Source organism: Acinetobacter sp. TUM15071, from assembly GCF_008980925.1.
In the GTDB taxonomy this organism is placed as follows: domain Bacteria; phylum Pseudomonadota; class Gammaproteobacteria; order Pseudomonadales; family Moraxellaceae; genus Acinetobacter; species Acinetobacter dispersus.
In genome coordinates this window covers 1-57,671 of sequence record NZ_BKGB01000021.1, presented here as the reverse complement: position 1 = coordinate 57,671, position 57,671 = coordinate 1, and the positions used below count along the sequence as shown (strand labels likewise).

Genomic DNA, 57,671 nt, shown 5'->3' with positions numbered 1-57,671 from the left:
AATACCCAAAAAAATCATTAGTAATGGAATCCAGCCAATCACTGGAAATTGCGCAATCAAATTAAAAGTTGGATAAATAAACTTGTGTGCGATACGTGATAATCCAATCAGGAAACCCAAGAACAACCCGACGCTGCCCCCGACTAAGACACTCCAAGCAACTCGTTTTAGGCTAATCCATAAATTATCCTGTAACTCATGCGTATCAATCAGCTCCAACGTGGTTTGCCAAACTAAGGCTGGGCTAGGCAAAATTTGTTCAGGTAACCATTGCTTCTGAAAGGCATAATGCCAAACCGCCAATGCAATCGCAGGTAAAACCAAAGCCAATACAATACGAACTGCCCATATGCCGATTTGCTTGAAATAAGGGGCTAAATTGATTCGCTGCCAAGTGTGTTCATTTTCTAATTGAGTTTCGATACTACTCATTTTATTGACCCTCTATTTCTGAATACATTTCAATCTCTAGCGGCGGTGCTATAAAAACTTGTGTAAGTTGCTGAGAAAAACCGATCAGCCCGCCAAACAAAACCGCTGAAATAAGAAACATCGACTGTAAGCCCCAGTAGTGACCCAACCAGCCTCCCACAATACTTCCCAATAACGCACCTGCAGGTCCTGCCATCGCGGTTAATCCAGACACCTTTGCCATTCCCAAGCGTTCACCCACATTGGCAAACATGGTGAAATTGACGATATGCAGCATCGCGAGACCCAAGCCCAGAATCACAGCACCCACCCAAAGCAGCACGGAAATTTTAGGTATGCCCAACATCACAGATGCCACCGCAACAAAAGCAAAACCCGTTTGATAAAAGCGTTTTATTCCCCATCGTGTCAGCAAAGCTCCCGTCGTAAATAAGGCTACGACAAACACAGCTCCCTGTAGCGTCACCAAACTGGCAGCAATCGTTTCACTCAAACCAAAATCCTTGATTGCAATAACAATAATGAAAAAGCCGTAGTACGCCATCACCGCATTGCTCGCCATTTCAATCAAACTGGTGCGGCGTAAAGCCTGATCTTGCTTTAATAAAACCAATTGCTTGGCAATAACAGCAAGGCTAAATGCCTCATCTCGCTCTGCCTGACTAATTCCTGTTGGGCTTACGCCAAAGGCCAAGGGTGCAAACAATATCGGTAAAAGAAAAAGTCCAGCAATCCACCAAAACGCACCTGAGAATCCCACCGCACTTACCAAGCTTACTGCCAGTAAAGGGCCAACTAGAAAGAACCCCATCATATGTGTGCCTCTAAACCATCCCGCCCGAGCAGCACCTATGCTTTTTAAATGCTGCATATAGACTGTATTGAGTGAAACAAACCGCATTGGCATGCATAACCCAACCAAGAAAGTAGCTAAAATCAGATACCAAACCGCTGGATAAAATGGCACCATGACATACACCACCGCTGCCAGAAAACTTCCTAATAAAAACATTGTTTTAGGTCCATAGCGTTGTACTAAGAGACCAATTGGCAATCCAATCAGCAAAATACCTAAACTCTGTACTGCGGCAATCAGTCCCATTTCAAACTCATTCGCAGCTAGCTGCACCGCATATAAAGAAGTGACGATTTTCGCAATCCCAATGCCCAAGCCTGCACACAATGCCAAGCCAATAAAGCCCAATACAAAGTGCCCTTGACCCAGTTCAACCTGAGCAACCGATTCCTGACGCATAGGTCATTCCTAAAATGGTGGACAAATAAACTGGCTTGCCAAAGGCATACACGCCCTTGGCCTAACCCAAATCACAATTACTTTTTACGGTTGCCATTTACATCAAATTTTGGCCAGAAGTTTTCTAGTTTTAGCTCTTGAATCGCTGTATTGAGGTACTTCGGTTCAATCCAAGAATCCACATCCACTGGACGGCGAATCAGTTTGTAATCAATTGATTGTTGAACCGATTTCTTTAAAGAATTCACCGCATAATCATCAAAATATGGTGAGTTACGGTCTTTCAGCGAGTAATCATCCCAGTCTTTTTTATAGTCTAGGTAAGGCACGCCACTTTGAGCCCATAACTTGTACTGGGTATCACGATTCTTTTCATCGGAACTCCACACGTTATCTTTAATAAATGTAGTCACCACACGCTGCACAATTTGTGGGTATTTCTTCTCAAAATCCTCACTCACCCATGCCACTAATGGGCCATTCAGATTTGGATCTTTACGTACTTCTAAAATACGCTTTGCCACACCACGTGCTTCTAATGTCCATGGGCTGGTAATCAAACCATCAATATCCCCTGTAGACAGTGAGGTTTGAGCTGAATAAAAGTCCTGACTAATCACACGGAAATCTTTTTCAGTGAAACCATATTTCCGTAATAAACGACCGAGGATCAGCTGTTGGTTGGTGCCTTTAAATACAGAAATGGTTTTGCCTTTTAAATCTGCCAGACTTTTCGCGCCTGAATCAGATGGCACTGCAAAATACACAGGTCCAAAACGCCCAGTCACAAATAAAAGTTTGGATTTCAAACCCGTTGAACGTCCGACAATCGAAGGTAGATCACCATGCCCAATACCAAAATCGACCTTTTTATTGGCTAAAGCTTCATTTAATGCGGGCCCTGCACCCGGAAAAAATGACCACTTCACCTTGATGCCATCTTTGGCAAATTCTTTTTCCAAAATGCCACGTAGATTGGCACTTGCATAAGCACTTCCTCCGACTTTAGGTTTTCCGCCTACGCCTGCACCTGGAACTCCCAGTCGGATTTCTGTGGGATTGGTTTCAGCAAAAGCAGAGAAACTGGTGGCAACCAGCAAACCTGCCGCTGCACCAATAAATAAATGTTTCGTCAAAAATTTCATTGTGTCATTACTCATATTGGAAAATTAAAAGGTGTATTGGAATTGCGCTTGTACTTCCGAGAAGTCTTTTTGCGCAGCTGTCTCGTGGTCATAGCTCCAGCGATTCAGCCCTAATTGGAATTTGGTGGTTTGTGCGAAGAAGAAATTTAGCCCCAAGGTATGAATATCGACTTTGCCTAAGCCATGCCCAGCAATGCCGATCACATCTGCGCCTTTATTTGGGTTATAGCTGTCATAGCGATAGAAGCTCTGAATTGATTTCGGCCAGAAATCATCAAACTTCGCGACGGATTTCACGCTGTTATAAAATTGATCGCCAAAGGTATAAAACAGAGTTGCGGTATGCCCTTCAGACTTTACTTCTGAGGTTGAACCTGTCGCAGTTGCATAATCACTAAGTCCTTTGACATATTCATAAGTCACCCCAAATGGTGCATGGTTGTAGTAAATATCGAAACCCAAACGATCATTGCGACCGTTACCATCGAGAACATTACTGCCTGCAATGACGTTTTTACTACCTTTGAGATACGAAGCACCAAATTTCAACTCACGGAACCAACTGGCATAATCAACGGGTAAGGTGAAAGCCACCCGTCCGATATAATCTTTCTTGTCATTGTCATCGACTTTATTGGTGCCATTGCCATTGACCACACCCAAAGCATACTCAAATAACGGTGCACGATAGTTTGATGAATAATCAACAAATGGTTTTACATCACCACGCACAATCAGACCTGTCTGGCGATTGAATAGACCCAATTGCGCCAATCCTGTTGCAACATTAATGGTCGGTCGTAAATCCTCTGGAGATTGTGGGTCTAAGCCAAAGGGAATCAGTTGTTGCCCCAGCGTCACGTTTAAGCGTGGGACTTCAGGGCCACCATTGGTTGAAGTAAAGTTATAGCGTAAAAAAGCATCGGCCAAGTTCAAATCGCTGGCACTGCCTGCTGTACCCGTACGCTTGCCGTAACTAAAAGACAATTGGTAATCTAAGTTTTTGCCTTCCTTATAATCTCGATATAAATTTCCTCGTACGCCAAATAAAGCCGTAGGGATATCGAAAGTATTACGACGTGGTGTAACAGGCGCAGGGTTCCCAGCAGAGGTATCTCGACTTTGGGTTTGTGCACGGACTTGTACCGTGCCATACAAGGTTGTATCTCGGGTTGATTTCACCGAAGTCCGCTCATATTGGCGTGATTGATCATATTTATAGTTTTCTAAATCACTCCGAAAACCTGCCAGCTCACTTTGAGTGGCAAAACTATGTTCCGTATTTTCCTCCTGAGCCTCTGCCGATGTATCGTCTTGGGCTGTAAGTTGCGCTGTCTCGCTCAGCTCCGTTGAAGCTTGCTTCTTTTGCTTTAATGCATTGACCTGCTGCTGTAGAGCAGTCAATTGCGCCTGTAATTGCGCTAATGTTGTATCAATATCTTCTGCTGCTTGAGCTGTGCCACTTCCCAAAAGTGTTGTAATGCCCAGAGCAATCGATAAAGAGAGATAATGTTTTTTCACCAATAGAACCCCTAAAACTAAAACCATAAAATTTGAGTAAAAAAATCCTGTGTGTGACTGAATAAGCAATCACACCGAAAAAGATTCGAACTAAATGAATTAAAAAATGAGAGAGAAATTAACTTTCCATACAACAACGCAACATCTTCATTCTGTGCTCCTCAGCCTGCATAAAATCAATCTTTGATTTATATACTTTGATCTTTGCAAGCAGCATGCCAAGTATTAAGAAATTGTTTTATATTAATATTTACAAAAACACATCCACTTCTCTCTGTTGAAGCACTGTTGATTTTCCAACACCATGCTTATACCAAAACAGCACATTTCAAGGTTTCTATTTCTTATTTTTAGATATATGAGTCATGTTGCAATATTTTGATCCCACAATAAAAAAAGACAGTTGGATTAACTCAACTGTCCTGAACAAAACCAAAGTTAAATTGTAGGAGATGATCTATGCCTTAAGGTGCGGGATTAGGATGGGCTTGATGGATTTGTTCGATTCCCTGGATGACCTCATCAGGTAACTGTAGGTCAATACTCTCAATATTGCTTTTGAGCTGATTGAGATTGGTTGCCCCAATAATATTACTGGTGACAAAACGACGACTATTCACATAAGCCAAAGCCAATTGGGCAGGATCTAAATCATATTGTTTAGCTAAGGTCACATAACGACGAATTGCATCTTCAGAGGCTTGACCTTTATAACGTGCAAAACGTTCCCATAAGGTTAAACGTGCGCCTGCTGGTTGTGCGCCATCTAAGTATTTACCTGTCAAAGCACCAAAAGCCAAAGGTGAATAAGCCAGTAATCCTACCTGCTCACGGATCGCAATTTCTGCATTACCAATTTCAAAACTACGGTTCAATAAGTTATATGGATTTTGGATAGAAACGACCCGCGCTAAGCCCAATGATTCGGAGTACTTTAAAAACTGACTCACACCCCAGGGTGTTTCATTGGATAAACCAATATGTCGGATCTTTCCTGCTCGAATCAGATCAGACAAAACTGTTAAGGTTTCTAAAATTGGCACCGTGTCTTCATTTTCAACATGGGTATAGCCCAATTCACCAAAATGATTGGTACTGCGATCAGGCCAATGAAGCTGATATAGATCAACATAGTCCGTCTGTAAACGTTTCAGGCTATCATGTAGCGCAGTTTCAATATTGGCTCGATCTAACTTGGTTTGACCAGAACGGAAATGCGAGGCTTGGGTTAATTTCCCTGAACGACCTACCACTTTGGTTGCAATCAATACTTGGTCTCGTTTCTGTGACTGCTTTAACCATGTCCCAATATATTGTTCAGTTAAGCCTTGTGTCTCGGGTTTCGGTGGTACGGGGTACATTTCAGCCGTATCAATCAGATTTACGCCACGCTCCACTGCATAATCCAACTGCTCATGTGCTTCGGATTCAGAATTCTGCTCACCCCAAGTCATGGTGCCTAGGGCGATAACACTAACATCAATATCAGTTTGACCTAATTTTCTATATTGCATTTTTCACTCAATTCACTTGTGATAACACAAGAGTGACGCTTAAAAGTCACTCTTGTTACTTTGATTCATGATTTAGTTTTAACATGATTTTAACTGGCTTTGTTTTTTTCAGCCTGTCGGGTAAGGACATATTGATTTTCTGGACGTGCCAAACCTAGGTTTTCACGTAAGGTCGTTCCTTCATATTCGGTACGAAACAGGCCACGGCGTTGTAGCTCTGGCACAATCAATTCAACAAAATCATTTAACCCAGCAGGTGTACTTGGTGGCAAAATATTAAAACCATCCGCGGCTTCATTCTCAAACCATTGTTGTAATTGATCGACAATCTGTTCAGGTGTGCCTATCAATTGCCAATGGCCACGTGCACCCGCCACCCATTCATACAGCTGACGGATACTGAAATTGTTTTTCTTGGCAATATCTGCAATTAGAGCAGGACGACTCACCATGCCTTGGCCTTCACCCAATTCTGGGAATGGGCCATCTAGATCATAACCTGAAAAATCAAAGCCGCCACTTAACCCACTCAACAAGGCAAGCCCTGCTTCTGGGTGAATCAGGTCTGTAAGCTGTTGGTATTTGGCACGCGCTTCTTCTTCAGTACGACCCACAAACGCAGAAACGCCCGGTAAAATTAAAAGCTCATCGGCTGAACGCCCATATTTGGCCAAACGACTTTTTACATCACGATAAAACTCTTGCGCATCTTCCAGCTTTTGATTGGCCGTGAAAATAACTTCGGCATAACGCGCTGCAAGATCACGTCCCGGCCCTGACTGCCCCGCTTGTACAATCACAGGATAACCTTGTGGTGTACGAGGTACATTCAAGGCACCTTTTACGGCATAGTATTTACCTTTGTGATTCGGATTATGAACTTTCTCAGGATCATAAAATACACCTGATGCCTTATCATGAATAAAGGCATCATCTTCCCAGCTGTCCCAAAGTTTTTTAATCAGATCAACATATTCCTGTGCGCGCTCATAACGCTCTGCATGTGGAATTTGTTGTTCATAACCGAAGTTAGCCGCGGCAGCTTCCGAAGCAGAGGTCACCACATTCCATCCTGCTCGACCATGGCTGAGATGGTCCAAAGATGCAAACTTACGCGCCAATAAATACGGTTCTTCATAGGTGGTTGATGCAGTTGCAATAAAACCAATATGTTTGGTCACCGTTGATAAAGCTGCGAACAAGGTGACAGGTTCAAAGCCCGCTACTTTATCGCTATAGCCTGTTTTCTCAGCTTGTCCGAAATTAACGGCGAGACCATCTGCCAAGAAATAGGCATCAAATAAGCCTTTTTCAGCAAGTTGTACCTGCTCTTTAATAAAATCAAAATCCACTGCTTTGGTCGGTTGCGATTCAGGATGTCGCCATGCAGCGACATGTTGTCCAGTAGCGGGAATAAATGCACCTAATCGAATTTTTCTACTCATGTTTTGCTCCAAATTTGTTGTTAAACACAATTTATCTTTCACTGTGGTTAATACAAATTGAATGCCATGTTTTTTATTTATAAATATCAATCAATTAAAAATTATTAATTTTATCAATGTTTCAGCAACAGCACGATTCTGTTGAACAGGTGGTGCTAAATCAACATCTCTTCTTTTATTCATAGCAGATCTTTATGAGCATAGTCGAACACTAACAATCGCCTAAATCACTTAGATTAAACGTGAACAGGCAGATAAATCGTAAACACACTATTGTGATTCGGGTTGCTATATTCGATTGCACCTTTATGCGCAATGACAATCGCATGTACAACCGCCAAACCTAAGCCAGTCCCACCAAATTCTTTATTTCTAGACTGTTCCAATCTAAAGAAAGGATTGAATAAATCCTGTTGATATTCTTCAGCAATACCTGGGCCTTCATCCTCGATTTGTAAGATCCATTCATCCGAGACTTGCTTTGATGAAACTTTTAATGTGCCTGCATTGGCATAACGAATTGCATTTTCAATCAAAGCAATCAAAACCTGCTCGATACGCCGACGATCACAATTTATAAATGTGGCGCTGACCTCCAATACAGGAATAAGTTGCGCTTTTGCCAAGCGATCTTCGAACAGTTTTAAAACTTTCTCCGCATGCAATTTAAAATCAATCTTTTCATAATTTAATCTCAGCTGCTGATTTTCCACCAAACTGAGTGTCCGCAGGTCTTCAACCAAATGTGATAATCCCTCCACCTGATTGAGCAGGCTTTTAAACAATGCTTCATCAGGTTGGAACACCCCATCCAAAACACCTTGCAAACGCCCCTGCAAAATCGTGATTGGTGTTCTCAATTCATGTGCAATAGCGGCATTCCAGACCTGTGCATTTTCAACCGAGCTTTCTAGTTGCTGCGCCATATGATTAAAATTCTGCATCAACTCAGCGATTTCAGTGGAGTGAATTTGACTATCATCTGCCCGTGCGGACAGATCACCCTGACTAATTCTTTTTGCTGCATCTGCCAAGAAATTAATCGGCTTAATAAAACGCTGGGCCAAATGCATCCCGATAATAATGGAAATGACACCACCACAAAAAATCACAGTAGATAGCCAAATCCAATCGACAAAATGAAATTCTGTCCAATCTTCCTGTAAAGAACTTAACGTAATCCAGCCCACATCAATGGCATAGTTATAAATAAAATAGCCAAGCAAAATAGAAAACAGCGTCACGCTTAAGTTCACGATACTTAATGCGATAAACAACTGTTTACTAATACCTGACTTATTCTTCATTGGATCTTTCCAATCAATTAACCTAACTTTTTCACATGATACGCTGATTTTTTTAGTGATTTACACACTTTTTCCACACATTCAAGATCATTGCTCCTCAAACCTTTCCAAAAATAGCAGCATCAAAATTTTATTGATGTGACCAAAATGCAAAAACCAAAACTCAATCTACGCAAGAAAATAGGCTTCGTGCTTTTGGCCATAGTCATCGCTTACTGGCTTGCCTTTCCTATCGTTCCATTCTTAGACATCCCGCATAAAGCATTGATCATGACAGCAATGGCGATTGGGGGTGAAATTCTACTGTTAATCGTGATTGCCTTATTGGGTAAAGAATATTGGGCAAAAATCAAAAATGGATTTAAACGCTTGTTTACATCCTTTAAGTCACAGAAGAGAAAATCTGATCACTAGAATTAAAGCCATCAACATTCAAAACACGCTCATTCCACAGGATGATCGAGGCGATAACCGACCCCACGCACGTTAATCAACATCTGTTGCAGGCCATGTTCTTCCAGTTTTTTTCTCAGCTTACTGACATGACTATCAACTGTTCGCTCTAAAGCATCACTATCAGGCAGACAATGATTCAGCAGTTCACTTCGAGTAAAGACTTTATGAGGATGATCAATCATTTGTAGCAAGATTTTATATTCAGTCAGGGTTAAATTCAGCATCACCTTCTTATGCTGCTGAAGAATATAGACACTATGAATATCGGTATTAATTTCAATATTTTTATAACTTAGATTTTTATTGGGTGCCTGCTGGCTTTGCTGAGCGCGTCGCAGCACCGCTTGAACACGCGCCACCACCTCATTCGGATTGAATGGTTTGACAACAAAATCATCTGCACCGATCCGTAATGCCATGACTTTATCAATTTCCTGATCCAATGCCGTCAACATAATCACGGGGGTTTGCGCCTTTTGCCGAATTTTGCTTAATACTTCCCAGCCATTCAGTTCAGGTAATTTAATATCCAACACAATCAGATCGATTGTTTGTGCAGCATGAATTTCAATCGCCTGTTTACCATTCATTGCCCGAATCACGCGCATCCCTTCACGCTTAAGATAGTGCTCAATGATGTCCCCAATATCATACTCATCCTCTACCACAAGAATAAGTTTGTCATGGCAATCGAAAGAAAAAGAGTGCTCAAACATAAGGATTTAGATCAATAAAACAATCGATTCATCATACGATGATTTATCTGTTGATCTCCACACTTTTTCCACACTTCAGCGATGATCGTTACACAAAGTTCGAAAATAATGCCAGCATCAAAAACTCCCAAGGTTTAGACAGAATGCAAAAGCATCTATTACTTCCATTATTTTTATCTATCGGACTTGTGCTACAAGGCTGTGGTTCTGAGGAGACAAAGCCAGCAGAAACACCCCCTGCCAAAGTGAGCATTTTAAATATTCAGCCGCAATCGGTTAGCTTTAGCGAAAACTTGCCAGCACGGGTACAGGCTTTCCGAACTGCTGAAATTCGCCCACAAGTCGGTGGCATTATTGAAAAAGTACTATTTAAACAAGGCAGTGAAGTTAAAGCAGGTCAAGCACTTTATAAAATTAACGCGGAAACTTTTCAGGCTGATGTGAATAGTAACCAAGCCTCTCTGAATAAGGCCGAAGCTGAAGTAGTCCGTTTAAAAGTTCAATTAGAACGCTATGAACAATTACTTCCAAGCAATGCAATCAGTAAGCAAGAAGTCAGCAATGCACAAGCTCAATATCGTCAGGCCTTAGCAGATGTTGCGCAAATGAAAGCCCTGCTTACCCGTCAAAACCTGAACCTTCAATATGCCACTGTTCGTGCCCCGATCTCGGGTCGTATTGGGCAATCTTTTGTGACCGAAGGTGCATTGGTCAGCCAAGGCGATGCCAATACCATGGCAACTGTACAACAGATTGATAAAGTCTATGTTGATGTAAAACAGTCAATTAGTGAATACGAACGTTTGCAGGCTGCACTACAAAGTGGTGAGTTATCTGCTAATAATGAAAAAACTGTGCGTATTTCTAATAGCCATGGTCAAGCTTATAACGTCACTGCCAGAATGCTATTTGAAGACATCAATGTTGACCCTGAAACAGGTGATGTCACCATTCGTATCGAAGTTCAGAATCCTGAACGAAAACTTCTCCCAGGCATGTATGTCCGCGTCAATATCGACCGAGCTTCAGTGCCTCAAGCTTTGCTTGTCCCTGCTCAAGCAATTCAACGCAATATCAATGGCGACCCGCAAGTTTATGTGATCAATGCCAAAGGTTCCGCTGATATTCGCCCGATTGAACTGGGACAACAATATGATCAGTTCTACATCGCCAATAAAGGCCTTAAAACAGGCGACAAAATCGTTGTGGAAGGTGTTGATCGTATTCAGCCCAATCAAAAACTTGAAATAAGCACGTGGAAAGTACCTGCAACACAAGGAGCTCAATGATGATGTCACAATTCTTCATTCGCCGCCCTGTCTTCGCATGGGTGATTGCGATTTTCATTATTTTATTTGGGGTACTCAGTATACCCAAATTGCCGATTGCCCGCTTTCCAAGTGTTGCACCGCCACAAGTCAATATTAGTGCGACCTATCCAGGCGCGACACCCAAGACCATCAATGACAGTGTAGTTACCTTGATTGAGCGTGAAATGTCAGGGGTCAAAAATCTGCTGTACTATAGCTCAACTACTGATACCTCAGGTACTGCGGAGATTTCTGCGACCTTTAAACCGGGTACAGATGTGGATATGGCACAGGTTGATGTACAAAACAAAATCAAAGCTATTGAAGCACGTTTACCGCAAGTAGTTCGCCAACAAGGCTTGCAGGTTGAGGCATCGTCATCGGGTTTCTTGATGTTGGTCGGAATCAATTCACCCAATGGACAGTATTCTGAAGTTGATCTGAGTGATTATCTGGTCCGTAACGTGGTGGAAGAGCTGAAACGTGTTGAAGGCGTTGGTAAAGTTCAATCCTTCGGTGCTGAAAAAGCCATGCGTATTTGGGTTGATCCCAATAAACTGGTGTCTTATGGTTTATCAATTAGTGATGTTAATAATGCTATCCGTGAAAATAACGTCGAGATCGCACCAGGACGATTAGGTGATCTCCCTGCAGCAAAAGGTCAATTGATTACTGTCCCACTATCGGCACAAGGCCAATTAGGCGATGTTGAACAATTTAAAAATATCAGCCTAAAAAGTAAAACCAGCGGTAGTGTGATTAAACTTTCTGATGTAGCTGAAGTTGAAATGGGTTCACAGGCCTATAACTTTGCGATTTTAGAAGATGGCAAACCCGCAACGGCTGCTGCGATTCAGCTTAGTCCAGGCGCCAATGCCGTCAAAACAGCGGAAGGTGTAAGAGCAAAAATTGAGGAATTAAAACTCAATTTACCTGAAGGCATGCACTTCAGTATTCCTTATGACACCGCACCTTTTGTCAAAATTTCGATTGAAAAAGTGATTCATACCTTACTTGAAGCCATGGTACTGGTTTTCATTGTGATGTATTTATTCTTGCATAATGTTCGTTATACCTTGATTCCAGCTATTGTTGCACCGATTGCACTACTCGGTACATTTGCGGTGATGCTACTGGCAGGTTTCTCGATTAACGTACTGACCATGTTTGGTATGGTGCTTGCGATTGGTATCATCGTCGATGATGCAATTGTGGTCGTCGAAAACGTTGAACGAATTATGGCGACTGAAGGACTGTCTCCAAAAGAAGCAACCTCCAAAGCAATGAAGGAAATTACCAGTCCGATTATTGGGATTACCTTAGTCTTGGCAGCGGTGTTCTTACCGATGGCCTTTGCCAGTGGTTCGGTCGGTATTATCTATCAACAATTTACCTTAACCATGTCAGTCTCAATTCTGTTCTCAGCATTATTGGCATTAATCTTAACGCCTGCATTGTGTGCCACGATTCTTAAACCAATTGATGGCCACCATCAGAAGAAAGGCTTTTTTGCATGGTTTGATCGCAGCTTCGATAAAGTCACTAAAAAGTATGAATTGATCCTGCTTAAAGTGATTAAACATAGTATTCCAATGATGGTGATCTTTGTAGTGATTACAGGCCTTACCTTTGCAGGTATGAAGTATTGGCCTACAGCATTTATGCCAGAAGAAGACCAAGGCTGGTTCCTGACGTCTTTCCAGTTACCATCGGACGCCACTGCTGAAAGAACGCGAGGTGTAGTCAATGAATTTGAAAGCAGTCTAAAAGACAATCCAAATGTTAAAAGTAACACGACCATCATGGGTTGGGGCTTTAGTGGTGCAGGTCAAAACGTGGCTGTGGCTTTTACCACATTAACCGACTTTAAAGACCGTACTTCGACAGCAACTGAAATGACCAATGCGGTCAATGCCACCATGGCACACAGTAAAGAAGGTGCAACAATGGCGGTATTACCTCCTGCCATTGATGAACTTGGGACATTTGCCGGTTTCAGCTTACGCTTACAAGACCGTGCAAATCTGGGTATGCCTGCGCTATTAGCTGCACAAGGCCAGTTAATGGAAATGGCCGCCAAGAATAAAAAGTTCTATATGGTTTGGAATGAAGGCTTACCGCAAGGTGACAATATTTCTTTAAAAATTGATCGTGCAAAATTGAATGTTCTGGGTGTGAAGTTCTCTGATGTTTCCGACATTATTTCAACTTCAATGGGTTCGATGTATATCAATGATTTCCCAAATCAGGGACGTATGCAACAAGTGATCGTACAGGTCGATGCCAAATCACGTATGCAATTAAAAGATATTTTGAATCTGAAAGTGATGGGTTCAAATGGGCAGTTGGTTTCTCTGTCTGAAGTGGTGACACCGCAGTGGAATAAAGCGCCACAGCAATATAACCGCTATAACGGTCGCCCATCGTTGAGTATTGCAGGGATTCCGAATTTTGATACTTCATCAGGCGATGCCATGCGTGAAATGGAGCAGCTGATTGCTAAATTGCCAAAAGGCATCGGTTATGAATGGACAGGTATTTCCTTACAGGAAAAACAATCTGAATCGCAGATGGCCTTTCTGCTAGCGTTATCAATGCTAGTGGTATTCCTCGTACTCGCTGCACTTTATGAAAGTTGGGCAATTCCGCTTTCAGTGATGCTGGTCGTCCCATTGGGTATTTTTGGCGCTGTGGTTGCGATTATGTCTCGTGGCTTAATGAATGATGTGTTCTTTAAGATTGGCCTGATTACTATTATTGGTTTATCTGCAAAGAACGCGATTTTGATTGTCGAATTTGCCAAGATGCTGAAAGAAGAAGGCATGAGTTTAGTCGAGGCCACTGTGGCCGCAGCCAAACTCCGTCTACGCCCTATTCTGATGACGTCTTTAGCCTTTACTTGTGGTGTGATTCCACTGGTGATCGCCTCAGGTGCAAGTTCAGAAACGCAGCATGCCTTAGGTACAGGTGTATTTGGCGGCATGATTTCAGCGACGATTCTGGCAATTTTCTTTGTCCCAGTGTTCTTTATTTTCATTCTGGGTGCAGTTGAAAAGCTGTTTTCATCGAAACAAAAAAATCTATCTTAAATGACATAGAGCTGAGGGAATCAATGGGTTTCCTCTGACTCCTCCTCTGCATTTATTCTTATTTTATTTGGAGAAGACCATGTCTAAAGCGACTGTCTTATCTCGTGGCCTGCTTGTCTCTACGCTTTCGATTGCCTTAACCGCATGTATGAATCTGCAGGCACCAAAACCTACGATCAAATCGGATATTCCACAAAATTTTGCCCTCGCAAACACAGGCAACTCTATTGCAACTCAGGGCTATAAACAGTTCTTTGCCGATACACGCCTATTGCAAGTGATTGAAATCAGCTTAAATAACAACCGTGATTTACGTACTGCAACACTGAATATTCAGCGTGCACAGCAACAATATCAGATCAGCAAAAATGACCAGTTACCTATTATTGGGGCAAATGGCAGTGCTGTTCGACAGGTGAATCCATCTGTGAACCCAAACAATCCTTATTCAACTTTTCAAGTCGGTCTAGGGATGACAGCTTATGAGTTAGACTTTTGGGGTCGAGTCAAAAGCTTAAAAGATGTGGCCTTAAATAATTACTTTGCTACCCAGAGTGCAAGAGAAGCCACACAGATCAGTTTAGTCAGCCAAGTGTCGCAAGCTTGGTTAGATTATGCCTATGCAAAAGCCAATTTAAATCTGGCTGAGCAGACCTTAAAAGCACAGCTCGACTCTTATCATCTGAATAAAAAACGTTTTGATGTCGGAATTGATAGCGAGGTTCCGCTGCGTCAAGCACAGATATCGGTTGAAACTGCAAGAAATGATGTTGCCGCCTATAAAACTCAAGTGGCACAAGCACAAAACTTACTGGATCTATTGGCTGGTCAATCGGTTCCTCAAAATCTCCTGCCGAATCAAGCCGTAAAAACGATTAGTGTTGAACACAGCTTTGCAACGGGCTTAAGCAGTGATTTACTGAATAACCGTCCAGATCTGAAAACTGCTGAATATCAATTACGTGCTGCTGGAGCCAATATTGGTGCAGCCAAAGCACGTATGTTCCCTACGATTAGCCTGACAGGTTCAGCTGGCTATGCATCGACAGATCTTAAAGATTTATTTAAATCAGGTGGTTTTTCTTGGTCAATTGGGCCAAGTATCGACCTGCCTATTTTCGATTGGGGGACGCGTAAAGCCAATATTAAAATTTCAGAAACTGAACAACAAATTGCACTGGCAGATTATGAAAAAGCCATTCAATCCGCTTTTCGTGAGGTCAATGATGCATTGGCTGCACATGCCCATATTGATGAGCGTTTAGCAGCACAACGTCGTTTAGTCTCTGCTACAGAGACCAATTATAAATTATCCAGAGCCCGATTTAGAGCGGGTATTGATAGTTATCTGACCGTATTGGATGCACAACGTTCTGCCTATGCAGCTCAGCAAGGTCTACTGCTGTTGGAACAAACCAAATTAAATAATCAGATCGAACTCTATAAAGCTTTAGGTGGCGGCTTATCTCAGGCTTCGTAAACGCTTAAGTCGATTATTTGGGCTGATTTTTAAAGATTCAGCCCTTATAGTATTTGAGTTTAAATAAGACAATAACCATTCAACTATGTTTACACTTTCGATTACGCCTAGATTCTATGAAACCGATGCTTTCGGACATATCAACAATACTGTGATTACAGGTTGGTTTGAAACTGCACGTGAACCAGTTTTCCGTCTATTTAATCCCGGCATGGACATCAAGAATTTGCCTTTGATTCTGGCACGGGTTGAAGTCGATTTTGTTGCACAAATCTATTACGGCGCTGATATCGAAATCAAAACATGGATTGAACATATCGGCAATTCTTCTTTTATTGTGGCGCATGAAGCTTGGCAAAATGAGCATTGCGTTGCACGTGGCAAAGCTGTTCAGGTGTATTTTGATTTCAGCACGCAAAAATCAGGTCGTATCCCAGATCAATTCCGCGACCAGTTACAACAATATTTGATGGGCCAATAAATATTCTCCGCTGAAATAAACTAATTTATTTCAGCGGATTAAACTTATTCGCCTAAATCTTCAAGAAAATCAAAAGTTGGCACAAAGAATAAGCTACCTGAAACTGCGGTACTAAAATCAAGTAAACGATCGACATGTCCAGTTTCTTTACCTAAGAACATATTTTCAAGCATGGTTTTGGTGATATTAAAAGAACGAGAATAGCCAATAAAGAAAGTGCCATACTCTCCTTCTGTTGGATTGGAGAATGGCATATTGGCTCTTAAGATTTTAAGCTCGTTGCCGTCCGCATCATGAGCCTTACTCGCGACATTATGTGCACTTTGTGGTTTAACGTCATCGCCCAGCTCGACATCATCATACTTCTTTCGACCAATCACTTTTTCCTGTTCTTCGGTGCTTAGACCCTTCCACATTTCCATGTTATGTAGGTACTTTTGGATAAATACATAACTGCCACCAAGGAACTCGGCATCTTCTGAACCGACATAAGCAATCTCTTTGGCAATTTCATGCTCAGGGTTTTCAGTACCATCTACAAAACCAATAATCGCACGACCATCAAAGTATCTAAAACCTTTGGTCTCGCTAATTGGGTAAGTATCTTCTTTTAACTGCTCATGTAAAATTGAGGCAAGCTCATAGCAAATCGCCATTTGATTGGCACGGATATGAAAGAATAAATCGCCTGTTGTCGCTACCGCGGTATGTCTTGGCCCTTTGATCTCTTGAAATGGTGCCAGCTCTTTCGGTTTATTTAAATCAGGGAACAGCAAATCCCAGGCATTTGAGCCAATCCCCACCGAAGCACTGAAATTACTATTCGGAAAACGATTGGTCAGACTGCGTACCAATGCGGAAAAATTCGCAAGAAAATCAATTACACCCGAATGATCAGGGTTGGTGTTGATGCCAAGCACGATAAATAAAGCATTTTCACCTGAAAGATTGTTGATCACAGGCTGAGGTCTTAAAGGTGTATTCATAATATTTGGGAATAAAAAAACTTAATGCTCATATCCTACACAAATCAATGCATTAGAGATCAGACAAATCACAAATTTTTACCATTATTCAGTATATAAAACAAAGCTCTCACCACGGCAAAAACTGGCTAAGGTGAGATTTAATTGTTTTGCCATTTCAATCGCCATACTGGTAGGTGCAGAAATAGTCGCCAATAGACCAATATTGTATTGCGCACATTTACGAATCAGCTCATAACTGGCACGACTGGTCATTACTACAAAACCCTCCGCAACATCCATTTTCTGTTCAGCCAAGTAACCCAATAATTTATCCAAGGCATTATGCCGACCAACATCTTCAAATAACGCTACGATCTGCCCTTTCACGACCCATGCTGCGGCATGTGCTCCACCGGTCAGTTCAGTAATTTTTTGTCTGACTTTTAATTGTGCAATTGCATTTGGAATTTGGCTTAACCATGTTGAAGAAAAATGGGTACTGACCGCAGGTAGATTTGCATAGAGTTGCTTTAGACTTTCAATACCACATAAACCACAACCTGTACGCCCGACCATCATACGTCGATGCTCTTTTAAAGCCATGAAAGCACGGGATGAAATGGTCATGTCCACTTCAACCCCCAATTCATTTTGACGAATATCGAGTGAATACAACTCGCTTAAACTTTGTAATATCCCTTCCGAGAGACTAAAACCTTTGGCAAAGACCTCAATATCTGATGGTGTTGCCATCATCACGGCATGTGAAATACCATTATAAATTAAGGCAACAGGATACTCTTGGACAATATAATCCAGTTCATTTTCAGAGACATCGCGATGGAAACGATGCACTGGCACCGTTTCATAACCTCGTGTTTTTGTATCCACACTTACCTCATTTGCATCACTGATTCGAGCTATGCGCTACTGACGCGTTCATTGGCATGCTCAGGGTCAACTTCAACATTCAAATTAAAATGTGCTGGTGCATTACCTGCATGCAAAATCACAGGTATGCTTTTAGACGCTGGAATTTTGGCATATTTATCATGACTACCCAATGCCACCAATGGATTGGTTTCTGGATAATAAGCCGCTAGACTGCCTTGTGGAATGTTATACGGCACAATACGGAAACTATGTACAATCCGTTTCACACCATCCGAGAATACACTCTCAATATCAACCCATTGGTCTGCTTCAAAGCCCGCTGCATCAATATCTGCTTGATTCATAAACAACACTCGGCGTTGCCCGAATACACCGCGATAACGGTCATCCAAACCATATAACGTGGTGTTGTACTGGTCATGCGAACGAGTGGTCATCAAGGTGTATACTTGTTGCTCGCTATAGGCCGCTGCATACTGGTTTTCTTTATCTTCGTAAACTTCGGCCAATGGTGTAATCAAAAACTGAGCTTTACCACTTGGTGTATTCCAGACATGCTGATTGGCAGGATGTTCTAAATGGAAACCACTTGGTTGATAAACTCGTTGATTGAAATCATGAAATTCATCAAAAACCTCGGCAATCGAGTCACGAATACGATCATAACTTTCAATATACCAGCGCCATTTCACCCTACTCTCAGGCAATGCTGCTTCAGCCATACGCGCCACAATATCAGGTTCAGATAAGATATTTTCTGAGATCGGAGGATTACGTCCCGCTGAAAGATGCACATTGCTCATGGAATCTTCTACTGAAATCGCTTGTGCGCCATGCACTTGCATATCAACTTCGGTACGCCCTAGACACGGTAGCATCAACGCATCCTGACCACACACCAGATGGCTACGATTCAACTTGGTAGTAATATTGACGGTTAAATTACAACGGCGTAATGCCTCTTGAGTATAAGGTGTATCAGGTGTGGCAACCGCAAAATTTCCCCCTAGGCCAATAAAGACTTTTACATCACCTTCATACATCGCCTTGATGGTATCGACCACACCAAAACCATGTTTACGTGGCGACTTGATGCCAAATACCCGATCAATACTATCGAGTAGCTTATCACTTGGATTTTCATTAATCCCCATGGTTCGGTCGCCCTGCACATTACTGTGCCCTCGCACAGGACAGAGGCCTGCCCCTGGACGACCGATATGTCCCCGTGCCAACATCAGGTTCGCCAACATATGAATATTAGCTGTACCATGACGGTGTTGGGTAATTCCCATCCCCCAACAGAAAATAGCGGTTTTTGCATCTAGATACATCTTGGCAATCGATTCTAAATGTTCAGGTGAAAGTCCCGTATGTTTATGAATTTCAGACCATGCTGTACCATCAATCTCAGCCAACATCTCATCAAAACCAATGGTATTCAATTCTATGAAGCTACGATCAAAAACGCTTGCTTTTCCTTTCGCGAGTGCCTTTTTATCCCACTCCAATAAATGCTTCATCACCCCAAACATCAGCGCATAGTCACCACCAATTTTGGGTTGGAAATAATAACGACTAATTGGGGTACTGCCATTGGTCATCATTTCCAATGGGGCTTGCGGATCTTGGAAACGTTCCAGCCCACGCTCCTTGATTGGGTTAATGGCAACAATATTACCGCCTCTTCGAGAGACTTCTCTTAAGGTTGCCAACATCCTTGGATGGTTGGTGCCTGGATTATGCCCAAAGCTAAAAATGGCATCTGCTTGGTCAAAATCATCTAGAATGACGGTGCCTTTACCTAAACCAATCGCATCTTTTAAGCCAACACTGGTGGTTTCGTGGCACATATTGGAACAATCTGGAAAATTATTGGTGCCGAAGCTGCGGACAAATAATTGGTACAAAAAAGCCGCTTCATTGCTGGCACGCCCAGAGGTATAAAAAGCAGCCTGATCAGGGTGATCAAGCGCCTGTAGATGTTTGGCAATCAACTGAAAGGCTTCATCCCAAGAAATCGGCACATACTTATCTGACACAGGGTCATAACGCATCGGGTCAGTTAAACGACCCAAATCTTCCAGATAGAAATCATTCTGTTCAGCAAGCCAGCTCACGGTATGCTGTGCAAAAAATTCTGGTGTTACCGTTTTACTGGTTGCTTCGAAAGCCACAGCCTTGGCACCGTTTTCACAAAAGTTAAAGGCATGCGCATCCTTTTTCTCAGGCCATGCACAGCCAGGACAGTCAAAACCAGTCGGCTGATTAATATTAAGTAAAGTGATTGAACCTTTTTTTAAAATGTCTTGCCTTTTTAGGTTTCGGGCAACGCTCAGTAATGCGCCCCATCCACCCGCAGGTTGGGTATAGGGTTCAATTCTTGCAAAACTGGTATTTTCTTGCTTATGAATGGGTTGTTCTGAGTTATCCATCACGCTGCCCTCATCTGAGCTATTTTTAACATTGGCTACAGATAGGATTAACATGAATTTTGCTTCTTTTCTATTCTTGATTTGTCTTATGCCTGTATTTTTGACGTCAAAAATAAAGCCTAGGTCATCTAGGCTTTATTGATCATTTGATAAAAATTATTAAATTACTCTCCTGCCAAAGCACACTCAAAGTTGGCTTTATCCACAGAGCAACGTGCCTTTTTTAATACAGACATCATACTTGCGTCATAAACCCCGCGTTGAGTCAATTCAATACGCCCATCACGCATCATTTTTTGATATTTCAATTTATCTTCAGGGGTCAAATTCATCTTATATTTAGCAGGAATTTCAGCTTCTAGACGCTTAATGGTTGCAAAGATTTTCGGTAGTTGCTTAACTGACCAATCACGGGATTTTTGCCCAAAACCAGCAGGGAATTTTTCAGGACGAATGACCACGTTTGCAGTGACTTGTAATACAGGAAAATTGTACATGACTCCATTGCTGCCTAAACCTTTGCTAAGTTCCAAAGGTTTATATGCATAAGCTGGTGCACCAATCATATCTACCTGACCATTGTTAAATTTAGCAGCAAAGTTGGAAATATCAGAAAGTACAGCTTGCGCACCAACACGTTGTACAATCAATTTTTGTGCATCGTCATAACCCAATACCGCAAACTTTTTACCTGCGGCTTTTTCAATTGAATTAATACTTTTGTCACGAACAAAGATATAAGCTGAACCTAAAGGGGAAATTCCAACTACTTCATATTTATTGCCACCAAGATTAGTGGTCATTTTCGCTGCGTTACGCGGATCAGATACAAAGGTAATGGCACGTTTTGCGATCTCGTCACTGGGTACCCCCCCTAAAGAGTCAATCGAACCCACAAATTTATTGTATGGACGGGCACGCATTGAAGTCATTGCCACACCCGCACATTTCCCTGCTTTAAAATTATTGTCAGCGACCTGTTCATCCGTGATCGCCAATAGGTTGATATCTGCCCCCCAGCCTTTGGCTGCCAGTGCCCAGTCTTGCATCATTTTATAAGCCTCACCAGACTTACCTAAAATATCAAAAACACAAACATCAATCGCTGCTTGGGTTGAAGCAGAAACACTCAACATTGAAGTTGTTACGATAGCTAATGCGATTTTTTTCATATGTCCATCCTTTTACAAACGTTATGTTTGTTTTCCTCATAAGACACTCGATGTGCCTTCTTATTTATAACGATTCAAAATCATCGTTATTTAAAAATACTGAATCATAAAAAATTATAATTACAGTCCCTATTTCAATGCTTGAACGGCAGGTGATCGAGCCAAATAATCTAAAGCTTGTTGGGTATTCCCTTCCGTTTCTGGATGAAACTTAGGTGAAATCCAACGAATTGTTGCTTTGGTTATAAAGGTCAATGTCGGTCCATTATCTGTTGCTTTGGCTTGTTTGTTATAGGTAGATAAAATGCCAAATAAACTCTTATGTGCAATCTTTTGTACAGCTATATCTGGATCTTGTTTACCTAAATGTCGACCAACATCTGCCAATACATAAATAAAAATCGGGAAAACCAATGCCATTAAGAACTGACGATAAAGATAAAAGAGAATCGGATTTGGCAGTATTTCCTTAAATAAATCAAATGCAACACAACGATGTTCGACTTCCTCTGCCAAATGCCAGCGGAACATGTCGGCAATAACTGGATCAGCTTTGTCCCATGATTTATTGTCCATACACCATTGCCCAAGCACACCCGTGAAATGTTCAATGGCAGCAACTACCCCTATTCGTGTAATTAACCAGAAATGCTCTAATGGCTTTATTTCCAATTGTTTAATGCCTAAAGGACTTTCACCGAGCAAAATACCAAAGATCCAGTTGATCTTTTTGAAAGCGGGTTCCAGATCGTAATCATGCTGTTTCAGAAATTCCTGAGCACCTTGATGCGCACGTGCATGAGTTGCTTCTTGTCGAATAAAACCTTTTACATCATCCATAAGAATAGGATTTTTTACATAAGGTAAAGCCTTGTTATAAACACGACAGAACCAAAATTCTCCCGCAGGTAAAATCAAGTTAATCCCATTGATTAAATGTGAGCATACAGGATCATTAGGAATCCATTGCACAGGAGAGTTAGAAAAATCAAACTTTACAGGCCTAGCAACCAGTTTATGATGATGGGGAATGGCATTCATATTGACCTCAACTTTACAACCTTCATTTATCACATCGTTAATCTTTGAATAAGCTCAGTGAATAACTGCGCTATTCGCCACTCAATGAACATTCAAAATTAGTTCGTTCCACCGTACATCGCGCACGCTTTAGTACACCCATCATGACGGGGTCATAAACACCCAGTTTGGTTAATTCAATGCGGCCATCGCGAAGCATTTGTTGGTAACGGCGCTTATCTTCAGCAGAAAGACTCTGTTTGTACTTTTCAGGAATTTCAGCTTCTAAACGTGCAATCGTGGCAAAGTTTTTGGGCAATTGCTTGGTGGCCCAAGCACGAGATTTCAGACCAAAACCAACTGGGAATTTGTCAGGGCGGATAATGATGTCACCAGTTAAATTAATCACTGGAAAATTAAACATTGCACCATTACTCCCCAAACCTTTGGCAATTTCTAAAGGTTTATAGGCATATGCAGGAGCCGCAATCACATCAACTTGCTTGTTATTAAATTTTTTCGCAAAATCAGAAATTTCGGAAGGCACACCCACCAATTCCAATCGATCTACAATCATTTTTTGAGCTTGATCATAATGTAAATAGGCGAATTTTTTGCCTTTACCTTTCTCAATGGTATTAATGGTTTTATCTCTGACAAAAACATAAGCCAAACCAATTTGAGCGATGGCAGCCACCTCATACTCATCATCATTGATGTTTGTCACCAGACGATGTTTATTCCGAGGATCTAATACATAAGTAATGGCTTTCTGGGCAATCGAATTACTGGTGATCGCACCTAATGCATCAATCGATCCTGCAAATTTATTGTATTTACGTGCTCGCATCGATGTCATCGATACCCCATCACATTTGCCTGCTTCAAAATCATTTTGGGCTTTGGCTTCGTCTTGGTATGCAATGAGATTCAAATCCGCTTGCCAAGCCTTTGCAGCCAACGCCCATTCCTCTACAATTTTGTAAGACTCACCTGCCTTGCCCAATAAATCGAATACACAGATATCAACTTTTGCTTGTGTTGTGGTTGAAAATGCAGTGAGAAAGGCTGTAATCAAAATTCCTTTTTTCATTACGGGTCCTAGTGTAATTTTTAAACAATTTAAACACGCTCAGTAACAGTTAATGCTGAAACATTAATGCTTTGCCTCAGTGTTAATGCGCCTATTTTTAAATAAAAAAAAATGTTGTAATAGTTCCCAGTAAGCCATTTTAGTATCATTTTCCGACGATCCCTGTTATGCCCTTAAATAAACAATCCGAAAGAACAGTACCTGGCACTTATATTGCGCTCATGGTTGATGTGGTATCACGTTGGGATATATCAGCGGATGAACTACTCAGCAACTCAGGCTTCACTCAAGAGCAATTGGTGCAACCTTTATGGCGGGCTGATGCCAAAATTGTGATGGCGATCCTACGACGAGCACTTGAACTGACTCAAGTTCCTGCACTTGAATTTGGTTTTTATCTGGGCATGCAAATGACCATTACCTGCCATGGTTTAATGGGGATGGCAGCCATGCTCGCACAAGATGTAAAACAAGCACTCAATATTGCGCAGGAGTTTATTTCACTTCAATCCAGTATTCACACCATCAAACTTGATGTTGTCGATACGCATGCAGTCATCATCTTTGAACAGACCGAAGCCTATTATTTGGATGAAGTTATTCAGATTGCGTTATTGCTTGGTTTTGCACAGATGGGGAAAAATATTTCAGGGCAAGAATTGACTGGTTTTGCCGATGTACAATTTAGTAAACCCGATTATTTTGATAAATTGCTGCCGTTAATTCCTGGTGATGTGCGATTTAATCGCCCTGCGACTCGTTTAGAATTTAAAAAAGAAATATTAGATCTTCCATTATTACATTCTGATGCTATTGCAGAGCGTCTGGCACGAGAGGAATGTAAATCACAGCTACGTAAGTTATTAAAACAAAATAGTTTTAGCAGTACTTTGCAAGATTTGATCTATGATGAGGCGATGGGAATAAGCCCTTTAACTGAAATCTTAAAGAAAGTTCAAATGTCTGAACGAGCCTTGCAACGAAAACTGGAAAATGAAGGCACAAATTTTAGAACATTGGTCGATAAAGTAAGATGTGAAAAAGCTATCCAACTACTCAAAAATCCAACTTTATCACTTGAAAATATTGCAGCTCATCTTGGCTATACCAACACCAAAAATTTCTCTCGTGCTTTTAAACGCTGGACTGGGACCTCTCCACGTCGCTATTAGCTTTTTCGTTACCATCCAAACAAACCAAATTTTAGCATTTAAAAAAAACTTACTGGCAAGTGCTCAAAATCACCAGTAAGAGAGAAAAACCAAGCTTCGGATTAAAAAATAGTTATTTATTTGATTGAACTGTTGATTGTACATGAGCAGCATTTTGCTTCTGTTGCGATGGCATATAATCGGGTTGATTGCTGACAGCCAGAAAGAAAAAGACTAAGAATAAACAACCTAATAAAATACTGATTCCAACCGCAAGGTATGGGAATTTTGATTGCTGTTGAGACATGAGCTCTGCTCCTATTGAAAGACTAAAATTTAATTCATAACAATTACATGGTGGATAAAGCCTTAAAACTAGCGCCATTTTGAATACGGGTTTGCATGTATTCGGCATAGACCGATAACTTTTCAAAAATATGTTCCGAATAGAACATATCCTCGATTAAATGAGCCGCTTGGGCTGGACTAAACTGACCAATCTTCGCTACCAGATTTGCATTAAGACTGGAAAACAAAGTACATAAGCTTTTGTGTGCTTCATCTTTGTTTTTAAATAGCAGCCTACGCGTATTAATCAATTCATCATTGAGCATGCTTGGCCTACGATCAGCATGAATCACATCAATTTTCACATCAAAATAATCTTCTAGGATTTGAATCTGTTGCTGATCCAGTGACAAATGCGTGATCAAGAAGATATGAAAGACATCCGTCCGACACAGTGCCTTGACTAAACAACGGAACAGAAAATCTTGCTCTACTTTTGCATCATCGACCAGCTCGATATAAAGTTTCAGGCTATGAATCACATCTTCGATTTTGAGATTGACACTTTTATCGGCTTGATAGTATTGATTCAATATCTTAAGAACAGAGGACGAGACTGGCGTGGTATAAATCACTGGCTGATTTAAATTGGCAATCATAAATGGCGCAAATAAATAGGCGAGATTATTATCGTTTCCCACAATTTCAGCTTGAGCAATATAAGCGACCTTTTCCTTAGAAAAATCTCTGAGTACCTTGCCTCTTAATAAAGTTGCTTCAAGATTTACATATTCAAGACTTAGCTGTTGTTGTACTGCTTGCGATGGAACTTTGCTTTGAAAAAGCTGAGTCAACGCATTAAGTTCTTTGGTGATAAACATAGTCATACGCCATTCAGTCCGAATTAATGTCATTCAAACGACTTACAATGCTTGATCAATATTTAACACACTGCATCGTTGCTTGATGCTATTTTGAATCAGGTACAAACAACTGAATAGCTACAGAGTTTCGCTAAAAAAATATAACAGATCATTTATGGACACCCCATCTGTTATAAAAAAACAAAAAGAAATTGTACCTACTCATATACAACAGAAGATTAGATGATGAATAAAACTTAAATCGCTTTTAAATATCCAAGCCACAGCTTTTTCAGGTTCTGCTTATTTTCAAACATTTAAGTCCGTTCTTTCACATTTTCCTAGCGACTGCTTTTGCTGGTCTGTTATAGGAGAGGATATATGGATCTCGGTCTCACTGCTTTAGAATTAGCCCGAATACAGTTTGCGTTTACTGTTTCATTTCACATTATCTTTCCCGCCACCTCGATTGGTCTCGCCTGTTTTCTTGCCATGCTGGAATGGAAATGGCTGCGTACTCAAAACCCCATTTATAAAGATCTATTTAAATTCTGGATCAAAATCTTTGCCGTGGCCTTTGGCATGGGTGTGGTATCTGGCGTGGTGATGAGCTACCAGTTTGGTACCAACTGGAGTGAATTTTCCCGTATTGCGGGAAGCGTGACTGGCCCTTTGCTCACCTATGAAGTATTGAGTGCTTTCTTCTTGGAAGCGGGCTTCTTGGGCATCATGCTATTTGGTTGGGGACGAGTCAGTCCCAAAGCCCATTTCTTTGCCACCTTGATGGTCGCCATCGGTACCTGTATTTCCATGTTCTGGATTCTCTCCTCCAACAGTTGGATGCAGACACCGCAAGGTTTTACGATCGAGAATGGCATCATTATTCCAACCGATTGGTGGGCGATCGTATTTAATCCCTCCTTCCCTTATCGTTTTGCGCATATGGCCGCTGCTGCATTTTTAGTGTCTTCCTTACTGGTGGTGGGTACTGCTGCATGGCATCTGATCAAAGGCCGTCGTGATGAACTGATCAAAAAATCATTTTCAATGGGGCTATGGATGGTGCTAGTCACCTCATGTTTGCAAGTGGTGATTGGTGATAATCATGGCTTAAATACCTTGAAGCATCAGCCGGCAAAATTGGCCGCAATGGAAGGTCATTGGGAGACCAATTATGATGAAGGAATGCCACTGTACTTATTTGGCATTCCAGACATGCAAGAGGAACGTACCAAATACGCGATTGCGATTCCAAATCTAGGCAGTCTGATTTTGACTCATTCTATGGATGGTACAGTCAAAGGCTTAAAAGACTTCGCCCCAGAAGACCGACCAAACTCAACCATTGTGTTTTGGAGTTTCCGTGTCATGGTTGGGCTTGGCATGTTAATGGTGCTGCTCTCATTTATTGCCTTATGGTTGCGTAAAAAAGGCAAGCTTTATGGTTCATCTTGGTTTCATAAATTCGCTTTTGTCATGGGGCCTACAGGCTATATCGCCTTACTGGCGGGATGGGTGACGACTGAAGTTGGCCGTCAACCTTGGGTGATTTATGGGGTGATGCGTACCAAAGATGGTTTGTCGCATACGGTGACTGCCGATCAAGTCGGTATCAGTTTGATCATTTTCGTGGTGGTCTATGCCATCGTGTTTGGTAGCGGTATTTACTACATGCTGAAACTACTGAAAAAAGGTCCTGAATTTATTGAAGCGATTGATCTTGAGCCGGCAGGCCATGGGCATTTCAAGACCCCAATGCGTCCTTTAAGTGCTGTTGATGAAAGCATTGATCAACAAGACCCAAACAAGGAGAACCGCCATGATTGATTTATCTCTGATTTGGGTCGGCATTATCGGTCTCGGTGTATTGATCTATGTCATTCTGGATGGTTTTGATCTGGGGATCGGGATTTTATTTCCCTTCATTAAAAGCCGTGAAGAACGTGATGTGATGATGAATACCGTCGCGCCTGTCTGGGATGGCAATGAAACATGGATGGTACTTGGTGGTGCAGGTTTGTTCGCAGCTTTCCCACTGGTTTATTCAACGGTGTTATCAGCTTTATATATGCCGATTACTCTGATGGTGATTGCCTTGATTTTTCGTGGTGTTGCCTTCGAATTCCGTTTTAAGGCCAATCGCACTAAGCATTTATGGGATCAGGCTTTTATCTGGGGTTCAATTCTGTCTAGCTTTCTGCAAGGTGTGATTCTAGGTGCTTATATTCAGGGCATCCAAACTACCAATGGTATTTTCTCAGGTTCAGGCTTGGATTGGTTCACTCCTTTTGCCTTATTTACTGGGCTGGGTGTAGTTGCCATGTATGCAGCGCTTGGTTGTGGCTGGTTGATTATGAAAACCGACCATGAGTTACGAGATCAAATGTATGCACTAATGCCTAAACTGATCATTGTTTTGTTTGTGGTCTTTGCTGGTGTCAGTCTCTATACCCCACTGACCCATCCTGAAATTGCAGCGCGTTGGTTTGCCTTGCCGAATCTGCTGTATTTTAGCCCTGTACCCATCTTAGTACTGCTATTTACATTCTTGATTTTAAAAGCATGTAAAGAGCGTCAGGACTTTAAACCTTTTATTTATACCTTGGCACTCGTGTTCTTGGCCTTTACTGGATTTGTGATCAGCCTCTGGCCGAATATCATTCCACCATCAGTCACGATTTGGGAAGCAGCAGCACCGCATTCTAGTCAGAAATTTGCATTGGTTGGTGCGGTAATTCTGATCCCGATCATTATCGCCTATACCATCCTATCGTACTGGGTGTTTAGAGATAAAGTACGGGTTGGAGATACAGGTTATCACTAAGGAGCAGCTTTGCATGAAAATTAAATCTCTGCATTTAAGCCAAACGCAATGGTTTATAATCTTATGGTTAGTTGGTTTTTTTGCACTCGCCATCATTGCAGGTCTCTTTAGACTGCTATTGATGTTTGCTTATTAAAAAAGAGATGGAACAGCTTGCATACCAAGCTGTTCCATCAAGATGGATTCACTTTACTTTATGTATAAATCAGAACAATTAGCGCACAACCTGAAACTTCTCATTGAAAATGGATCATGGCAGCCGCACAGCAAACTTCCTTCTTTACGTGAGCAAGTGCAACGATCAGGGTTTAGCTTAATTACCGTGATGAACGCTTACCAAGAACTGGAAGCGCAAGGATTGATTTATTCCAAAGAAAAGTCAGGTTATTTTGTCGCAGAGCAAAATAATATCCAGATTCCACAAGCTTATTCGGTGGTCTCTTTAAACCCCAAAATTGAAATTAACTCCTTGGTGTTTAAATATCTGAAGTCGATTCAATCCAAACAGGTCAGCCCACTAGGTTCTGCATTTCCAGATAGTCAGTTACTCTATCCACCCAAACTGATTCAGATCATGGGGCAACTTTCCCGCAATCGCCATAGTTATGATCAGACCACCAACCTACCGCCTGGGAATTTAGCACTCAGAAAACTGATTGCTCAACGCTATTGTATGCAAGGGATTCCAACCGATGCAGATGACATTGTGATTACATCTGGTGGTTTAGAAGCTTTAAATCTTTCCCTGCAAGCGATTACTCAACCGGGCGATTATATTTTATTGCAGCAAACCATCTTCTATGGCGCATGGCAGGCAGCTGAACGTTTGGGACTCAAGGTGATTACCCTGCCAGAACATCCACAACATGGCTTTGATATTGAAGCTTTTGAACAAGTCATTAAAAACTATCCGATCAAAGTGTGCTGGTTTATGTTGAACGCACATAACCCGATTGGCTTTACTGTCAGCGATGAGATCAAATATAAAATTGCCAAGCTACTGCATGAACATCAAATTCATTTGATCGAAGATGATGTCTATGAAGAATTGTTTTATGGCAATCAAAAGCCGCTACCCATGAAATATTTCGATCAGCAAAATCTGGTCTTGCACTGCTCTTCTTTTTCTAAAACCTTGGGTTCAGGGTTCCGTATGGGATGGGTCTATGCTGGCAAATTTTCCGAACATATTCAGCACCTACAATTGATGAGCACCATTTCTGCCAATGCCCTGATCCAAAATGCACTGGTGGAGTTCCTCTCTCATCATCATTACGAAAAGCATCTGAGAACGCTTAGACGGGCTTTGGAAAAGAATAAAAAACAATTCTTTCAATATCTCAAACAACATCTACCGAAGGACTGTAAGGTATATAACTATCCAAGTGGCTATTTTCTCTGGATTCAACTGCCTGATAAAGTCAGCAGTATGCAAGTCTATGAACAGCTGATTCAACAACAAGTAGGTGTTGCGCCAAGCCCTTTATTTAATGTGTTGCCCTCACATCAACATTTTATTCGTATGAATTGTTCCTTCGAATGGACAGAACAGATTCAGCATTCGTTAGAACGCTTTATTGAAACGGTTCAGTTGGCGATGTCGGATGAATCGGCCTTGGACAAATAGCTTTTCCGATACTGACTCGGTGTTTCCCCAAACATCTTTTTAAAAGCGCGAATAAAATTAGTGGCTTCTTCATAACCCACCAGAGCTGCAACGTCCTGAATACTATATTGTGGTTGTTGCAGTAACTTCTTTGCTTGACTAAAACGAACCTCAGCCAAAATATGCAAGAACGTCGTTCCTTGTGCCTGCAAATGTCGCTTGATGGTTCGTTCAGACATATTCAATCGCTGTGCAATCAACGCTAATGTCGGATAAGTATTGCCAGCTTTATATAACAACTCAGAACGAATGCTTTTCTGCAGGTCACGCGTCGATTCCTTGAGTAATTTCAATTTGTCATTTTCGCAATACAATAATGCCTGCTGGAATGCGACTTGATCAGCATTTGGATTTTTACAATGCAGATATTGCTTGGGGAAGCGTAGGCCATTGCGTTGCTGATTAAAATGAATCTTGATCTGAGATAAATCGATACGTTTATAATTCTGTGCATCGGCCCAATCAACAAAGACCTCACAACGTTCAACAATTTTTTCAGAAAACAAAGCTAAAAAATGAATTGCGCCAAATAACAAACTTTCAATCATAAACTGCCGTAATTGATCAGATTGCTGCTCATTGCCAAATTTAACAGGATGTACACCATCCAAATAGACATAGACAAAGTCTGCATCTATGTACGATTCAGGGGTGAAGTTCTGGATTCGTGTACAGAAATATTGTTGGCACAGCGTTAATGCAGTTTCAACATCCGTACAGCTCAGAAATGCAAAACCTAAGGCTCCATGTGAAGTGGGACGTAATTTAAAACCATATTCAATGCCCAGACGCGGATTATCGGTCAGCCTTAAAGCATTCACCACCAGCTTTGACCATTGATGCGCACTCATTTTGGCATCAGCTTGTTTCATTTCTGCAAGCACTAATCCTGTGCCAGCCAAAACTGATTCAGTATCAATCGCATAATCATGCACAATTTCTAATAATAGATGTGCATAAGAAACCGAGATGGTTTCCTGAAACAATCCAAAAGGATCTCGCATCGCACATCCACTGTCCTAAAATGATCATCAATATGGCATAGTCACACCTATCGTGCGAGTGTTTTATTCGAAATAATGACTGCAATCAATCAACCATCGCAGAATGAGGAAGCGTTTCAATGACCACCATGACGCTTGATCAACAGCAGTCTATTTATGTTCTCACCTTAACCAATGGCGATCAGGACAATGTCTTAAATCAAGATGTGCTGAATGAATATATCGAGATCTTTGATGAGATCGAGCGGCATTCGCATAATGCTTGCCTAGTCATTCAAAGCGACCATCCCAAGACTTTTTGTAATGGATTAGACCTCGCATGGTTAATGCAGCAATCCATGCAAGATAAAAAAGCCTTTACCTTAGAACTGGAAAATATGCTGCTGCGTTTGGCCTTGCTTAACCTCCCTGTCATTGTGGCAATTAATGGCAATGCTTATGCAGGTGGTGCAATCTTGGCATCTGCATGTGACTTCCGCTTGATGCGGGCAGACAAAGGACGCTTTTGCTTTCCAGAAGTCAAACTGACCATTCCTTTTACCGACTGTATTGCAGAAATTGTGCAACTCCTTCCCAATCAACATGCGATCTGGGAGATGTCATTGACAGGCAAATCCATGACTGGGATCGAGTGCTTAGACGCACATGTGGTTCATCAGATTCATCCTGCCGAATCATTAAATGCTGAAGTCCTTAAGTTTGCTGAAGAAATGTCACAAAAGCATCGCCTCACCTATGCCGTAATCAAACGTCAGTTGCGCCATCGCATTGTTGAAATTGCCAAACAACGACAGCTCTACAATCCAGAAAAATTTGCACATCCTTTTATGATTTAACGACATATTGATAAAAATTAAATATAGGATATCGAGATGAGTAATATGCAAGGAAAAACCATTTTTATTACTGGTGGCAGCCGAGGAATTGGCAGAGCCATTGCGCTGAAAGCAGCACAAGCTGGGGCAAATGTTGTCATTGCGGCAAAAACCGAAGTGGAAACAGTCAAATTAACAGGCACGATTTATAGCGTCGCCGAAGAGATTGAAGCTGCTGGCGGCAAAGCATTACCCTTACTTTTAGATGTACGAGATGAACAGCAAATCCATGCTGCCATGCAACAAGCAGCCAAGAACTTTGGTGGTATTGATGTATTAATAAATAATGCAGGTGCAATTGCACTTACAGGTGTCGAAGCCACTTCATTAAAACAATATGACCTGATCCAAAGCATTAACCACCGAGCAACCTTTATTTGTGCGCAGGCCGCTTTACCCTATCTCAAACAAGCAAAAGATCCGCATATTTTAAGCTTATCTCCACCTGTGAATATGTCACCGAAATGGTTAGGCATGCTCTCGCCTTATGCCTTGTCTAAGTATGGGATGACAATCCTGACGCTAGGTATGGCAGAAGAGTTCCGTCACTATGGTATTTCCTGTAATACCCTCTGGCCTGAAACTTATATTGCCACATCAGCGGTTTCGAAGAACCTAGGTGAGGAAAATACGCGTCAATTGAGTCGTAAACCTGAAATCATGGCAGATGCGGCATTTGCAATTTACAGTACGGCGAAAGGTGAACTGACGGGACAAAGCCTAACCGATGAACAAGCGTTGGTGCGTATTGGTATCACTGATTTCGCTCAGTATGCCTGTGTCAGTGGCAACACCCAGCTACAAAAAGATTTCTTTCTGGATTGATTCCACAATAAAAAAACGACCTTAAAGTTTACACCTTAAGGTCGTTTCAAAAACACAGCTAAAATTAGCCTGGGAAAATACCACGCTCTTTACGTGCTTTTAAGATACGCTCACAACCTAAAATGAAGGCTGCTGTACGTAAAGTACATTCTTTTTCGCTTGATTTGTGCCATACATCGTTAATGGCTTGAATCATCAACTTATCCAGTCTTTCATTAATTTCTTCTTCAGACCAGAAGTAGCTCGACATATCTTGAACCCATTCAAAGTAAGATACGGTTACACCACCTGCGTTACAGATTACATCAGGCACAACAGTAATACCACGTTGAACCAAAACATCATCCGCTTCAGGGAATGTTGGGCCGTTCGCGCCTTCAAGTACTAACTTCGCAGTTAACTTTTGAGCACGTTCCACTGTGATTTGGCTTTCCAATGCAGCAGGGATCAAAATATCCATCTCTACATTCCAGAACTCTTCATCACTGATCACTTGCGCACCAGCAAAGCCACCCACACCTTGGTGAGTTGCCATGTGCGTTTTTAATGCAGCAAGATCGATCCCTTCAGGATTGAAAATCGTACCAGTGTGATCTTGAATCGTCACGATGATTGATTTCGAGTCTGCAAACAAATATGCAGCTTCGCTACCTACGTTACCAAAACCTTGAACCGCAATTTTCGCACCGTCTAAAGGTAATTTGATTTTTTCAGCAACTTGTTGACCTGTGATGAATACACCACGGCCTGTCGCTTTAATACGACCAAGAGAACCACCAAGATGGACTGGTTTACCCGTTACAACACCTGTAACAGTATGACCTTGACCAGATGAATAAGTATCCATGATCCAACCCATCACGTTTGGATTGGTACCCACGTCTGGTGCAGGGATATCTTTTTGTGGGCCAATGATATGGCTGATTTCACTGGTATAGCGACGTGTTAAACGTTCTAATTCACGTGGTGAAAGTTGACGCGGGTCAACACGGATGCCACCTTTTGCACCGCCAAATGGTAAATTTACCACCGCAGTTTTAATTGTCATCCATGCTGAAAGAGCCATTACTTCATTTAAATCTACATCTGGGTGATAGCGAATACCGCCTTTACCCGGACCACGTGACAAGTTGTGTTGTACACGATAACCTTCAAAATGACGAATTGTGCCATCGTCCATAACAATTGGCACGTCGACAATCAAAGCACGTTTTGGGCGCTTCAATGTGTCCACATAGTCTTCTAAACCATCTAGATATGGAGCAACACGCTCGATCTGTTCAAGATAAGTTGCCCATGGACCGTCATTTTGAGAGACATAAGATAAATTAGACATGTTTTAACCTTTTGATGAATTCACATGATCCATCAATCAAATATGTAGTTAAAAATTATATAAGCGGCTAATTTGGCAGTTCTACTATCCAAATCAAACCGTGGATTACATTCCGCCACATCAAAAACTTTAATCTTTCCGGTTTCCTTAATGGCCTCTAGTAATGGGTCAAAGACGGATAAATCAATCCCTTTAACCGCAGGTGCGCTTACACCTGGCGCAATGCTAGCACTAAATACATCAAGATCAACTGTAATATACAAATAGTCAACTTTTCCGGTAAAAGCTGTCAACTTTTCGATTAAAGTTTCAACATTTTGTTGCTGCAACTCATAATCGTAAATATAAGTACAATTCAGCCGATCTGCGGTTTCAAATAAAACCTTGGTGTTTGAATGTTTCGCTACACCAATGCACAAATAATTAAATTCTTGCTGATGCTGTTCAGACAGTTTTGCTGCATTTAAAAAAGGTGTGCCAGAAGTCACCTGTTCAGCTTCACGCAGGTCGAAATGTGCATCGAAATTGATAATGCCGATCTTCTTATTCGGATCATGATGTTGCAGATATTGAAACAGACCGGAGAAGCTACCAAAAGCCACCTCATGGCCACCGCCTAACACAATCGGCTTCATGCCCTGTTTGAGGCTTCTTTCAACTTGTTCAGCCAATTCAGCCTGTGCTTGTTCCAGTTTTGAGCCGTCACATACCACTGTGCCAATATCTGCAATGGTGACTGGTTGATGCACAGGTAAATTAGCCAATTGCGCACGAATACTGTCAGGTGCATCTGCTGCACCCAACCGCCCTTTGTTACGCTTAACGCCTTCATCCGAGCTAAAGCCAATTAAGGCATAATCAGCTCTTGGCGTGGTATTGACGACTTGGTGAATCCTTAAGTGTTCAGCACCCTCACCATCTTTACGTCCTTGCCATGTAAATGAATGATTCATTATGTCTAGCGTCCTTTAAAAATGAGTTTTGCTGTTAGATTGAGATTTCATTGCCATGCTGAATAATCCGCTTCGGTAAATCGCCACCCAACCAGTAAACAATCTCAGATGGATGCTCAATATCCCAAGCAATAAAGTCTGCAACTTTACCTGTCTCTAAAGTGCCGTGAGTCTCTTGTAAACCCAATGCATGTGCCGCGTGCGTTGTCACACCTGCCAAAGTCTGTTCAGGTGTTAGACGGAATAAGGTACTCCCCATATTCATCATTAAGCGTAAAGATAAGGCTGGTGATGTGCCCGGATTTAAATCACTGGATAGCGCAATGCGTACGCCATGTTGACGCAAACTGTCTAAAGGAGGGTATTTGGTTTCTCTCAAGAAATAGAATGCGCCCGGTAATAACACCGCCACCGTTCCAGCAGCGGCCATCGCCTTAACATCATCCTCAGTCATAAATTCCAAATGATCTGCCGATAAGGCTTGATAACGTGCAGCCAAACTCGATCCACCCAATGCAGATAGCTGCTCAGCATGTAACTTGATCGGAAGATTTAAAGACTGGGCTGTTTTAAATAGACGTTCGACTTGAGCTGGCGAAAATGCCAAATATTCACAAAAGGCATCGACTGCATCAACCAAACCTTCTTGATGCAGTTTTGGCAGCATGTCATTGCAGATATGCTCAATATAAGCATCGCTTTGATCTTTATACTCAGGTGGTAAAGCATGTGCTGCTAAGCAGGTACTGCGAACTGTCATCGGCAAAGTATCTGCAATCTGACGAATCACACGCAACATTTTGCGTTCATTGGCATAGTCCAGACCGTAACCAGACTTAATTTCAATGGTAGTCACACCATCTTTGAGCAGGCAACGAATCCGTTTTAGCGCCGATGCAAGTAACTGTTCTTCACTCGCTTCGCGGGTCGCACGAACCGTACTGGCAATACCACCACCACTCGCTGCAATCTCCGCATAGCTAACGCCTTGCAAGCGTTTTTCAAACTCAACGCTACGGTTGCCACCAAACACACTATGGGTATGGCAATCAATCAAACCTGGTGTCACCCATGCCCCATTCAGATCAATGGTTTCCGCATAAGCATCGGCAGGAAGGTCTTTAAATGTACCAATCCAGTGAATCTGCTGTCCGAGCGTTACAATTGCAGCATTTTCAATACTGGAATATTGACCCGCTTGCATGGTGGCGATATGACAGTTTTTCCAAAGCTTTTTCATTCAAAATTCCTCTCACTGCTCAAGTGCTGTTAACACTTGAACAGCTTGATTATTAGCTTTCCATCTCAATGTTTTGTTGCAAAGCCGTGTTTTCTTTTACCGTGTTTTGCTTGGGTTTCACCCAAATGGTATAGGCAATCCAGAGTAAAACTAACCAGGTTGCACCGACATAAATTGCAGGTCGTGAGTCTGGGAAATAACCCATCATGGCTAAAATAAACAGCATGAACGCAATGGCAAAGGCAGGTGCATACGGCCAGCCAATCACAGGGAAATCGAGGGCTTTGATCTCAGCTTTAGACAACTTGCGACGCATCGCAACCTGAGAAAGCAAAATCATGAGCCAGACCCAAACGGTCGCAAATGTTGCGATTGAGGCAATAATGATGAATACATTTTCTGGAATAAGATAGTTCAGCAATACACCGATCAACAACACGCCTGCCATCACCACCACAGTCATCCAAGGCACACCATTCTTAGAAATTTTCTGGAATACTTTTGGCGCTTGTCCACGGTTTGACATTCCGTACAGCATACGTCCTGCACCAAACACATCACTATTGATGGCAGATACAGCCGCTGTAATGACCACAATATTCAAAACGGTTGCCGCTGACCCAATGCCCAGATTTTCAAAAATCTGTACGAATGGACTGCCCTGACTACCAATCTGGTTCCACGGGAAAATCGACATCAATACAAAAATCGTCAGAACATAGAACAACAGAATACGTACTGGCACAGCATTAATCGCTTTTGGAATCGAAGTTTTTGGATCTTGAGATTCACCAGCGGTGATCCCGATAATTTCAATCCCACCAAAAGCAAATACCACCACAGATAAACATGCAACCAAACCTGCAATGCCGTTTGGCATAAAGCCTTCATGAATCCATAGATTTTGAATGCCTGTGGTAAAACCACTGTGGTCAGCATGGAAACCGTAGAACATTAGCCCCAAACCACCCACAATCATCGCCACAATAGCAGTGACTTTGACAATTGAAAGCCAGAACTCAAGCTCGCCAAAGACCTTGACGTGAATCAGGTTGATTGCGCCCAAGAACATGATCAGTGACAAAATCCAGATCCAACGTGGTACATCGGGATACCAGAATCCCATGTAGATCCCGAATGCAGTCACATCCGCAAGTGCAACGATGATCATTTCGAAAACATAGGTCCAGCCTGTGGTAAAACCTGCAAGCGGGCCAATATATTGAGAAGCATAATGGCTGAATGAACCTGATACCGGGTTGTGTACAGCCATTTCACCGAGTGCGCGCATCACGATATAAATTGCAATCCCTGCAACGATATATGCGAGTAATACGGACGGGCCTGCCATTTTGATCGCAGTAGCCGAACCGTAAAAGAGTCCTGTCCCAATGGCTGAACCCAATGCCAAAAAACGAATATGGCGGGTGTTTAGCCCCCGCTGTAATGTGGAGTGCTGTGACATTATAATCTCCAATCCTTGAGGAAATTTAGTTAGATTCGGCCACTCCATGTGACCGATTTATTGATCACACTTCAGACAAACTCGGTAATAGCTTCGGAATGAGTAATTCGTTCAGGCAGCCATTCGCGAGCAATTCACTTGCTTGCTCGATATCTGGCGCAAAGAAACGATCTTCACTGTAGTAAGGCACTTGATCACGCAACACTTTACGCGCACGCTCAAGTTTGGGAGAACTCTTCAATCCTTCACGGAAATCAAGGCCCTGACATGCACCTAGCCATTCAACTGCAAGGATGCCGCGAACGTTGTCAGCCATATACCACAAGCGTTTCCCAGCATTCGGCGCCATGGAAACATGGTCTTCCTGATTTGCAGAAGTCGGTAAACTATCAACACTGGCAGGATGTGCAAGTGCTTTATTGTCACTTGCTAACGCAGCGGCTGTTACTTGAGCAATCATGAAGCCTGAATTGACCCCACCATTGGCAACTAGGAACGGTGGCAGCTGTGACATGTGACGGTCCATCATCATTGAAATACGGCGTTCTGATAGTGAACCAATTTCGGCAATTGCCAATGCAAGGTTGTCCGCAGCCATAGCCACTGGTTCAGCGTGGAAGTTACCACCTGAAATCACATCACCTTCCGCTGCAAAGACTAATGGGTTATCCGACACAGCATTTGATTCAATTGCTAATACTTCTGCAGCTTGACGAATTTGAGTCAAGCACGCCCCCATCACCTGAGGTTGACAACGAAGTGAGTACGGATCTTGAACCTTGCTGCAATCTTCATGTGAATGTGAAATTTCACTCGATTCAGTCAATAAATCACGATAAGCAGCAGCCACATCAATTTGACCACGTTGACCACGAACCTCGTGAATACGGGCATCGAATGGCGCACGAGAACCCAACATGGCTTCAACGCTTAAACCACCGCACACCGTTGCAGCAGCAAATAAATCTTCTGCTTCAAACAAACCACGTAAAGCATAAGCAGTTGAAACTTGCGTACCATTTAACAGTGCTAGACCTTCTTTCGCAGCTAAAGAAATTGGCTCTAGACCCGCAATTTTAAGTGCTTCAACGGCTGGCAACCATTCACCTTTATAGCGTGCTTTACTTTCGCCTAATAACACCAAAGACATATGCGCAAGCGGTGCCAAATCACCTGAAGCGCCCACAGAACCTTTTAATGGAATATGTGGATAAACTTCTGCATTGATCAATGCCAAAATCGCATCAATCACTTTACGGCGAATACCTGAAAAACCACGTGCCAAACTGTTTGCTTTGAGCAGCATAATCAGACGCACCATCGCATCATCAAGCGGCTCACCTACGCCAGCAGCGTGTGAAAGTACCAATGAACGCTGTAATTGCTCTAGATCTTCTGGTGCAATTTTAGTTGAAGCAAGTAAACCAAAACCTGTATTAATACCGTAGGCTGTACGGCCTTCATTGACGATTTTTTCGACACAAGCAACACTTGCATTGATGCCAGCAGAAGCGCTGTCATCGAGTTTCACTTTGATTGGATTTAAATAAGCGTGGCGGAGATCTGCTAAGGTAAGTTTGCCGGGTTGAATTAGAAGTTCCATTGTTGGCGTCCTGTTTTGCACTCTATTGTTCTCTTACGATGCTGTTTACACAATTGCAAAAAGCATCGTAATGTCCTTGTCTGTTTATTGCGTGATCATTGGCAAGTTCAAGCCTTGCTCTTTGGCACAGTCAATTGCGATGTCATAACCCGCATCGGCATGACGCATCACCCCTGTTGCAGGGTCATTGGTCAGTACACGTGCAATACGTGCTGCTGCTTCATCTGTACCATCACACACAATCACCACGCCTGAATGTTGAGAGAAGCCCATACCTACACCACCACCATGGTGCAATGACACCCAAGTCGCACCGCCAGCAGTATTCAGCAAGGCATTCAATAATGGCCAGTCTGATACAGCATCTGAACCATCTTTCATTGATTCGGTTTCACGGTTTGGACTAGAGACTGAACCTGAATCCAGATGGTCACGACCAATCACGATTGGTGCTGACAATTCACCACTACGTACCATTTCATTAAATGCCAAGCCAAGTTTTGCACGTAAGCCTAAGCCGACCCAGCAAATACGTGCTGGTAAACCTTGGAAGCTGATGCGTTCACGCGCCATATCTAACCAGCGATGTAAATGTTCATCATCTGGAATGAGTTCTTTTACTTTGGCATCTGTTTTATAGATATCTTCTGGATCACCTGAAAGTGCAGCCCAACGGAATGGACCAACACCGCGACAGAACAATGGACGGATATAGGCAGGAACGAAGCCAGGGAAATCAAAGGCATTTTCTACGCCTTCATCTTGCGCCATTTGACGGATGTTATTGCCATAGTCAAAAGTTGGCACACCCATTTTCTGGAAATCCAGCATCGCTTGAACATGCTTCGCCATTGATTGTTTCGCTGCTTTCACTACAACTTCTGGCTCAGTTTTCGCGCGTTGACGGTATTCTTCCCATGTCCAGCCAATTGGCAAATAACCATTTAATGGATCATGTGCGCTGGTTTGGTCAGTCACCATATCTGGATGTACACCACGGCGAACCAATTCAGGTAAAATCTCAGCGGCATTTCCATGCAGTGCAATCGAAACAGCCTTGCCTTCTTTGGTATATTTTTCAATACGCGCTAACGCATCATCCAAATCAGTTGCTTGCTCATCGACATAACGGGTGCGTAAACGGAAATCGATACTGGTTTGCTGGCATTCAATATTCAATGAACATGCGCCTGCAAGTGTTGCAGCCAAAGGTTGCGCACCGCCCATACCACCTAAGCCAGCCGTTAAGACCCAACGCCCTGTTAAATCGCCGTTGTAGTGTTGGCGACCTGCTTCTACGAAAGTTTCATAAGTACCTTGTACAATGCCTTGGCTACCGATATAGATCCAAGAACCAGCCGTCATCTGACCGTACATTGCCAAACCTTTGGCATCCAATTCATTGAAATGCTCCCACGTTCCCCAATGTGGAACAAGATTCGAGTTTGCAATCAAAACACGCGGTGCATCTTTATGGGTTTTAAACACACCCACAGGCTTACCAGATTGAACCAACAAGGTTTCATCGGTTTCTAAATTCTTTAGCGTTTCAACGATCTTGTCAAAACATTCCCAGTTACGTGCAGCACGACCGATACCACCATAAACAACAAGCTCTTTTGGATTCTCTGCAACATCAGGGTCAAGGTTGTTCATCAGCATGCGTAAAGGCGCTTCTGTTAACCAGCTTTTTGCATTGAGCTTTGTACCACGTGGTGCGCGAATTTCTACATCACGAAATTTTGTTGTCGTTGTTGTCACAATCGGACTCCTTCCATTGAGTTTGAATCAGCAAATTAACCTGCTTTACTGTATAGCAATGTATTAACTTGTATATACATCCATATACTACACAAAACTTTTATATTGAAAAGATGCTTTTCAATTCTTTTATGAAAATAAATTACAAACTTATGAAATAAATAGATTTATTTTTTGATCGGCAATAAAAAACACATACAACCTGAAGTCATATGTGTTTCGTGAAATTTGCAAAAAATTAGATTTTTGTGAGTTCGATCAGACAAGCTTGCTTAAAACGCTCAGATTTTAAAACCAGTTTTTTCAATGCTTTTTGCTGCTCTATTTTAAGACTCTCATGGTGCGCTAAACGAAAAACCTGCCGATCCACTTCAATTTCTAATGGTTCTGGACTCTGATTAAAAATAAAAATCAGATCGGCTGAACTGAAAATCTCAGTGCTTGCTGACTCAAAAATCCATTGGTAGCGAGAACGCCATTTTTCAGGATTATAAATCAGATTAAAATCCCGAATCGGCCCGTCGATTAGTCTACAACTGGTCGTGCTATCCCCACTGAATTGAGCGGATTCTAAGGTTTTTAGATGTTCGGAATCATCATCAATATTCAATACGATGCCAGCACCTTCCAATACAGTAAGGATGCGTTGCATGCCATTAAACTTGGAAAAATCACTCGAAGTTTTGACATCTGCCATGGAAATACGCCAGTCAAAAGTATCCAGATTTTCACCCGCACTACGCGCCAGTTCAACCGTATAACCTGCACTATTTTTCCACAGCATCTGCCGATAATCAGCGCTGGTAAACTGCTTGATCATTGGGTAAATTTACCTTCCAGATAATAACGGCTGCCCGGATAGATCAAGCGCGCACTGGAAATGAGTTGTTTATTTGACCAAGTTCTGCGACGAATCAACAGACAAGGTTCAGTCTTGTTTATTTTCAGCCATTTACATTCTTGTGCTGACGCAAGAATTGCGGTCACCACATGTTCCCCTTCAGTCACGGGTGCTTTCGACATTAAATACGCATTGGGTGTGATACTTTTAAAATCTTGTGCCAAATAATCTGGAATCAACATCGGATCGACCAGTCGATCTTCGATTTGTACAGGCACATCATTTTCATAATGCACGATGATCGAGTGAAATAGCTTTTGCCCTTCTCGAATCTGCATTAACATACTTTGTTCAGCATTGGCCTGAATCTGTTCCAGCACCAAGACTTCGGCATGATGTTTATGGTTTCGGGCAATGATTTCTTCTGCAATATTATTGACATGAAACAAAGCGGTACGCCCTTGTCCTTCCGCAACAAAAGAACCAACACCTTGGATACGCACCAACAGACCTTCACTGGTGAGTTCGCGCAAGGCACGATTCACGGTCATGCGACTACAGCCGAGTAAATTAACCAATTCACTTTCTGATGGAATTTTTTTATTGACGGTCCATGTTCCTTCATAGATTTTTTGCGAAATCATTTGTTTCACACGCAAATACAAAGGAACAGGACTATCTTCTTCTAGAGACAAATCTAAATCGTTTTGCTTTGTCGCTCTTGACATTGGCTAAAACTCATACTAAATACTATAACTCATTGTATATTGAATTTAGCGCAATTGTATATACAAGCCTATACAAATAAACAATTTAGGTTTAATAGAAGATAAACAACTCCGATTTAATCTCTTAAATATCCCAAATTTATTCAAGCTAAACCGTATATCTTTTGCTTAAACCCCATTCAGCCAAGATACGGCGATACATGGTCGAAGAACGATCTGCTTCAAAATGTGCTTCCATACTAATATCTAAAGGTAACTCTTCTGGCTTTTGCGCCTCTACCATCTCTTGATCTTCGGCGAAAATCTGCGCATTAAAATCATAAACAGCCTGTAAATCCCCCGTAGTATCAAAATTACGGGTTAACGGTACAAATAAGCGAGTTTTATTATGCGAGATGGGACAACAGGCATTTAAAATCTTGAGCACCCCGTCATTCGGGAAGTGAATGGTTAACACTGCTGAAAATGGCGGATAAACATCAAAGATCCGCTCCCATAAAAAATCATTAGGTGCTAAATGCTGCATGCCATGCGGGTAGTTGCTGACATTACTGGTATAGTTTGTATGCAAACCATAATCGGTACGTTCAGTCGAATATTTAGGTACAACAGGATTATGTCGATCGGCAAAGGCCTGATGATGCACCCAAGCAAAGTGTGCGACATCAATAAAACCTTCCAGTTGACGACCGCTTGAACCGGCAATATCGACTGAAGGCGGTAAAATGGCTTGATGTGCCTCACTCTCCCATGTGTCTAATACAGGGAAATTCGCCAAACTTTCATCTCTGCCCAAAATACTGGTCCAGACCAAGCCATATTTTAAAACCACGGGAAACTTGGTCAGCGAAAAACGCTCTGAGATTTTAGTTAAATCAGGTTGAGCTGGGATTTTAGTGCATTTGCCATCTTCATTAAAATGTAAGCCATGATAAGGACAAATCAAAGTATCTCCCTCAACCCAGCCTTTACTCAAAGGCACACCGCGATGCGGGCAAATATCCCGAGCTAAATGAATCTGCCCTGTTTCGGTCTTATATAAAGCTAGATTCATATCCAATAAGGTGACTTGCTGCGGTTTACTGCTCACATCTTCGATACGTGCAACGGGATACCAATGTTGTGCAAGAATCTGCCAATCCTGATCATCAAATTGGCTATGACATGGCTTATATGGAAGATTGATGAATGGAATTGCGTTCATATCCTGTGCTCATTTTTAAGATTTTTCTCTTCAAGAGCAGTGTGGAATAGATCAATATTCTCGTCTATTAGAATGATTTATATGCATCATTCTAAAAATTAGAACAGCCTAGGCACTAAAATTGCTTCTGTATTAAAACCTGCTTTATCTCAAGTGAGTTTGCAATGGCCTTGCCATTTTCACGTTTTGCCGATTATTTTATTGCCGTTGCTAAAACAGGTAGTTTAAGAAAAGCGGCCGATCAACTTTTTATTTCTGTCTCCGCGGTACATCGGCAGATTGTTTTGGCAGAAGAAGAACTCGGTGTGGCTTTATTTGAACGTTTACCCAGTGGCCTCAAGCTAACCTTGGCTGGTGAATTACTCTATGCCGATCTACGCAGTTGGCAAAAAGAGTTTCAAATCACACAGAAACGTTTGAATGAAATCCAAGGCATACAACGCGGTTCAATTGATTTTGGGATGATTGCAGCACTCAGTGAAAGCTTTGTCAGTGCCGTGATGCAGTCTATTGTTCAGCAATATCCGTGGATTAATTTTAAGGTTCGCGTCTTGGACAGTGATCGTATCGCTGATCTGGTGATCAATGCTGAACTCGACTTTGGCTTGATTCTGAATCCTAAACATCAGCACCAATTACAGATCAGTGCCTTTATTGAAATGCCCTTGGGTTTCGTGATTCCTAAACAGCACGCTTTAGCCCATAAAGAAAAAATCTACTTCTCCGATACGCTGGAATTCAATCATATTATTCCTGCCGAGCCTTTAGTTATTCATGACCATGTTACGGCCTTATATAAAAAACAGGATTTTCATCCACGCCATACCATCGAATGCAACGATATCCATATGATGATTTCATTGCTCAGACAAAACTTAGGCATCAGCATCATGAGTTATCTGGATGCAGCCCCTTATATTGAAAATGCTGAATTTGAATTTAGAGCGATCAATGACCATGGCCTACATCCAATTACGGTTGCACTTTGTGTTGCACCAAAACGGCAACTTTCTCGGATTGCTCAAATCATGATGAATCAAATCATTATCGAGATGGAAGCACTAAAATCGCGCATGCTACATAATATTCATCAATAAAATTGTATTTTTGCACCAAAATAAAACATACAAGCTATTGATTTAAATAAATATAGTGTTTGACACCTAAAGATTTAATCGGGTAAGTTGATGTGAAGATTCACTTTTTTCACGATTCAGGCATTGCTATGGTTTGGCCCAATACAGACGCTCATTTAACAGCAGATTATCCACGCGATATGGTCGGTTATGCCGATCAACCTCCACATGCCCAATGGCCCAATCAAGCAAAAATCGCGGTGCAGTTTGTACTGAATTATGAGGAAGGTGGTGAAAAACATATTCTGCATGGCGATGAAGGCTCGGAACAGTTCTTGTCTGAAATCAGTGGTGCGGAAAGTTATCCTGCACGACACCTTTCAATGGACTCAATCTATGAATATGGTTCACGGGTCGGTTTTTGGCGGATTCAGCAGGAATTTGCCAAACGCCAATTGCCCATGACCATTTTTGCCGTTGCCATGGCTTTGCAACGGAATCCATTGGTGGTCGAAGCGATCAAACAACACCATTACGATGTGGTATCACATGGCTTACGCTGGATTCATTATCAAAATATGGACGTTGAAACTGAGAAACAGCACATGGCTGAAGCCATGCACATCCTCAAAGACCTGTTTGGTGAAATGCCAACGGGTTGGTATACAGGCCGTGATAGCCCCAATACCCGTCAATTATTAGCGGAATATGATCATGTGCAATATGATAGTGATTATTACGGTGATGACTTACCTTTTTGGACAACACTCTGTAATGCAGCGGGTGTAACCCGTCCGCATTTAATTATTCCCTATACACTTGATACCAATGATATGAAATTTGCTTCACCGACTGGTTTTAATCGTAGTGAGGATTTCTTTGAATATTTAAAAGATGCTTTTGATGTCCTCTATGCAGAGGGCGCAACCTCACCCAAGATGCTTTCAATTGGTATGCATTGCCGCATTTTAGGACGTCCTGCCCGTTTTAAGGCGCTACAACGCTTCTTAGATTATGTACAAAATCATGATCGGGTCTGGATTTGTACCCGTCAGCAAATTGCTGAGCATTGGTATAGATATCATCCTTTTCAGGCTTAGATTTATTAAAGCGTCATCATGTGTCGTATATCCGGTTTAAACAATTTATCCAAACAAAATAAGCTTTAAGCTACTCCTTTAGAATAAGGAGATGATCAGGATGAAAGTACAGTATTTTGCAGCGAGTACACTAGATGGATTTATTGCGACCGAAGACGATTCTTTAGAATGGTTATTTGCATTAGGCGAACTAGATAACTCAAGTTATCCCACGTTTATTGCAAATGTTGGTGCTTTAGTGATGGGATCGGCAACTTATGAATGGATATTGAATAACGCAAAGCAAGTTGCTGCCGAAACAGGTTCCCCTTGGCCCTATACCCAACCAACTTGGGTATTTTCCAGTCGTGAACTACCCTTGATTGAAGGTGCAAATATCCATTTTGTACAAGGAGACATCACTCCTGTTTATGCTGAAATACAATCCATAATTGGAGACAAGAATATCTGGATTGTAGGTGGTGGAGAATTGGCTGGACAGTTCTACGATGCAAATTTACTTGATGAACTCATTATACAAATTGGTTCAGTCACCCTTGCACAAGGTAAGCCCTTATTTCCCCGCAGAGTATTTGCCCCGACACTTAAATTGATCTCTGTCCATCAAATGGGTGAAGGCATGGTTGAACTGCATTATACAGTTGATCGTAGCATCAATAGTTGATGATAAGAATTTTAAATGAACTAAACAATCTGTTTTACTGGTGCTCGGTAGCAGTAAATCAATTGAGGTAATGAAGGCCGTTTAAATACTTCTATTTAAACGGCACGCAGCGAATATTGAGGAAGTTATAGTAAAAATTTCAGCTTATCTCTCAGAATACTTATCGAAAAAATTCAGTTCAATCTTATATCAGTACACCAATATAGCTTAGGCTATTTTTGCCATATCCATACTCCGCTGCTGTAACAGCTTTACGGCTTGCTTTGCTTGCCAAGCCAACTCCATCATATCCAGATCAGGAATCTGATCATTCTCCATCACCATTTTCCCAGCAACAAACATGGCCTTAATATGCGCCCGTCCAGCACTCGCCACAGGCCCTATCGCCATGTCATGTAAACCGAAATAACGTGGATCGTCCAATTGATACACCACCAAGTCGGCCTGTTGCCCTACTTCAATCGTACCAACTTGATCTAAGCCCAATATCTTGGCACCGCCCGCCGTTCCCCAACGGATCACATCCTCAATACTTGCAGCATCTGCACCACCTTCAAATTGTCCGCCCTCATATTGTGGCGTCGCCAACATGCCCTTTCTGGCCCGTTGCAATAACCATGCAGCATGGGTTTCAGACAACATATCTGCGGCTTCGTTGGAACCCGCACCATCTACCCCAATCGAAATCGTCATGCCTGCCTGTTCCAGAGCAACAAGATCGGCAATGCCACTGCCCAAACGTGCATTACTCTGCGGACAGTGCGCGATTCCAGTTTGAGATTGACCCAACAACTGAATTTCTTCAGGCAGTAGTTTCACTAAATGCGCAAACCAGACATCACTTCCGATCCAGTCCTGTTCAGCACAAAACTGGACTGGAGTCATACCAAACTTGGCTTTGGCGGCATCCAGATAGTCCACAGTTTCGGATAAATGACTATGCATCCGAATCCCGAATTGTCTGGCGATTTTGGCACTTTCCCGCAATTGTGCCGCTGTGGTTGAATGCAGGGTTGAAGTCGGTGCCATCACAATTTTTCGAAATGCATCAGAACCTGATTGATGATATTGCTGCACCAAACGCTCAATATCCATCATATAGTCTTCAAACTTTTCAGGACGTAATGCTTGTGGCAACTCACTTTCCAAACCGCGCGTGAGCGTTGCGCCACCACGACACAATACAAAACGCATGCCTAACTTTTCGGCTTCATCAAATAAAATTGCTGCACCATCGAACGGCATCTTTGGCCAATACAAATAATGATGATCCGCTACTGTTGCGCAGCCTGAACGCAATAACTCGATTAAGCCAATCCGTACCGCAACCCTGAAAGTGTTTTCATCAAACGCACCACGAAACCGATACGGCGTACTGGCAAGCCATGAGGTCAGGTTTTGATTCAGTCCTTGTGGCTCACCCTTGAGTAAAGACTGGAATAAATGATGATGTGTATTCACCCACGCAGGGTAAATCACACAATCTTGGGCATCGATCACCTGTTCATTCGGCTGAGCAGTTAACTGACCGAGTTCAGTAATTTTACCTGCCTGAATACGAATATCACTGAATGAACAACGCGCTGCATTGCCAGATAACCCCGTCAAAATGGCATGTGCATTTTTAATTAAATAACTATTATTCAAAGACACTAGACTCATACTTGCTCACTCTCATGCCATTTGTTTAAAAAGAACTGACTTAATAAGGACATCAAGACAAATAAGCCCAAACCTGTGCAGGTAATCAGGAATAATGCAGCAAACATCAGAGGTAAATCTAACTGAAAGCCTGCTTGCAAGATTTGATAAGCCAAACCTGCACTGGTTCCACCCGCTCCAGCAACAAATTCGGACACCACAGCACCGATCAGTGCCAAGCCACAGGAAATACGTAAGCCACCAAAGAAATAAGGCAGAGCATTCGGTACACGTAAGCGCATCAGAATTTGCCAGCGACTGGCTTTGTTGATTTGAAAAAGATTGAGTAGACCTTTGTTGACACTACGTAAACCTAAAGTGGTATTGGTCAGTATCGGGAAAACCGCAACCAGCATGGCACAGACCACCAATGCCAAAGTTGTATTTTGAATCCAGATGATGACCAATGGTGCAATCGCAACAATCGGCGTGACCTGAAATAAAATGGCATAAGGCATAAAGCAGGCTTCGACCACACGACTTTGTACAAACACAAAAGCGACCAATGTGCCGATAATCACAGCACAGACAAAAGCCAATAAGGTGATTTTTAGCGTAACCCATAAACTGCCAAATAACACACTGGACTGATTGATCATCGCCATAACGATATCACTCGGCTTTGGCACCACATAAATAGGCACTTCTAGCTGTTGAAAACTCAACTGCCAAAACAACAGGAAGATCAAACCAAGCCCAAGTGGCGCAGCAATACGTTGTACCGTTGGATGTTGTATCAAAGGTTTAATCATGATGATGTCCTCCACTTGCCTCAGCCAATAATTGCGATAGATGCGAACATTGTTGAATAAAGATGTCTGAGCTTCTAAAGGCTTCGTCACGCAGATAAGGCCCTTCAATTTCCAGATCGGCGACCACCCGCCCAGGTCGCGCGCCCATAACAATCACGCGCGAAGATAAATACACCGCTTCATAAATACTATGCGTGACAAAAACCACGGTTAAATCACGTTCAGACCATAATTGGCGAATATCGCTATCCAGTTTATGGCGGGTAAACTCATCCAATGCGCCAAAAGGTTCATCCATTAATAACAAGTCTGGTTCCGTTACCAGTGCCCGAGCCAATGAAGCGCGCATTTGCATGCCCCCTGAAAGTTCGCGTGGATAGGCTTTGCTAAACTTCTCTAAACCCACGGCTGCTAAAGCCGCCATTACTTTCGGGGTGCTAACTGATTTTGAGATATGTTGTAAATCGAGAGGTAAACGAACATTGTCTTCAATATTGCTCCACGGCATGAGCGTCGCTTCCTGAAACACCATAGCCATTTTGCATTGGGATTGAATATCAGCTTTACCATTCCAGCGCACCACTCCGGCAGATGGATGCTCCAGATCAGCAAACATTTTAAGTAAGGTACTTTTACCGCAACCTGATGGCCCGAGTAATGAAACAATCTCACCACGTGCAATATTTAAATCTAAACGCTGTAATGCATTGGTGCCATTCGGATAAGTTTTCTCTACACCTCTGGCCATGATCATTGGCGTGACAAAGCTTGAAGATTCATGGATTGGCGTATCCATTGGTAAAGCAGAATTCATATGGTTTCCCCTTTGTGCCAGTGCCCTATTTTTTAACCCTAAAAAATCCTGATCGACATTCCAGATTATTTGGCTGGTTTAATAAATTGCGTGGTATAAGCGGTTTTCCAATTGGTTTTAGTGTTCAGTAAGCCTGCACTCACCATAAAATCTCGCGTTGCTTTCCAACGTGCATCCGTCATGACGCCAATGCCTTGAGTCTTGGCATCGCCACCATCAATCAATTTCAATTTCCGCATTTGTCCTACAGCAAACGTGAGTAACTCATCATTCATATTCGGATTTTCTTTTTTAATGATGCTATTGCCCAAACGGGGATCAGCTAAATAGTTTTTCCATCCCTCCATAGACGCCTGAACAAAGCGACGCAGCACATCAGGTTTGTTTTGAATGACATCATTTCGTGTCACTAAAATACCGCCATAAGCTGGATAGCCCGCGTCAGCAAATAAAAAGAAATTACTCGATGGTTCTGCTTTTTTGGCCTGAAAGACTTCAGAGGTTGCATAGGCTTGTTGTGCGACATTTTTGCCTGCTAAAAAAGGCTGCATATTGAAGGTATATGGGCGAGCTTGTGCTACATCTAATTTATATTTGCCTTTTAACCAAGGCCACCAGCTTGCTTGTCCACTGGTCGAGACCAGAATCGTTTTTCCTTTCAGATCGGCCAAAGACTTTACATCGCTATGGGTTAGTACACCTTGCGGATCAAACTGAAATGGCGCTGCAACCGCTTTAATTGGAAAATTGCTTTCAATGCCCTTTAAGACCTGTAGGTCATAATTAATAATAATGTCAGCACGTTTTGATAATAATAAAGTCATGTTATTGACTTGTGGCCCACCGATTTTAATATCGACATCAAGGCCGTATTTTTTATAAATTCCTTGAGCTAGTGCCTGATAATATCCACCTTGCTCAGCTTGCGCATACCATGTGGTTTGTAACACAAGTTTATCGGCTGCATAACTGGTTGAGCTGAGAACGGTGACAAAGCCCAATAACGCGCTCGCGATAACAGTACGTCGTCCTTTGCCTACATAGTGCTGAATATTCATAAGTAACACCCCTAAATCTGTATGGATTCATCTTGCTATTCTTTTTAGGGGGTCAATCAATGTATAAGCTACACATTTCTCTCAAAGCCAAACCCAATTGGCTTTGTCCCCGAAAGAGGAACAGCAAACGCTGTAGAGCAATGTCCCGCGTGTTTGGTACACACTGACCGCTTATACTCAGTAATGTTTTAGCAAGCTCTGTGCCAAGATTGATTTCACTTTATTTTTCATAGGCATAATCTAGTTTGAATTTATTTTTGATTATTTTTAGATGAATAGACTATGTTAGTTATTTTGTTTTATGTGCAATTTAATGGTGCATTACGCTAATGCTAATGCACTCTAGGGATGCTATCTAACTTTAAACAAACAGTGAATTATTGATTGAATAGAATAAAACAATGATTCATAAAGAATGGAGCTAATGAGCCTTTTTATTTAACGTGTTTTCTCACAAAATCAACCTGATCTAGAACTTCTTTCCAAACTTTTCCGTCAATACCAATTCGGTTTAAAGCATTATTTACACTGTCATATTTCAAGTGATCTAGCACTTCACTTGTTCTTTCTATATTGGTATCTATAGAAGAATATCCTGATGCACTTAAAATATATCTTCCATATTTTTTTTGAATTTCTATAGGGTATACTTTAACAGTGGTAGCCACCACTGATGCAGATCGAGAAATCATATCTGTTTGAGTTATATGCAAACCAAGATTTTTTTCTTTTAACATCGCACATATTTGATCATATTTTTCTCTTTCAAGCCCCCAACCATTATTTTCGTTTATAACATGCTGCAATGTATAGTCTTGAAAAGAAACTATAGTGCAATTTGCGTAACCCATTGAAGATGTCATAAGAATAAGTAAAGCAAAAAAACATTTCATGAAAATACCTTAATTGATTTATTATTAACTAAGCCCAATCTTGTGATATATGTAAAACTCTAAGAATAATAACAACATCTGCAATATCATACATGATATCACTGCATTATCGTAATACAGACTTTTCAATTTGAATGGCAATTGAGGAATTAATTAAAACTGGTATAAAAAATGCTTATGTGTTTATGTCAGAGTAGAAGCGTTCAGCATACAGTCACACCGACTGCTATGTGGGTCATTGCTCAGAAATCAGCTCACACTCTTCATGAGAAAATATCTTTTGAAGAAAGTGCGGCTCTTTTTTGAATGTGACCCCGTCTCTTTCAATGCATTGGATTGGGTCACGGTTTATCCAAAAGATGAGGTTGAAATATGAATAGCGCCAACATGACTCCAATCGCTGAAAATGACTACAGCTTAGAAGAATTACAAAAAGAAGCCCGTATGGGCGCTTTGGGACAAGAAACCTTTGAACGGGAAGTTCGGGTGATTGATTTATCCAACTTTGAACAACGAAAGTATGAGATTGCAGAACAGCTTTGGGCAGCAGCGACGGATATCGGTTTTTTTCAGGTCGCAAATCATGGTATCCCTTTGGAGCAGATTCAAACAGCTTTCGACATGACACAGCAATTTTTTGCTTTACCTGAACCTGTCAAAGCGCGTTATCCACTGAATCGCAATGCGGGTTGGGAAAGTAAGGCACAAGTCCGTCCTTCGACCAGTACGCCAGATCAAAAAGAATCCTACCAAATCACTCGTCCCCGGATGGAAGGACTTTACCCAAGTGAGCAGGAATTACCGAACTTTAAAAAGACCATGCTGGAATTTGAACAGGCATGCTGGCAAGTCGGTATGAAAATACTGTCCTGCTTTGCTTATAAACTGGGTTTTGCCGATAACTTCTTTGCACTGGCGCATGATCCTGAGCAGGACAGCTATCAAAGTACCTTAAGAATGCTACATTACTACGCAATTGATCCAGCGCTTAAAGATCAATTGGGACTATGGCGTGCGGGTGCACATACCGATTTTGACTGTTTAACCCTGCTGTTCCAACGTCAAGGACAAGGTGGTTTGCAAGTCTGTCCTGGCAAGGATATGGAACAACAGCAATGGACCAGTATTGAACCACTCGACCATGTGATTACCTGTAATATTGGCGATATGCTGATGCGTTGGAGTGATGACCAGTTACCTTCTAATTTCCACCGTGTTAAAAACCCAGAAGCCAATGAATATCAAGGGCCGCGTTATAGTTTGGCATTCTTCTGCCAAGCCAATGAAGATGTGCTGATTGAAAGCCCACAAAAGAAATATCCTGCAATCACGGCGAAAGAATATTTAAAACAACGCATCAGCGCCAACTTCAAAGGTAAATATTAATCCTCTATTCTTTACAGACAGAGATAGATCGTCTCTGTCTGTTATTTCAGCTTTAGTCTATTTATTTTTATCATCTATGGTGGTGTTTGCGGTCTTTTATGCGATCTCTTCAGATTTCTTTTCTTGGGTCTTTTTTGAGGGATAATGATTTTTCCAGTGCCTAAACCTCGGAAGAAATAATTAAAAAGATAAATAAATAAAAAACCAAAATAAAAAAATGGGAATATGGTAAAGACACTAAAGGTACTTTCCCAAAAAAGTACACCGATCCGATAATTATAACCTAACTGGATAAGTGCACCTCTACGACTACCATCCTGAAAGGAGATATTCTCTAAAAGAAAATGACTCATCCCCATGATAAAGCAGAATAAAAATATCCCTGAAACAATTGTTTTTTTAATCAGTGGCTTCTCCAGCCACGGGTATTTCTTCGATGCCTCAAACTCAGCTTGAAAGAATTTACGATAAATTTTTTCCTGAAACGCTTTGTTCACGCCTACTTTCTGAATAAATAACAGGCACATGTAACAACCCAAAACAAAGGCTAAAACAGTACAATAAATACTTGAAAGAATAGTAAAAAATGGCAATGGCCCTTTAGTTCCCACCGTAATCAGCATCTGCTCTGTAATATAGCGATAAACCTCATACTGCCACTGATTGCGTGGATATGCTGGAAATAAAAAGAGTGGTAAAACGAATACAATAATCAAAAATATGGTATGTATTTTCGTTTGTCTTTTTTCTTTAACTTGTTGTTCAAGCACCAAACGCCTTTGTTCTAATTTTTCTTGCTTCTTTTGCTTTGTATGCTGTTCAAGCAACTCTCTTGCTACATAGCGTTTTGTTGACATAAAAAAGAAATAAATATTTAGGTTATATACAAAAAATCTTAATTAAAAAAAGATTCGAATATTAATATGCTTGAAGATTCTAAATTAAAATGAATCACCTTCCAATATTCTAAAGTCAATATATTTTCCAATATACAGTCAGAGATTGATGATCTCTGACTGTGCTAAAGCTTCGGTGATCCATAAAGATTGAGATAAATGATGCACATCGCAATTACTGCCGCCACCAATCCGATCCACCACTAAAAAATCACTGTTTGCTTCTAAGGTAATTAAAGGATGATGCCATACCCCTTGATGATAGGTAATTCCCTGCTGTCCATTGCTGATAAAAGCATAAATCCTTTGCTCATCGGGACATTCCTGATCAAAAGGCAGCGCCACAACAATAATAAATTTCTGCTGCTGTAAAGGAATAAAAGACTGCGAACCATAAGGATGTCGTTCCAGCATCTCAATCTGAAATGGAATCTGAGTTGCAAATAAATTGTGAAAAATGCTCATCCCAACCGCAACCTGCTCTCCTGAAATTTGTGCCAGTGAAAGCGCATGATAACGTTCAGTGAGTCCCTGATTAATTGGGATAAAGTCTTTGTTACTCTTTTCAATCACATCGCCAAAGGGTGCAAAACTTTCTTGGGTTAAAGGTTGAATCTCAATATTTTTTTCATGCATATATTTATTCTCTGCCATTTCTTATCAGCCCCATTGAATCACAATGAGGCGATTACTCATGAGAAATTACTAAACCACTTTTCCCCATAAACGAATCCGGCTAATGCCACCATCAGGAATCATATTGACGCGGATATAGTTCACTTTTTGATGTTGAATGACTTCTGCTAGATATTCGTGAATATTGTCCATTGTTAAAGGTTGCTGTTCCAATAAAAATGGCCAGAACATACTCTGTGGAATCAGTTGTGCATCGGTTGCATCTTCAATATAAGTCGCTTGTATTGAACAAAATGCGGGGAAATTACCTTTAAAATATGCGGTATCGACTTCAATTTTTTCAACTAATCCAGCTTGTCCCAAAGCAATAATGCACCAATCAAAACCAGGCGCACGACGGCGTTTGGTTTCCCAGCCATCACCCATGTTTAAACCACGATCAGGATTGAGCAAATTATTTGGATGCCCGAAATGTGCATCACTAAAAGCCACAATACGTCCGCCATTTTTTAAACCAATCAGGTCGATCTGCTGGGATGTATCTACATTTTCGACCACCACACGGCCATATACCCTTAAACGGGCAATCCCGCCATCCGGGAAAATATTGATGCGGATATGCGTAATTTTCTGTGCGCTACAATCAAAAAAATGATGCTGATCTGGGGATAGAACCGAATTTTCTAATAAGAGTATCCATTCAATATTGTCTAATTGATTGTTTGGTGCATAACATCCTTCTACCGAGGCAGAAGCTGGATAATTGCCTGTAAAGAAAGAAGTATCAATATCAAATCCAGATACCAGCCCTGCCACACCTAGACGGACAATACACCAATCATAGCCAGCTTCACGCTTGCGTCGGGTTTCCCATCCGTCCATCCATTTACCATTGTCATCATATTTTCCCTCAACAAATCGAGCTGGCGTACTTTGCAACATTCTTTCTGCTTGTGCAAAGAACTCATCTGAACAGCTTACAATCGTTGCACCAATTCGGGCATCAGCAAGATTGGTTAACGCTTGAAAATGGCTCGGTAAAGTTACTGTTTTGGCAATATGCACTGTCATCGATCAATCCTGAACATTTCATTTCTATTCTGTTATGCAAAAACCAGTCCAACTGGTCTGACCTGTTGTCAAAATATAGCGATTTTTTATCAGGAACAACAACAAAAATAGAAATTTTGTGTAGAATCAAATTGTTTATTTTATAGATAAGGTGCGTGGCTTATGAGTCCACAAGCTATGCTCAATGGAAAATCATCTCAGGTGACTGAGCAAGCGGTGGAAGTGATTCATCAACGCATTCAACAGAACACTTATGCGGTCGGTTCTGCCCTGCCATCACAACGGGATCTTGCTCTTCAATTAGGAATCAGCCGTGCTTCTTTACGCGAAGCATTAACCCGTCTTGCAGCCTTAGGCCTATTAGAAATCAAGGCTGGTAAAGGTGTTTACGTTATTTCACAGCATAGCCAAGCGGCAGAACAATGGGATGGCGAGCATCGGATTTCTCTCAAGGATTTCTACCAGTTACGCTATGTACTCGAAGGCTTTTGCGCACTGCTGGCGTGTGAATATTTAACCGCACAAGACAAATCTATTTTAGAACAACATCATCAAGCACTGACAAGCGCAATTCAAGAACAGAATTGGCAAGCAGCTTCTGAAGCTGACTATGCTTTTCATCAGCAAATTATTTTACTAAGCCATAATCAATCAATTATTCAAACACTTAAAATGCATACTGAATGGATCAAAAAGAGTCAAATCCTGCCTTTCCTACAACCCAATTTGGCATTTAAAACCATTCAGGAACATGAAGTCATTCTACAAGCCTTATTTAAACAAGATGCAGCGGCGGCAGAAAAAGCCATGCAAGCGCATATTATTGGGGCTGCGCAACGGGCTGGGGTCTATTTTTCTCGACATGAAAATGCTTAAAAAGCCCTACATTTAATTTGAATATAAACTTTTATTGACTATCGTGACTGGCGGCATGGATGCCGCCTGTTTAGCTGTGGTATCAGGGAAGTACCATCAGCTAAACAAAGGATTTTTGTTACTTTTGATCCATCAAAAGTAAAGTAAAAAATTATCGTTTTAAATTCTACCGAATTAAGTTATTTAGAAAATATTTTAAAATATGTAGCCTATCGTAATCACATAAATTTAAGAAAAATCTTATTTCTATTTAAAATAAAAACTTGAACTTTTATTAATGCACCACTTTGCCTCATGCTTTGAACCACATCAATGCAGCCTTTCTATTTCTGCTTTTTAATAAAGCAAAATATCTGGTATGACCAGTAAAACCAGTTATTAGAATTGG

At 41.7% G+C, this 57,671-nt stretch carries 51 protein-coding genes (1 of these 51 running past the window's edge); 17 read left to right on the top strand and 34 right to left on the bottom strand.

Annotated elements, in window-relative coordinates; genetic code table 11:
- The 7 genes from GBI66_RS16890 to adeS form a co-directional block, all read right to left on the bottom strand.
- Positions 1 to 432: the 5' portion of an ABC transporter permease gene (locus GBI66_RS16890; RefSeq protein ID WP_151716887.1), read on the bottom strand. Its footprint begins 408 nt before the window's first position; only the first 432 of its 840 coding nucleotides appear in the window; it begins with the start codon at positions 430 to 432; the stop codon falls past the left edge of the window.
- 1 nt (position 433) lies between these two features.
- Positions 434 to 1,687 carry an MFS transporter gene (locus GBI66_RS16885; RefSeq protein ID WP_151716886.1) on the bottom strand — a complete coding sequence of 418 codons (1,254 nt, stop codon included), beginning with the start codon at positions 1,685 to 1,687 and terminating at the stop codon, positions 434 to 436.
- A gap of 77 nt (positions 1,688 to 1,764) precedes the next feature.
- The gene (locus GBI66_RS16880; protein WP_004806296.1) at positions 1,765 to 2,832 is read right to left on the bottom strand and encodes an ABC transporter substrate-binding protein; all 1,068 of its coding nucleotides are present in this window, start codon (positions 2,830 to 2,832) and stop codon (positions 1,765 to 1,767) included.
- 24 nt (positions 2,833 to 2,856) lie between these two features.
- Positions 2,857 to 4,380, bottom strand: coding sequence for a DUF3138 domain-containing protein (locus GBI66_RS16875; RefSeq protein WP_151716885.1), 1,524 nt, complete (start codon positions 4,378 to 4,380; stop codon positions 2,857 to 2,859).
- 437 nt (positions 4,381 to 4,817) lie between these two features.
- Positions 4,818 to 5,867 (bottom strand): NADP(H)-dependent aldo-keto reductase, encoded by a 1,050-nt coding sequence (locus tag GBI66_RS16870; protein ID WP_151716884.1) that lies wholly within the window; start codon positions 5,865 to 5,867, stop codon positions 4,818 to 4,820.
- A gap of 89 nt (positions 5,868 to 5,956) precedes the next feature.
- A complete protein-coding gene (locus tag GBI66_RS16865; RefSeq protein ID WP_151716883.1) occupies positions 5,957 to 7,312 on the bottom strand; it encodes an LLM class flavin-dependent oxidoreductase in 1,356 nt (451 codons plus the stop codon).
- Positions 7,313 to 7,548: 236 nt separating this feature from the next.
- Positions 7,549 to 8,619, bottom strand: coding sequence for a two-component sensor histidine kinase AdeS (adeS, locus tag GBI66_RS16860; protein ID WP_005187498.1), 1,071 nt, complete (start codon positions 8,617 to 8,619; stop codon positions 7,549 to 7,551).
- Positions 8,620 to 8,766: 147 nt separating this feature from the next.
- On the opposite strand from adeS, the gene GBI66_RS16855 reads away from it, so the two are divergent.
- The gene (locus GBI66_RS16855; RefSeq protein WP_033134049.1) at positions 8,767 to 9,033 is read left to right on the top strand and encodes a transporter suffix domain-containing protein; all 267 of its coding nucleotides are present in this window, start codon (positions 8,767 to 8,769) and stop codon (positions 9,031 to 9,033) included.
- A gap of 29 nt (positions 9,034 to 9,062) precedes the next feature.
- Here the strand turns inward: GBI66_RS16855 and adeR are convergent, their stop codons facing one another.
- On the bottom strand, positions 9,063 to 9,791 hold the full coding sequence (gene adeR, locus GBI66_RS16850) for an efflux system response regulator transcription factor AdeR (protein ID WP_005187495.1): 729 nt from the start codon (positions 9,789 to 9,791) through the stop codon (positions 9,063 to 9,065).
- Between the two features lie 143 nt (positions 9,792 to 9,934).
- Between adeR and GBI66_RS16845 the strand changes: the two genes are divergently transcribed.
- The 4 genes from GBI66_RS16845 (at position 9,935) to GBI66_RS16830 (ending at position 16,151) form a co-directional block, all read left to right on the top strand.
- Positions 9,935 to 11,080, top strand: coding sequence for an efflux RND transporter periplasmic adaptor subunit (locus GBI66_RS16845; protein ID WP_151716882.1), 1,146 nt, complete (start codon positions 9,935 to 9,937; stop codon positions 11,078 to 11,080).
- Positions 11,080 to 14,190 (top strand): efflux RND transporter permease subunit, encoded by a 3,111-nt coding sequence (locus GBI66_RS16840; protein WP_151716895.1) that lies wholly within the window; start codon positions 11,080 to 11,082, stop codon positions 14,188 to 14,190. The genes GBI66_RS16845 and GBI66_RS16840 overlap by 1 nt, the downstream gene beginning before the upstream one ends.
- 79 nt (positions 14,191 to 14,269) lie before the next feature.
- The gene (gene adeC / locus GBI66_RS16835; protein ID WP_151716881.1) at positions 14,270 to 15,670 is read left to right on the top strand and encodes an AdeC/AdeK/OprM family multidrug efflux complex outer membrane factor; all 1,401 of its coding nucleotides are present in this window, start codon (positions 14,270 to 14,272) and stop codon (positions 15,668 to 15,670) included.
- Between the two features lie 85 nt (positions 15,671 to 15,755).
- A complete protein-coding gene (locus GBI66_RS16830) occupies positions 15,756 to 16,151 on the top strand; it encodes a thioesterase family protein (RefSeq protein ID WP_151716880.1) in 396 nt (131 codons plus the stop codon).
- 44 nt (positions 16,152 to 16,195) lie between these two features.
- Here GBI66_RS16830 and GBI66_RS16825 read toward each other — a convergent pair whose 3' ends face one another.
- The 6 genes from GBI66_RS16825 to GBI66_RS16800 all read right to left on the bottom strand — a co-directional run bounded on the left by GBI66_RS16825 (position 16,196) and on the right by GBI66_RS16800 (position 23,733).
- Positions 16,196 to 17,137 carry a Dyp-type peroxidase gene (locus GBI66_RS16825; protein WP_151716879.1) on the bottom strand — a complete coding sequence of 314 codons (942 nt, stop codon included), beginning with the start codon at positions 17,135 to 17,137 and terminating at the stop codon, positions 16,196 to 16,198.
- Positions 17,138 to 17,221: 84 nt separating this feature from the next.
- Entirely contained in the window at positions 17,222 to 18,010 is a 789-nt protein-coding gene (gene fdhD, locus GBI66_RS16820) for a formate dehydrogenase accessory sulfurtransferase FdhD (protein WP_151716878.1), read from the bottom strand.
- 29 nt (positions 18,011 to 18,039) lie between these two features.
- The gene (locus GBI66_RS16815) at positions 18,040 to 20,448 is read right to left on the bottom strand and encodes an FdhF/YdeP family oxidoreductase (RefSeq protein ID WP_151716894.1); all 2,409 of its coding nucleotides are present in this window, start codon (positions 20,446 to 20,448) and stop codon (positions 18,040 to 18,042) included.
- 164 nt (positions 20,449 to 20,612) lie between these two features.
- Entirely contained in the window at positions 20,613 to 21,620 is a 1,008-nt protein-coding gene (locus GBI66_RS16810) for a putative solute-binding protein (protein ID WP_151716877.1), read from the bottom strand.
- 129 nt (positions 21,621 to 21,749) lie between these two features.
- Positions 21,750 to 22,661, bottom strand: coding sequence for a metal-dependent hydrolase (locus GBI66_RS16805; RefSeq protein ID WP_151716876.1), 912 nt, complete (start codon positions 22,659 to 22,661; stop codon positions 21,750 to 21,752).
- A 70-nt stretch (positions 22,662 to 22,731) separates the two neighbouring features.
- Complete coding sequence (locus GBI66_RS16800) at positions 22,732 to 23,733, bottom strand: putative solute-binding protein (RefSeq protein ID WP_151716875.1); 1,002 nt, start codon at positions 23,731 to 23,733, stop codon at positions 22,732 to 22,734.
- A 167-nt stretch (positions 23,734 to 23,900) separates the two neighbouring features.
- Here GBI66_RS16800 and GBI66_RS16795 point away from each other — a divergent pair, with 167 nt between their 5' ends.
- Positions 23,901 to 24,905 carry an AraC family transcriptional regulator gene (locus GBI66_RS16795; RefSeq protein ID WP_151716874.1) on the top strand — a complete coding sequence of 335 codons (1,005 nt, stop codon included), beginning with the start codon at positions 23,901 to 23,903 and terminating at the stop codon, positions 24,903 to 24,905.
- Positions 24,906 to 25,017: 112 nt separating this feature from the next.
- Here GBI66_RS16795 and GBI66_RS19505 read toward each other — a convergent pair whose 3' ends face one another.
- Together GBI66_RS19505 and GBI66_RS16790 are read right to left on the bottom strand one after the other, a co-directional pair.
- On the bottom strand, positions 25,018 to 25,191 hold the full coding sequence (locus GBI66_RS19505) for a cbb3-type cytochrome oxidase assembly protein (RefSeq protein WP_005204510.1): 174 nt from the start codon (positions 25,189 to 25,191) through the stop codon (positions 25,018 to 25,020).
- A gap of 43 nt (positions 25,192 to 25,234) precedes the next feature.
- Positions 25,235 to 26,053 carry a hypothetical protein gene (locus tag GBI66_RS16790; RefSeq protein ID WP_215901028.1) on the bottom strand — a complete coding sequence of 273 codons (819 nt, stop codon included), beginning with the start codon at positions 26,051 to 26,053 and terminating at the stop codon, positions 25,235 to 25,237.
- Positions 26,054 to 26,416: 363 nt separating this feature from the next.
- On the opposite strand from GBI66_RS16790, the gene GBI66_RS16785 reads away from it, so the two are divergent.
- From GBI66_RS16785 to GBI66_RS16775, 4 genes are read left to right on the top strand one after another with little or no spacing between them, the layout of a single operon-like run.
- Entirely contained in the window at positions 26,417 to 27,862 is a 1,446-nt protein-coding gene (locus GBI66_RS16785; protein ID WP_151716873.1) for a cytochrome ubiquinol oxidase subunit I, read from the top strand.
- The gene (cydB, locus tag GBI66_RS16780) at positions 27,855 to 28,859 is read left to right on the top strand and encodes a cytochrome d ubiquinol oxidase subunit II (RefSeq protein ID WP_151716872.1); all 1,005 of its coding nucleotides are present in this window, start codon (positions 27,855 to 27,857) and stop codon (positions 28,857 to 28,859) included. Before GBI66_RS16785 ends, cydB begins: the two co-directional genes overlap by 8 nt.
- 13 nt (positions 28,860 to 28,872) lie before the next feature.
- On the top strand, positions 28,873 to 28,995 hold the full coding sequence (locus GBI66_RS19820) for a hypothetical protein (RefSeq protein ID WP_005154018.1): 123 nt from the start codon (positions 28,873 to 28,875) through the stop codon (positions 28,993 to 28,995).
- Positions 28,996 to 29,055: 60 nt separating this feature from the next.
- Complete coding sequence (locus tag GBI66_RS16775; protein WP_032865125.1) at positions 29,056 to 30,486, top strand: PLP-dependent aminotransferase family protein; 1,431 nt, start codon at positions 29,056 to 29,058, stop codon at positions 30,484 to 30,486.
- Here the strand turns inward: GBI66_RS16775 and GBI66_RS16770 are convergent.
- On the bottom strand, positions 30,447 to 31,529 hold the full coding sequence (locus GBI66_RS16770; protein ID WP_151716871.1) for an AraC family transcriptional regulator: 1,083 nt from the start codon (positions 31,527 to 31,529) through the stop codon (positions 30,447 to 30,449). The two genes, GBI66_RS16775 and GBI66_RS16770, sit on opposite strands and share 40 nt — an antisense overlap.
- A 119-nt stretch (positions 31,530 to 31,648) precedes the next feature.
- Here GBI66_RS16770 and GBI66_RS16765 point away from each other — a divergent pair, with 119 nt between their 5' ends.
- Positions 31,649 to 32,365, top strand: coding sequence for an enoyl-CoA hydratase/isomerase family protein (locus GBI66_RS16765; RefSeq protein WP_151716870.1), 717 nt, complete (start codon positions 31,649 to 31,651; stop codon positions 32,363 to 32,365).
- A gap of 36 nt (positions 32,366 to 32,401) precedes the next feature.
- Entirely contained in the window at positions 32,402 to 33,229 is an 828-nt protein-coding gene (locus GBI66_RS16760; RefSeq protein WP_151716869.1) for an NAD(P)-dependent oxidoreductase, read from the top strand.
- 64 nt (positions 33,230 to 33,293) lie between these two features.
- Here GBI66_RS16760 and GBI66_RS16755 read toward each other — a convergent pair whose 3' ends face one another.
- The 9 genes from GBI66_RS16755 to GBI66_RS16715 all read right to left on the bottom strand — a co-directional run bounded on the left by GBI66_RS16755 (position 33,294) and on the right by GBI66_RS16715 (position 44,360).
- Positions 33,294 to 34,565 carry a Glu/Leu/Phe/Val dehydrogenase gene (locus GBI66_RS16755; protein WP_005187450.1) on the bottom strand — a complete coding sequence of 424 codons (1,272 nt, stop codon included), beginning with the start codon at positions 34,563 to 34,565 and terminating at the stop codon, positions 33,294 to 33,296.
- Between the two features lie 32 nt (positions 34,566 to 34,597).
- Complete coding sequence (gene hutG, locus GBI66_RS16750; RefSeq protein ID WP_151716868.1) at positions 34,598 to 35,518, bottom strand: formimidoylglutamase; 921 nt, start codon at positions 35,516 to 35,518, stop codon at positions 34,598 to 34,600.
- A 34-nt stretch (positions 35,519 to 35,552) separates the two neighbouring features.
- Positions 35,553 to 36,758 (bottom strand): imidazolonepropionase, encoded by a 1,206-nt coding sequence (gene hutI / locus GBI66_RS16745; protein WP_151716867.1) that lies wholly within the window; start codon positions 36,756 to 36,758, stop codon positions 35,553 to 35,555.
- Between the two features lie 52 nt (positions 36,759 to 36,810).
- Entirely contained in the window at positions 36,811 to 38,223 is a 1,413-nt protein-coding gene (locus GBI66_RS16740) for an amino acid permease (RefSeq protein ID WP_005258176.1), read from the bottom strand.
- Between the two features lie 64 nt (positions 38,224 to 38,287).
- Complete coding sequence (gene hutH / locus GBI66_RS16735) at positions 38,288 to 39,826, bottom strand: histidine ammonia-lyase (RefSeq protein WP_151716866.1); 1,539 nt, start codon at positions 39,824 to 39,826, stop codon at positions 38,288 to 38,290.
- An 84-nt stretch (positions 39,827 to 39,910) separates the two neighbouring features.
- Complete coding sequence (hutU, locus tag GBI66_RS16730; protein WP_151716865.1) at positions 39,911 to 41,587, bottom strand: urocanate hydratase; 1,677 nt, start codon at positions 41,585 to 41,587, stop codon at positions 39,911 to 39,913.
- Between the two features lie 238 nt (positions 41,588 to 41,825).
- Entirely contained in the window at positions 41,826 to 42,407 is a 582-nt protein-coding gene (locus GBI66_RS16725; protein WP_151716864.1) for a HutD family protein, read from the bottom strand.
- Entirely contained in the window at positions 42,404 to 43,156 is a 753-nt protein-coding gene (hutC, locus tag GBI66_RS16720) for a histidine utilization repressor (protein ID WP_004654214.1), read from the bottom strand. Before hutC ends, GBI66_RS16725 begins: the two co-directional genes overlap by 4 nt.
- A gap of 148 nt (positions 43,157 to 43,304) precedes the next feature.
- On the bottom strand, positions 43,305 to 44,360 hold the full coding sequence (locus GBI66_RS16715; RefSeq protein ID WP_151716863.1) for an aromatic ring-hydroxylating dioxygenase subunit alpha: 1,056 nt from the start codon (positions 44,358 to 44,360) through the stop codon (positions 43,305 to 43,307).
- 164 nt (positions 44,361 to 44,524) lie between these two features.
- Between GBI66_RS16715 and GBI66_RS16710 the strand changes: the two genes are divergently transcribed.
- The 3 genes from GBI66_RS16710 to GBI66_RS16700 all read left to right on the top strand — a co-directional run bounded on the left by GBI66_RS16710 (position 44,525) and on the right by GBI66_RS16700 (position 47,200).
- Complete coding sequence (locus GBI66_RS16710) at positions 44,525 to 45,457, top strand: LysR family transcriptional regulator (RefSeq protein ID WP_005187441.1); 933 nt, start codon at positions 44,525 to 44,527, stop codon at positions 45,455 to 45,457.
- 128 nt (positions 45,458 to 45,585) lie between these two features.
- Positions 45,586 to 46,536, top strand: coding sequence for an allantoinase PuuE (gene puuE / locus GBI66_RS16705; RefSeq protein ID WP_151716862.1), 951 nt, complete (start codon positions 45,586 to 45,588; stop codon positions 46,534 to 46,536).
- Positions 46,537 to 46,636: 100 nt separating this feature from the next.
- On the top strand, positions 46,637 to 47,200 hold the full coding sequence (locus GBI66_RS16700) for a dihydrofolate reductase family protein (protein ID WP_151716861.1): 564 nt from the start codon (positions 46,637 to 46,639) through the stop codon (positions 47,198 to 47,200).
- A gap of 207 nt (positions 47,201 to 47,407) precedes the next feature.
- Here the strand turns inward: GBI66_RS16700 and GBI66_RS16695 are convergent, their stop codons facing one another.
- The 5 genes from GBI66_RS16695 to GBI66_RS16670 form a co-directional block, all read right to left on the bottom strand.
- A complete protein-coding gene (locus GBI66_RS16695; RefSeq protein ID WP_151716860.1) occupies positions 47,408 to 48,862 on the bottom strand; it encodes an amidohydrolase family protein in 1,455 nt (484 codons plus the stop codon).
- On the bottom strand, positions 48,859 to 49,653 hold the full coding sequence (locus tag GBI66_RS16690) for an ABC transporter permease (RefSeq protein WP_005258184.1): 795 nt from the start codon (positions 49,651 to 49,653) through the stop codon (positions 48,859 to 48,861). Before GBI66_RS16690 ends, GBI66_RS16695 begins: the two co-directional genes overlap by 4 nt.
- A complete protein-coding gene (locus GBI66_RS16685; RefSeq protein WP_004772790.1) occupies positions 49,646 to 50,467 on the bottom strand; it encodes an ABC transporter ATP-binding protein in 822 nt (273 codons plus the stop codon). The genes GBI66_RS16690 and GBI66_RS16685 overlap by 8 nt, the downstream gene beginning before the upstream one ends.
- A gap of 65 nt (positions 50,468 to 50,532) precedes the next feature.
- A complete protein-coding gene (locus tag GBI66_RS16680; protein WP_151716859.1) occupies positions 50,533 to 51,525 on the bottom strand; it encodes an ABC transporter substrate-binding protein in 993 nt (330 codons plus the stop codon).
- A 434-nt stretch (positions 51,526 to 51,959) separates the two neighbouring features.
- On the bottom strand, positions 51,960 to 52,376 hold the full coding sequence (locus tag GBI66_RS16670) for a hypothetical protein (protein ID WP_151716858.1): 417 nt from the start codon (positions 52,374 to 52,376) through the stop codon (positions 51,960 to 51,962).
- Between the two features lie 414 nt (positions 52,377 to 52,790).
- Here GBI66_RS16670 and GBI66_RS16665 point away from each other — a divergent pair, with 414 nt between their 5' ends.
- Positions 52,791 to 53,804: an isopenicillin N synthase family oxygenase gene (locus tag GBI66_RS16665; RefSeq protein ID WP_151716857.1), complete on the top strand. Its 1,014-nt coding sequence runs from the start codon at positions 52,791 to 52,793 to the stop codon at positions 53,802 to 53,804.
- 74 nt (positions 53,805 to 53,878) lie between these two features.
- On the opposite strand, the gene GBI66_RS16660 is transcribed toward GBI66_RS16665, so the two are convergent.
- From GBI66_RS16660 to alc, 3 genes are all read right to left on the bottom strand, one after another.
- On the bottom strand, positions 53,879 to 54,661 hold the full coding sequence (locus GBI66_RS16660; RefSeq protein ID WP_151716856.1) for a hypothetical protein: 783 nt from the start codon (positions 54,659 to 54,661) through the stop codon (positions 53,879 to 53,881).
- A gap of 138 nt (positions 54,662 to 54,799) precedes the next feature.
- Positions 54,800 to 55,336, bottom strand: a complete 537-nt coding sequence (locus GBI66_RS16655) for an ureidoglycolate lyase (protein ID WP_151716892.1) — start codon at positions 55,334 to 55,336, stop codon at positions 54,800 to 54,802.
- Between the two features lie 69 nt (positions 55,337 to 55,405).
- On the bottom strand, positions 55,406 to 56,407 hold the full coding sequence (gene alc / locus GBI66_RS16650; RefSeq protein ID WP_151716855.1) for an allantoicase: 1,002 nt from the start codon (positions 56,405 to 56,407) through the stop codon (positions 55,406 to 55,408).
- 162 nt (positions 56,408 to 56,569) lie between these two features.
- Here alc and GBI66_RS16645 point away from each other — a divergent pair, with 162 nt between their 5' ends.
- Positions 56,570 to 57,283, top strand: a complete 714-nt coding sequence (locus GBI66_RS16645) for a FadR/GntR family transcriptional regulator (protein ID WP_151716854.1) — start codon at positions 56,570 to 56,572, stop codon at positions 57,281 to 57,283.
- Positions 57,284 to 57,671: the final 388 nt, after the last annotated feature.

Excerpts from the sequence above, each read along its gene's own strand:
- GBI66_RS16785 (WP_151716873.1), top strand. The coding sequence starts at position 26,417 with ATGGATCTCGGTCTCACTGCTTTAGAATTAGCCCGAATACAGTTTGCG.
- hutC (WP_004654214.1), bottom strand. The coding sequence starts at position 43,156 with ATGTCAAGAGCGACAAAGCAAAACGATTTAGATTTGTCTCTAGAAGAA.
- GBI66_RS16885 (WP_151716886.1), bottom strand. The coding sequence starts at position 1,687 with ATGCGTCAGGAATCGGTTGCTCAGGTTGAACTGGGTCAAGGGCACTTT.
- GBI66_RS16845 (WP_151716882.1), top strand. The coding sequence starts at position 9,935 with ATGCAAAAGCATCTATTACTTCCATTATTTTTATCTATCGGACTTGTG.
- GBI66_RS16695 (WP_151716860.1), bottom strand. The coding sequence starts at position 48,862 with ATGAGTCTAGTGTCTTTGAATAATAGTTATTTAATTAAAAATGCACAT.
- GBI66_RS16765 (WP_151716870.1), top strand. The coding sequence starts at position 31,649 with ATGACCACCATGACGCTTGATCAACAGCAGTCTATTTATGTTCTCACC.
- GBI66_RS16870 (WP_151716884.1), bottom strand. The coding sequence starts at position 5,867 with ATGCAATATAGAAAATTAGGTCAAACTGATATTGATGTTAGTGTTATC.
- GBI66_RS16700 (WP_151716861.1), top strand. The coding sequence starts at position 46,637 with ATGAAAGTACAGTATTTTGCAGCGAGTACACTAGATGGATTTATTGCG.
- GBI66_RS16740 (WP_005258176.1), bottom strand. The coding sequence starts at position 38,223 with ATGTCACAGCACTCCACATTACAGCGGGGGCTAAACACCCGCCATATT.
- GBI66_RS16655 (WP_151716892.1), bottom strand. The coding sequence starts at position 55,336 with ATGCATGAAAAAAATATTGAGATTCAACCTTTAACCCAAGAAAGTTTT.
- GBI66_RS16660 (WP_151716856.1), bottom strand. The coding sequence starts at position 54,661 with ATGTCAACAAAACGCTATGTAGCAAGAGAGTTGCTTGAACAGCATACA.
- GBI66_RS16865 (WP_151716883.1), bottom strand. The coding sequence starts at position 7,312 with ATGAGTAGAAAAATTCGATTAGGTGCATTTATTCCCGCTACTGGACAA.
- hutI (WP_151716867.1), bottom strand. The coding sequence starts at position 36,758 with ATGAAAAAGCTTTGGAAAAACTGTCATATCGCCACCATGCAAGCGGGT.
- GBI66_RS16880 (WP_004806296.1), bottom strand. The coding sequence starts at position 2,832 with ATGAAATTTTTGACGAAACATTTATTTATTGGTGCAGCGGCAGGTTTG.
- GBI66_RS16810 (WP_151716877.1), bottom strand. The coding sequence starts at position 21,620 with ATGAAAAAAATCGCATTAGCTATCGTAACAACTTCAATGTTGAGTGTT.
- hutH (WP_151716866.1), bottom strand. The coding sequence starts at position 39,826 with ATGGAACTTCTAATTCAACCCGGCAAACTTACCTTAGCAGATCTCCGC.
- GBI66_RS16805 (WP_151716876.1), bottom strand. The coding sequence starts at position 22,661 with ATGAATGCCATTCCCCATCATCATAAACTGGTTGCTAGGCCTGTAAAG.
- adeR (WP_005187495.1), bottom strand. The coding sequence starts at position 9,791 with ATGTTTGAGCACTCTTTTTCTTTCGATTGCCATGACAAACTTATTCTT.
- GBI66_RS16710 (WP_005187441.1), top strand. The coding sequence starts at position 44,525 with ATGGCCTTGCCATTTTCACGTTTTGCCGATTATTTTATTGCCGTTGCT.
- GBI66_RS16645 (WP_151716854.1), top strand. The coding sequence starts at position 56,570 with ATGAGTCCACAAGCTATGCTCAATGGAAAATCATCTCAGGTGACTGAG.
- GBI66_RS16830 (WP_151716880.1), top strand. The coding sequence starts at position 15,756 with ATGTTTACACTTTCGATTACGCCTAGATTCTATGAAACCGATGCTTTC.
- hutG (WP_151716868.1), bottom strand. The coding sequence starts at position 35,518 with ATGAATCATTCATTTACATGGCAAGGACGTAAAGATGGTGAGGGTGCT.
- GBI66_RS16790 (WP_215901028.1), bottom strand. The coding sequence starts at position 26,053 with ATGTTTATCACCAAAGAACTTAATGCGTTGACTCAGCTTTTTCAAAGC.
- GBI66_RS16800 (WP_151716875.1), bottom strand. The coding sequence starts at position 23,733 with ATGAAAAAAGGAATTTTGATTACAGCCTTTCTCACTGCATTTTCAACC.
- GBI66_RS16690 (WP_005258184.1), bottom strand. The coding sequence starts at position 49,653 with ATGATTAAACCTTTGATACAACATCCAACGGTACAACGTATTGCTGCG.
- adeS (WP_005187498.1), bottom strand. The coding sequence starts at position 8,619 with ATGAAGAATAAGTCAGGTATTAGTAAACAGTTGTTTATCGCATTAAGT.
- GBI66_RS16840 (WP_151716895.1), top strand. The coding sequence starts at position 11,080 with ATGATGTCACAATTCTTCATTCGCCGCCCTGTCTTCGCATGGGTGATT.
- GBI66_RS16775 (WP_032865125.1), top strand. The coding sequence starts at position 29,056 with ATGTATAAATCAGAACAATTAGCGCACAACCTGAAACTTCTCATTGAA.
- adeC (WP_151716881.1), top strand. The coding sequence starts at position 14,270 with ATGTCTAAAGCGACTGTCTTATCTCGTGGCCTGCTTGTCTCTACGCTT.
- GBI66_RS16875 (WP_151716885.1), bottom strand. The coding sequence starts at position 4,380 with ATGGTTTTAGTTTTAGGGGTTCTATTGGTGAAAAAACATTATCTCTCT.
- GBI66_RS16825 (WP_151716879.1), bottom strand. The coding sequence starts at position 17,137 with ATGAATACACCTTTAAGACCTCAGCCTGTGATCAACAATCTTTCAGGT.
- GBI66_RS16855 (WP_033134049.1), top strand. The coding sequence starts at position 8,767 with ATGCAAAAACCAAAACTCAATCTACGCAAGAAAATAGGCTTCGTGCTT.
- GBI66_RS16770 (WP_151716871.1), bottom strand. The coding sequence starts at position 31,529 with ATGCGAGATCCTTTTGGATTGTTTCAGGAAACCATCTCGGTTTCTTAT.
- GBI66_RS16665 (WP_151716857.1), top strand. The coding sequence starts at position 52,791 with ATGAATAGCGCCAACATGACTCCAATCGCTGAAAATGACTACAGCTTA.
- alc (WP_151716855.1), bottom strand. The coding sequence starts at position 56,407 with ATGACAGTGCATATTGCCAAAACAGTAACTTTACCGAGCCATTTTCAA.
- GBI66_RS16680 (WP_151716859.1), bottom strand. The coding sequence starts at position 51,525 with ATGAATATTCAGCACTATGTAGGCAAAGGACGACGTACTGTTATCGCG.
- GBI66_RS16755 (WP_005187450.1), bottom strand. The coding sequence starts at position 34,565 with ATGTCTAATTTATCTTATGTCTCTCAAAATGACGGTCCATGGGCAACT.
- GBI66_RS16685 (WP_004772790.1), bottom strand. The coding sequence starts at position 50,467 with ATGAATTCTGCTTTACCAATGGATACGCCAATCCATGAATCTTCAAGC.
- GBI66_RS19820 (WP_005154018.1), top strand. The coding sequence starts at position 28,873 with ATGAAAATTAAATCTCTGCATTTAAGCCAAACGCAATGGTTTATAATC.
- puuE (WP_151716862.1), top strand. The coding sequence starts at position 45,586 with ATGGTTTGGCCCAATACAGACGCTCATTTAACAGCAGATTATCCACGC.
- GBI66_RS16795 (WP_151716874.1), top strand. The coding sequence starts at position 23,901 with ATGCCCTTAAATAAACAATCCGAAAGAACAGTACCTGGCACTTATATT.
- GBI66_RS19505 (WP_005204510.1), bottom strand. The coding sequence starts at position 25,191 with ATGTCTCAACAGCAATCAAAATTCCCATACCTTGCGGTTGGAATCAGT.
- GBI66_RS16815 (WP_151716894.1), bottom strand. The coding sequence starts at position 20,448 with ATGGATAACTCAGAACAACCCATTCATAAGCAAGAAAATACCAGTTTT.
- GBI66_RS16760 (WP_151716869.1), top strand. The coding sequence starts at position 32,402 with ATGAGTAATATGCAAGGAAAAACCATTTTTATTACTGGTGGCAGCCGA.
- GBI66_RS16670 (WP_151716858.1), bottom strand. The coding sequence starts at position 52,376 with ATGGGTTACGCAAATTGCACTATAGTTTCTTTTCAAGACTATACATTG.
- cydB (WP_151716872.1), top strand. The coding sequence starts at position 27,855 with ATGATTGATTTATCTCTGATTTGGGTCGGCATTATCGGTCTCGGTGTA.
- GBI66_RS16715 (WP_151716863.1), bottom strand. The coding sequence starts at position 44,360 with ATGAACGCAATTCCATTCATCAATCTTCCATATAAGCCATGTCATAGC.
- GBI66_RS16725 (WP_151716864.1), bottom strand. The coding sequence starts at position 42,407 with ATGATCAAGCAGTTTACCAGCGCTGATTATCGGCAGATGCTGTGGAAA.